The organism is Sphingopyxis panaciterrulae, assembly GCF_014199295.1.
In the GTDB taxonomy this organism is placed as follows: Bacteria; Pseudomonadota; Alphaproteobacteria; order Sphingomonadales; family Sphingomonadaceae; genus Sphingopyxis; species Sphingopyxis panaciterrulae.
In genome coordinates, this window is sequence record NZ_JACIJH010000011.1 from 57,260 (window position 1) to 111,307 (window position 54,048).

Here is a 54,048-nt window from a genome sequence, read left to right on the forward strand (position 1 = left end):
GTCGATCCTGCTCGATGCGCTGGGCCTCGCGCTCGGGATGCGCGCCGATAGCGGATTGGTACGGCAGGGCGCCGACAAGGCGCAGGTCACGGCGAGTTTTGTGGCGCCCGCGCCGGGCGCGCCGCTCGCCGGCCTGCTCGCCGACAATGACATCGCGCTCGAACCCGGTGAGCCGCTGTTGATCCGCCGCACGCTGAAAGCCGACGGCGGCAGCCGCGCCTTCCTGAACGACCAGCCCTGCTCGGCGGCGCTGCTGCGCGAGGTCGGCGGGCATCTGGTCGAGATTCACGGCCAGCACGACGACCGCGGCCTGCTCGCGCCCGCCGGGCACCGCGCGCTGCTCGACATCTATGCGCGCGCCGACGCCGGTGCGGTGGCCGAGGCGCACGCCGCGTGGCGCGCCGCCGAGGCAAAGCTTGCGGCGGCGAAGACGGCGGTGAGCGAGGCGGAACGCGACCGCGAATGGCTCGAGCATTGCGTCGCCGAACTGCAGGTGCTCGCCCCGCAGCCGGGCGAGGAAGCCGAACTCGCCGAGGCGCGCGCCGCGATGCAGAAGGGGGAGAAGATCGCTGGCGATCTCGCGACGATCCTCGATGCGTTCGACGGCAGCGCGGGCGGCCCGGCGCTGCTGCGCGGCGCGGCGCGGCGGCTCGACCGGCTCGCGGGCGATCATGTGCTGCTTGCCGAGGCGCTCGCCAGCCTCGATCGCGCGATCATCGACGCCGACGAGGCCGAGTCGAAGCTGCAAGACGCGGCGCGCGCGATGGAATATGACCCCGAACGGCTCGAGGCGGCCGAAACGCGGCTGTTCGAACTGCGCGCGATGGCGCGCAAGCATGGGGTGCAGCCCGACGAGCTGCCGCCGCTCGCGGGCGACCTCGCGGTGCGGCTCGACGCGATCGAGGGTGGCAGTGCGGGGCTTGCGAAGCTCGAGGCGGCGGTCGCCGAAACCGCGGCCACCTATACCCACGCCGCAACCGCGCTCTCCGATCAGCGCGCCAGGGCAGCGGCGCGGCTCGACGCGGCGGTCGCCGGGGAACTCGCCCCGCTGAGACTCGACGCCGCGCGCTTCCAGACGCTCGTCGAGCGCCTTCCCGCCGAGCGCTGGGGTCCCGAAGGGATCGACCGCGTCGAATTTCTCATCTCGACCAACCCCGGCGCGCCCTTCGCGCCGCTGGCGAAGATCGCAAGCGGCGGCGAACTCTCGCGCTTCATCCTCGCGCTCAAGGTCGCGCTCGCCGAGGAGGGCGGCGCCGACACGATCATCTTCGATGAAATCGACCGCGGCGTCGGCGGTGCGGTCGCGAGCGCGATCGGCGAACGGCTCGCGCGGCTGGCGGGCGCGGGCAAGCAATTGCTCGCGGTGACCCACAGCCCGCAGGTCGCCGCCAAGGGCGCGGCGCATTTCGTCATCGCCAAATCGAGCGAGGGAACGGTGACACGAACGGGCGTCCGCGCCCTCGACCCCGCCGGCCGCCGCGAGGAAATCGCCCGCATGCTCTCCGGTGCCGAAGTGACGGCGGAAGCGCGCGCGCAGGCGGAGCGATTGCTGGAGGTGGTGTGATGGCCGAACCGACGATCACCCTTTGGCGCCCGGTAGGGCTCGCAGAACTGGCGTTGATCCGCGAAAGCGGCATGCGCGCATTTCCGCCGCGTCTGCCTGAGCAACCGATCTTCTATCCGGTGACAACCGAGGATTATGCGATCAAGATCGCGCGCGACTGGAATGTGCGTGCGAGCGGCAGCGGCTATGTGACGCGTTTCGAGGTGCTGAAATCCTATCTCGACGGCTATCGGATCGAGACGGCGGGCGGCCGCGCGCATCAGGAATATTGGATTCCCGCCGAGGACCTCGACAATTTCAACGCCGCGATCGTCGGCGAAATCGCCGTGACGCGCGAATATCATCTCGAAGGCGAGGAATGACCGCGCTCCACCCCCTCGACCGCCCAGTCTGGAGCATGCTTACCGGGCGGCAGGCGTATCTGGCCGAGGGGGACCGCCGGGCGGCGGTGCGGATCGATCGGGGCTATGGACCGTTCGGGGCCGCCGCGGATCGGAGCGCCGAGGCGCAGACGGCGCTGGCTGCGCTCGTGCCCGACGATGGCGAGCTATGGATTGTCGAGGGCGATCCGTGGCCGGTGCCGCCCCGCACGCGCGAGGTGAAGCGCGCCGTGCTCGCGCAGATGGTCGCCGAGGATGCGCCGCCGGCGGCGCGGGATAGCGAGCCGCCGATGCTATCGCTGTCCGATGCCGATGCGGTCTGGATGGCGGCGCTTGCGGAGCATGCGCAGCCGGGACCATGGGCCCCGACGACGCATCGCTACGGTCCCTTCTTCGGGATTCGCGAGAATGGGCGGCTGCTCGCGATGGCGGGGCAACGCATGTTGATGCCCGGCATGGCCGAGGTCAGCGGGGTTGCCACATGGGATGACTGTCGCGGTCGCGGCTATGCCCGCGCGCTGATCGGCCATGTCATGCGCGCGATGGTCGCGCGCGGCGAACAGCCGTTCCTGCACAGCTATGCCGACAATGCGGGCGCGATCGCGCTCTACGAATCGCTGGGCTTCCGCATCCGGCGGCAGGTGCATGTGCTGGTGATCGCGCGGTGATCGACCGGCGCACCCATCTGGCCGCGCTGGTGGCCTTCGCGGCGGCGGTGCTGCCCGCGCGCGCGCTGCGGGCTTTGGAGACGATCATGGAAGAAGACCATCCGCAATATGGCCTGATCGGCCAGATGATCGCGCAGCCGGGGCAGCGCGGCGCGCTCGCCGCGATCCTGACCGAAGGCACCGATGCGATGCCGGGCAATTTCGCCTATATCGTCGGCGAGGACGCCGAAAACCCCGACGCGCTGTGGATCGTCGAGCTGTGGGCCGACAAGGCGGCGCATGCCGCATCGCTGCAATTGCCCGCGGTCCAGGCGGCGATCGCGAAGGGGCGGTCGCTGATTGCGGGATTTGGGTCTCGCGCCGAGTTCAAGCCGGTGGCAAAAGCCGGCGCATGAAAGATGTCGAATCGCTGACCGAAGCCGAGGCCGCCAACGAGTTGATGCGGCTCGCCAAGCAGATCGCGCACCACAACAAGCTCTATCATGCCGAGGATTCGCCGGAGATCAGCGACGCCGATTACGACGCGCTCGTCCGGCGCAACAATGTACTGGAAGAGGCCTTTCCGCACCTGATCCGCGCCGACAGCCCGAACCGGCTCGTCGGCGCCGCGGTCGAGGCGTCGCCGCTGGCCAAGGTCGCGCACGCGGTGCGGATGATGAGCCTCGACAATGCCTTCGCGGCCGAGGATGTCGCGGAGTTCGCGGCGCGCGTGCGGCGTTTCCTGAGGCTCGGCGAGGAGGATGTGCTGGCGCTGACCGCCGAGGACAAGATCGACGGCCTGTCCTGCTCGCTGCGCTACGAGAAGGGCGAACTCGTCCAGGCCGCGACGCGCGGCGACGGGACGGTGGGCGAGGATGTCACGCCGAACGTACGCACGATCGTCGACATTCCGCAGAGGCTGAACGGCGACGCCCCCGACGTCTTCGAGATTCGCGGCGAGGTCTATATGGCCAAGGCCGATTTCGCCGCGCTCAACGAACGGCTGCTCGCCGAGGCCGAAGACCCCGAAAAGGCGCGCCAGTTCGCCAATCCGCGCAACGCCGCCGCGGGCTCGCTGCGCCAGAAGGATGCGAGCATCACCGCGTCGCGCCCGCTGCGCTTCCTTGCGCACGGCTGGGGCGAGGTCAGCGCCGTGCCCGAGGCGACGCAGTTTGCGATGATGAAGCGCATCGAAAGCTGGGGCGTGTCCGTGTCGCCGCTGCTGGGGCGCTTCGAGAGCGTCGAGGCGGTGCTCGACCATTATCGCACGATCGAGGCCGAGCGTGCGGACATGCCTTATGACATCGACGGCGTCGTCTATAAGGTCGACCGGCTCGACTGGCAGGCGCGGCTCGGCTTCGTCGCCAAGGCGCCGCGCTGGGCCATCGCGCATAAATTCCCCGCCGAACGCGCGCAGACGACGCTGGAGGCCATCGACATCCAGGTCGGCCGCACCGGCAAGCTGACCCCGGTGGGACGGCTCACCCCCGTCACCGTCGGCGGGGTGGTGGTGTCGAACGTCACGCTGCACAACCGCGACGAGATCGGCCGCCTCGGCGTGCGGCCGGGCGACCGCGTCGTCGTCCAGCGCGCCGGCGACGTCATCCCGCAGGTGGTCGAGAATCTGACCCGCGACGAGCCGCGCGTCGCCTATGCCTTTCCCGACCATTGCCCGGTTTGCGGCAGCGAGGCGGTCGCCGAGGAAGGCGAGGTCGACGTGCGCTGCACCGGCGGCCTCATCTGCAATGCCCAGAAGTTCGAGCGGCTCCGGCATTTCGTCAGCCGCGGCGCGCTCGACATCGAGGGGCTGGGCGAGAAGAGCATCGCCGAGTTTCTGGAATTGGGCTGGCTGGACAAGGGGCCGGCCGACATCTTCCGGCTGAAGCATCATCGCGACGACCTGCTCGGCCGCGAGGGGTGGAAGGACAAGTCGGTGGACAATCTGTTCGCCGCGATCGAGGCGAAGCGCCAGCCCGACGCGGCGCGGCTGCTGTTCGGGCTCGGCATCCGCCATGTCGGCGCGGTCACCGCGCGCGACCTGATGAAGGGGCTGGGTGACCTCGCGCTGCTCCCCGAAAAGGCCGCCGAGATTCATGCCTATCTCGACGCCAACCCGCAGGCCGAGGGCGAATCCGACGGCAAATATCTCGCGCGCAAGGTCGAGGCGATCAAGTCGATCCTCGAAGTCCGCGCCGACGGCATCGGCGTCGCGGTGGGCGAGGCGCTCGGCGATTTCTTCCACGAACCGCTCAATCGCGCGCTGTGGGACGACCTCCTCTCCGAAGTCGTGCCGCCGCCCTATGTGGTCGAGACGCGCGACAGCGAGGTGTCGGGCCAGACCGTCGTCTTCACCGGCAAGCTCGAGACGATGAGCCGCGATGAGGCGAAGGCGCAGGCCGAAAAGCTCGGCGCCAAGGCCGCGGGCAGCGTGAGTGCGAAGACCGACCTCGTCGTCGCGGGGCCGGGCGCGGGGTCGAAGCTCAAGCAGGCGGCGGCGCTGGGAATCAAGGTGATCGACGAGACGGAGTGGGCGAAGATCGTGGAGGCGGCGGGTTAGAAACCGGCTATTTTCTTCGTCACTCCGGACCTGATCCGGGGCCCATGAAATCCGGGCCGGCAATGGATGCCGGATCAAGTCCGGCATGACGAGAGCGAGAAGCGGCGAGCATGACAAAGCGCGATTATCTCCAGACCCTTATGCGCGATCTCGAATCGCATACCGAAGTCCGGCGCTTCGGCAGCGGCTGGCTGTCGGGCTTCTTCGGGCTGCTCTTCGCGATCACCGGCTTCTTTCTGGTCGTCGCGCTGCGCTTTCCCGACTGGTTCGCGACCCCCGAGCTCGAAATCGTCAAGAACTGGACCGGCTTTCGCGGCTTCGTCCACCTGACCCTGCTCGTCAGCTATGGCCTTGCGCTGCTCAGCCTGTTGCTGCGGCCCCGAAAAGTGCTCGGGCTGACCGCGCTGATGATCGGGCTCGCCGCGGCGCTGCTCGGCGGCGCCAATGTCCAGCCCGCCGAAACGCGCGACTGGGGCATTTTCTTCGGGCTCGATTTCTTCATCGCCAACCTGCTCGTCACCGGCTTCATGTTCGCACCGCTCGAGCGCGCCTTCCCGCACCGCCGCACTCAAAGATTGTTCCGCACCGAATGGCGCGAGGATCTCTTCTATTATCTGGTCAGCACGATGTTCGTGCAGGTGCTGAGCTTCCTCGCGCTCGCGCCGCAGGCGTTCGTCAACGACCATACGAACAATTGGGATGCCTTCCGCGCCGCGGTCGCGTCGCTGCCGTGGCTCGTCCAGTTCGCCATCGTCCTCGTCGCGTCCGATTTCGTGCAATATTGGTTCCACCGCAGCTTTCACCGCTTCCCCTTCCTCTGGGGCTTTCACGCGATCCACCACAGCGCGAAATCAATGGACTGGCTCGCGGGGTCGCGGATGCACTTCGTCGAGATCATCCTGCTGCGCTCGATCACCTCGCTGCCGCTCTTCACGCTCGGTTTCGCACCCTCGGTGATGCAGGCCTATATCGGCTTCGTCTATGTCTGGTCGTCGCTGCTCCACGCCAATGTCGGGGGCAGTTTCAACCGGCTCGGCCACTGGCTCGCGACCCCACGCTTCCACCACTGGCACCACGGGCTCGAACGCGAGGCTTTCGACGTCAATTTCGCGATCCACTTCCCCTTCCTCGACAAGGTCTTCGGCACCTTCCACCTGCCGAAGGACCGCTGGCCCGAACATTACGGCATCCCCGAGGATGTGCCCAAGGCCTATTGGGGCCAGTTCCTCTATCCGTGGACACGCACGGGGAAAAAGACCGACGAGGCGCCGGCGGAATAGGCCTTCGTCATTGCGAGGAGCCGAAGGCGACACGGCAATCCAGAGTGTGCGTAAACCGCTCTGGATTGCTTCGCTGCGCTCGCAATGACGAATCCCATAGGACATTCTGTCCGCTTGCCCCGCCGCGCGCCGCCGCATAAGGCCTCGGACCGTGGGCATCCTTGCCGCCTTTCGCCGTCCCGGCATCCTGCTGTTGCTGCCCGTGCTGCTGGCGCTGGCGGCGCGCGTCTTCGTCGCGCCGGGCTGGATGATCGAGACCGACGGCGGCGGTTCGATCACGGTTCGCGTCTGTTCGGACCCGGCGAACCCCGGCGCCACGCTGACCATCCCGGTCGAGAGCGCTGGCGACCATGACGCGGCGCAGGACCAGCATTGCCCGTGGGGCGCGCTCGCGGTCGCGCCGATCGTTCCCGACACTCCCGCGCTGCCCGAAACGCTGGCGCGGGCCGAGCCGGTCCCCGCCGCGGCCCCCTTGCTCGGCTATGCGCCGGGCATCGCCTCGCCGCTCCCGCCGAGCACCGGACCACCTGCCTTCGCCTGAATCAGCCTGACCGGCCGGCCGCGCGTCTGCGCGCCGGTTCACGCCTGTATTCAAGCGAAGGATTATCGATGCAAAGCCCCGTTACCCGCGCGGCGCCCCTGCTGGCGCTCGCCATCACTCTCGCCCCAACTCTTGCCCCAACTCTTGCCCATGCCGAAACGGCCGAGGGCGACCGGACCATCATCGTCACCGCCCCCGCCGACACCGATGCTGCCGAGACCCGCGCGGCGAAGACGCCGGGCGGCGCCGACATCGTCCCGCACGAGGATTATGCCGACAAGTCGATCGTCAGCCTGCGCGACACGCTCGCCTTCTCCCCCGGCGTCTATCTCCAGCCGCGCTTCGGGCAGGAAGTGCGGATATCGATCCGCGGCTCGGGCCTGTCGCGCGGCTATCACATGCGCGGGCTGACGCTGCTCCAGGACGGGGTGCCGATCAACCTCGCCGACGACAATGGCGATTTCCAGGAACTGGAGCCGATCTTCTTCGATCATCTCGAGGTTTACCGCGGCGCCAATGCGCTGCGCTTCGGCTCGGGAACGCTCGGCGGCGCGATCAACGGGGTGACGCCGACCGGGCGCACCGCGCGCGGCGTCTATCTGCGCGCCGACGGCGGCAGCTTCGAAAGCCTGCGGGGGCTGGTGTCGGCGGGCGTCGCGAGCGACCGCGCCGATGCGTGGGGCGCGGTCAGCGCCGACACGTCGGACGGCGACCGCGACCATGCGCGGCGGCGCAGCCTGCGCTTCCACGGCAATGTGGGGCTGAGGCTCACCGACCGGATCGCGACGCGCCTTTACGCAAGCTACAACAGCATCGATCAGGACCTGCCCGGCGCGCTGACCCACGCAGAGGCGCTGACCGCGCCGCACCGGGCCAATGCCGCCAGCATCGCGGGCGACCAGGCGCGCGACATCGACTCGCTGCGGCTCCAGAACCGCACCCGCTTCGATCTCGGCGCCGCGCAGCTCGACGTCGGCGTCTTCGTCAACGCCAAGACGCTGCATCATCCCATCTATCAGCTCATCGACCAGAAGAGCGTGGATCGCGGCGGCTATTTCCGTTTCGACTATGCGGCCGGGCCGGTCGAGGCGACGCTGGGCGGCGAATTGCGCGTCGGTGACGTCCATTCGCGGCGTTTCGTCAACGATGCCGGACGGCGCGGGGCGAAGACCTTCGACGCGCAGCAGGATGCGCGCACCGCGACCCTCTATGGCGAGGTGCGGCTGAAACTGGTCGAAAGCCTGTCGCTGATCGCGGGCGGCATCTACGCCGACGGCATGCGGCGGCAGCGCGAGGCCTTCAACAACGGGCCGGTCGACACATATGGCCGCGCCGATTTCGACGCCTTCTCGCCCAAGCTCGGCCTGCTGTTCGAGCCGGCGCCCGGCGTGCAATTCTATGGCAACTACAGCCGCTCGGTCGAATTCCCCGGCTTCATCGAGCTGGCGCAGCTCTCGGCGTTCGTCCCGCTCGACCCGCAGCGCGCATGGACCGCGGAAATCGGCACGCGCGGGCGGGCGGGGGTGCTGCGCTGGGACCTCTCGCTCTACCGCGCCGATATCGAGGGCGAATTGCTGCAATATACGGTGAGTGCGGACATTCCCGCGTCGACCTTCAACGCCGGCCGGACGCGGCATCAGGGGATCGAGGCGGCGCTGGAAATCGCGCCGACCGACTGGCTGCGGCTGCGGCAGGTCTACACCTACAGCGACTTCCGCTTCCGCGGCGACGTCGAGTTCGGCGACAACCGCCTGCCGGTCGTCCCGCGCCACGTCTACCGCGCGGAACTGCGTCTCGGCACCGATGCGCTGCATGTCGCGCCCAGCGTCGAGTGGGTGCCGCAGGGGCCGTTCGCCGATTATCGGAACCGCGTCCGCACCCCCGGCTATGCGCTGCTCGGCTTCACCGCCGGCGCGCGCGTGGCAGAGGGCATCGACGCCTTCCTCGACGTCCGCAATATCACGGACAAGAGGGCGATCGGCGATATCAGCGCCGCGATCGACGTCACCGACGCTTCGGCGATCTATTATCCGGTCGAGCGCCGCGCGGTCTCCGCCGGCCTGCGCGCGCGCTTCTAGGGAGGAAAGGGGATGGCGAAGACCGACCAGCTCCCGCTCTATCGCACCATCTGGCGCTGGCATTTCTATGCCGGGCTGTTCGTCATCCCCTTCATCCTGCTGTTGTCGGTGACCGGCGCCCTCTATCTGTTCAAGCCGCAGACCGACCGCTGGGAAGAGCGCGCGTGGCGCGACCTGCCCGCCGCCCGGGCCGTCGATGCCGATGCGCAGGTGGCGGCGGCACTCGCGGCGTTTCCGGGCGCGCGCTTCCAACATTATCGCATTCCCGGGGCACCGGGCGATGCGGCGGTCGTCCACCTCGGGCTCGCCGACGGGACGATGCGCGACGTCGGCGTGTCGCCGCGGGGTCGGGTGCTTGGCGCGATCGACCCCGATCGGCGGCTGTCGGCGGTGGTGCAACGCATCCACGGCAGCCTGCTGATGGGTGTCGGCGGCGGCATCCTCGTCGAACTCGCCGCGAGCTGGGCGATGGTGCTGATCCTCACCGGCCTCTACCTTTGGTGGCCGCGCGGGCGCGGACTGGCGGGCGTCGTTTGGCCGCGCCTGTCGCTCGGCGGGCGGGCGGCATTGCGCGATCTGCATGCGGTGACCGGCTTCTGGGTCTCGGGCTTGGCGCTGATCCTGCTGACCACCGCGCTGCCGTGGACCGACGTCTGGGCGACGGGGTTCAACGCGCTGCGCGCCGAAATGGGGTGGACCTCCGGGCCGCAGGACTGGAAGGGCGGGTTCGGTGATCATGCCGCGCACGATCATGGCGCGATGGGCAGGACGATGCGGCCGGTCGCACCGCCCCGCATCCCGCTCGACCGCATCCTGCTGCGCGCGGCGGGCGAGACGATGCCCGCGCCCGCGATTGTCCAGCCGCCGGGCGCGCCCAACATGTTCGGCCCGCCCAACGGCAACGTCTGGACGCTGACCACGCTGACGCAGAATCGGCCGCTTGTCCGGTCGGTCAGCTATGATCCCGAAACGGGGATCGAGGTGGCGCGCAGCGGTTTCGCTGACAAGCATGTCGTCGATCGCGTCGTCGGCTATGGCATCGCCTGGCACGAGGGCGCGCTGTTCGGCCTCGCCAGCCAGCTCATCGGGGTCCTCACCGCGCTTGCCATGGTCACCCTCGCCGTCTCCGCTTTCCTGATGTGGCGGCGGCGCAGACCGGAGGGCGCACTCGGCGCCCCGGCGCTGCCGCGCGATCCGGCGAAAACGAGGGGCGTCGCCGCGATCGTCCTGCTCCTCGCCGCGCTGCTGCCTTTGCTCGGGGCCTCGCTGATCCTGCTCTGGTTCGCCGACCGGCTGATCCTCCCGCGCCTGCCGCGCGCGGCGCGTTGGCTCGGGCTTGCACAGACGGTGCGTTAGGCGCGCTTGCTCTGTCGCTCGCCCTGCCGCAAGAAGCGAGGCGAAATGCAAAGCAGCCATCATTTCGCGCTGGCCAAATGCACGCGGCTGTCGCCCGCCGAGCGGGCGCGGCTCGCGGCGATGGCGCCGGTACGGCGCTTCGCCGACGGCCAGTTCGTCCAGCAGCAGGGCGACCCCGGCACTGCTTTCTGGGCGGTGATCGAGGGACGGGTGACGGTCGGCCGTTACGCCGCCGACGGCGGCTTCACCGTTTTCGGTACCCTTGGCCCCGGCGACATGTTCGGCGAACTCGCCTTCTTCACCGGCGTCCCGCGACAGGCCGACGCGCAGGCGCAGGGCGCCGCGGCGCTGGTCGCGATCGACCGGCCGCTGCTGCGTCGGCTGATGCAGGGCGATGTCGGCTGGGCCGAGCTGCTGCTGCGCAGCCTCGGCCGCCAGCTCGCCGCCGCGCTCGACATCATCGACGCCGAGCGGCGCCTGCCGACCGTCGAGCGGCTCGCGCGCCAGCTCGCGATCCTCGCCGCCGATGCGGACGACGGCGCCAGCGTCCGCGCGACGCAGCAGCAGCTCGCCGACCGCCTCGGCGTGTCGCGGGTCACGCTGGGCGCCGCGCTGCGCGAACTGGTGCGGCACGGGCTGGTCGAAAGCGGCTATGGGCGCATCCGCCTCCTTGCGCCGCTTTCGCCGACGGGCTGACGCGGTTATAGCCGGCCGCGATGACCTGGCTCCGCCGTCTCTTCCTGCTCCTCGCCCTGTCGCTGCTGGCCCCGCTCGCGAGCGCCGTCGAGCGGGGCCCGCTGGTGCTCGCGGCGGCAAGCCTCCAGGAATCGCTGACCGCCGCCGCCGACGCCTGGGCGGCGCAGGGACATGCGCGCCCGGTCCTGTCCTTTGCCGGCTCCTCGGCGCTCGCGCGGCAGATCATGGCGGGGGCGCCCGCCGACCTCTTCCTCTCCGCCGACGAGCCGTGGATGGACGCGGTGGAAAAGGCGGGGCGGGTCCGCAAGGGTACGCGCACGACGCTGCTCGGCAACCGGCTGGTGCTGATCGCCCCGGCGGGAAGCAGGCTGCGGCTGACCCCGGCGCGCGGCTTTCCGCTCGCGCGCGCGCTCGGCGGCGGGCGGCTCGCGGTGGCGGACACCGACGCGGTGCCGGCGGGCAAATATGCGAAGGCGGCGCTGACGTCGCTCGGCGTGTGGCGCGGCGTTTCCGGATATCTCGCCCCGGCCGAGAATGTCCGCGCCGCGATGGCGCTGGTCGAGCGCGGCGCGGCGCCGCTCGGCATCGTCTACGCGACCGACGCGCGCGCCTCGACGCGGGTGCGCGTCGTCGGCACCTTTCCCGCGGCAAGCCATCCACCGATCCGTTACCCGATCGCGGTGCTGAAGGCTTCGCGGCACAAGGATGCCGCGGCCTTCCGCGCCTTCCTGCAGTCGCGGCAGGCGCGCGCGATCTTCGCGCGGCACGGCTTCTCGGCGCCTTGAAGCGCGCGATCTCTCTCCGCCCTCTCCCCTTCAGGGGAGAGGATATGAAGGCTTGGCGCGAAGCGCCTAGCCGAAGTTGGAGAGGGGGATATTGCGCCGCGCGATTTCCCCCTCTCCAAGCTCCGCTAGCTCCTTTCGGAGCAAGCTGCGCTATCCTCTCCCCTGAAGGGGAGAGGGCAGGGATGGGCTGATGCTTTCCCCCCAGGAATGGAGCATCGTCGCGCTGTCGCTCAAGGTCGGCGCCGCCGCGGTGCTCGCGACGCTGCCGCTCGCCTTCGCGCTCGCCTGGGCGCTGGCGCGCTATCGCTTTCCCGGCCGGGTGCTGCTCGACGGACTCGTCCACCTGCCGCTGGTGTTGCCGCCGGTGGTCACCGGCTGGCTGCTGCTGCTCGCCTTCGGGCCGCTTGGACCGATCGGGCGCTGGCTCGAAAGCTGGTTCGGGGTGAGCGTGATGTTCCGCTGGACCGGCGCCGCGCTCGCCGCCGCGATCATGGCGCTGCCGCTGATGGTGCGCGCGATACGGCTGTCGATCGAGGGCATCGACCGGCGGCTGGAGGGTGCCGCGCGCACGCTGGGCGCCGGGCGCTGGCACGCCTTCCGCACCGTCAGCCTGCCGCTCGCGCTGCCCGGCGTGCTCGCTGCGCTCGTCCTCGGCTTCGCGCGCTCGATCGGCGAGTTCGGCGCGACGATCACCTTCGTCTCGAATATCCCTGGCGAGACGCGCACCCTGCCGCTCGCCATCTATTCGGCGTTGCAGGTGCCGGGGGCGGAGGCGATGGCGACGCGGCTCGCCCTGCTGTCGGTCGCGCTGTCGCTCGCGGCGCTGATCCTGTCGGAGGCGCTGGTGCGCCGCACCCATGGCGAACGGGCGCGCCATGGCGATTGAGATCGACGTCGAAAAGCGACGCGGCGACCGCCTTGTCGCCGCGCGCTTCGCGGCCGGCCCCGGCCTCACCGCGCTGTTCGGCCCGTCGGGGGCGGGCAAGACGAGTATCCTGAACATGGTCGCTGGGCTGCTGCGTCCCGACCGCGGCCATATCCGTATCGGCGATCGCACCCTGTTCGGCGAGGGCGTCGACCTGCCGCCCGAGGCGCGGCGCATCGGCTATGTCTTTCAGGATGGGCGGCTGTTCCCGCACCGGCGGGTTCGCGCGAACCTGATCTACGGCCATGCGCTCGCCGACCCCGCCGACCGCTGGATGAGCCTCGACGAGGCGACCGCCTTCCTCGGCATCGGCCCGCTGCTCGACCGCTGGCCGCGCAGCCTGTCGGGCGGCGAGGCGCAGCGGGTCGCGATCGGCCGCGCGCTGCTCGCGGCCCCCGAAATCCTGCTGATGGACGAACCGCTCTCGTCGCTCGACGCGGCGCGGCGCGGCGACATCATGACGGTGATCGAACGCATCCGCGACGAGCTGAAGCTCCCGATCCTCTACGTCAGCCACGACCGCGCCGAGGTCGACCGGCTGGCGACCGCGGTGGTGCCGATCGGCGAATAAGGTTTCACTGGAAACCAGTTCCATGCTAGAAAGCTGCGCATGGAGAGCCAGTTTACCCATGTCCACGAAAGCCCGCCGCCGGGCGCCGCGCCCGACTGGACTTGTCCGCAGGACTGGGACGCCTTCACCGCCGACGAACATGCGATGTGGGACCGGCTCTTCGTGCGCCAGTCGGCGATGCTGCCCGGCCGCGCGTCGGAGGCCTTCCTGCGCGGCATCGACGTGCTGCGGCTCGAAAAGCCGGGCATTCCCGACTATCGCGACCTCAACGCGCGGCTGATGGCGGCGACCGGGTGGCGGGTCGTCGCGGTGCCGGGGCTGGTACCCGACGCCACCTTCTTCGACCATCTCGCCAACCGGCGCTTTCCCGCGGGCAATTTCATCCGCACCCCGCAGCAGCTCGACTATCTGCAGGAACCCGACGTCTTCCACGACGTCTTCGGCCATGTCCCGATGCTCGCCGACCCGGTGTTCGCCGACTATATGCAGGCCTATGGCGAGGGCGGCCTGCGCAGCCTGAAGTTCGACGCGCTGAAACAGCTCGCGCGTCTCTATTGGTATACCGTCGAATTCGGGCTGATCCGCGAAGGCGGGGGCCTGCGCATCTATGGTGCCGGCATCGTTTCCTCCTATGCCGAAAGCGTCTTCGCGCTCGAATCGGACAGCCCGAACCGCATCGGCTTCGATCTCGCCCGCGTGATGCGGACCGACTATCGGATCGACGATTTCCAGCAGAATTATTTCGTCATCGACGGCCTCGACCAGTTACTCGACGTGACCGTGAACACCGATTTCGCGCCGCTCTACGCCGCCAACGCCGCGCTGCCTCCGATCCCGGTCGCCGATATCCTGCCCGGCGACGAGGTGATCACGCGCGGCACGCAGGATTATGCGCTAGGTAAAGTCTAGGCGCTTCCTTCCTTTCCGTTCGTCCTGAGCTTGTCGAAGGACCGTCCTTTTCTTCGACGCCAAAAGAAAGAACAGCCCTTCGACAAGCTCAGGGCGAACGGAGAATAGCTAGGCTGCTCACCAGCTCCCGAACGTCGCGTCCGATGCGCTCGCCCGGTGCAGCGCGCGTTCCCTCCTCCGCCACCCGTGCCGCCGCCGCTTGACCAGCAGCAGGCACGGCCATTCGGCGCTCCCGCCGCGCGCCGCCAGCCGGAATCCCCGCGCGCGATAGGCGGCGAGCACCGGCTCCATCTGGCGCGCGATCAGGCCCGCCAGGATGGCGCGGCCGCCCGGCGCGGTCGCGGCGGCGATGTCGGGCGCGAGGGTGATCAGCGGTCCCGCCAGGATATTGGCGACGACCAGATCATAGGGCGCGCGGCGCCGGATCGCCGGATGATCGGTCCCCGGCGCCACCGCGAGCGCAAGCTGCCCGGCCGCTTGCCCCAGCGCGACGCCGTTGATCGCCGCATTGGTCCGCGTTACCTCGATGCTCGCGGGGTCGATGTCCGACGCGATCGCCCGCGCGCGCGGCCACAATGCCAGCGCCGCGAAGGCGAGCAGCCCGGTGCCGGTGCCGATATCGGCGATGGCGCGCGGACTCGCCCCGCGGGCCGCCAGCCGGTCGAGCATCGCCAGACACCCCGCGGTCGTGTCGTGTCCGCCGGTGCCGAACGCCTGGCCTGCATCGATCAGAAAGGGCGTCGCGCCCGCCGGAACGGCGTCGGCGTGGTAGCTGGTATGGACGAAGAAGCGCCCCGCCCGCACCGGCTCCAGCCCCTGCTGGCTCAGCGTCAGCCAGTCTTTGTCGGGCAATTGCTCGACGCTCGGCTTCACCCCTTTCGCGCTCGGTACCAGCGCCTGCAGCAAGGTTAGCAGGTCCGCGCCCGGCCGCGTCTCGACATAGGCGTCGAGCTGCCATCGCCCCGCCGCCTCGTCGATTTCGCGCGTCACCACGACGGGCGCATCGGCCAGCGCGTCGAGCGCGGGCACTTCGCCCGACAGCGCCTCCGCCTCGTCCCGCGTGCAGGGAAGGGAGATCAGCCAGCTCATCGTTCAGCGCACATAGGACGCGCCATTGGCGTCGAGCACCGCGCCGGTCATCGAGGGCGGCGCGTCGAGCGCGCACCAGCGCGCCATCTCGCCGATCTCCCCGGGGTCGGCGACGCGGCCGAGCGGAATGTCGGCGAGCAACTGCTCGCCGCCGCGGCTCGCCAGATACGCCTCGGCCATGCCGGTCATGGTGAAGCCGGGACAGATGGCGAAGGCGAGGATGCCCTCGCGGCCGCAGCCGCGCGCGATCGTCTTGGTCATCGCGACCATCCCGGCCTTCGACGCTGCATAATGCCAGTGTTCCGGGCTGTCGCCGCGATAGGCGGCGCGGCTCGCGATATTGACGATGCGGCCGCCGCGCCCGCCCTCCCGCCAATGCAGCACCGCGCGCCGGCACAGCAGCGCCGCAGCGGTCAGGTTGATGTCGAGCGTGCGCTCCCAGCCCGAAAGCCAGTCGGCGTCGGCCGTCTCGATCGGGTTTGCCTCGAACACCCCGGCATTGTTGATCAGCACGTCGATGCGCCCATCCAGCCGGTCGAGGCTTTCGGCCCACAGCCGGTCGGGAACCGCGGGGTCGCCAAGATCGCCGTCGGCGCTGGACAGCGCGACGGTGCGGCAGTCGGGTCGGGCGAGGGCATCGGCGATCGCGGCGCCGATGCCGCGGCTCGCGCCGGTGATCAGGATATGCGTGGTCATGCCGCGGCTTTAGCGGCAGCACTGGTCAAGAGCAAAGGCTCGTGAAAACAATCCGTTTGCCCGAGCTTGTCGAAGGGCCGTTCTTTCTGCATCGTGTGAGAAGAAAAGGACGGTGCTTCGACAAGCTCAGCACGAACGGCGTTTGGAGGACGTAAGGCTGGTCAGGCCACCCGCCGGCTGAACTCGCTCGCGGCTTTCTCGAGCGACTGGAGCCGTTCGCCCATCTTGGCGAATTTCTCGCTCAGCACGCTGATCTCGCCCGCGACCATGCCCGAATCGTTGCGGATGCTGGCGATGGTCGACGACATCGAATCGGCGGCGAGCGCGGTTTCGTCGACCGCGGCGGTGATCGAGGTCACCGTCTGCGCCTGCGCGTCCATCGCATCGCGGATGCGCTGCGCCGATTCCTGCACGTCGACGATCGTCGCCTGGATCGACTGGTTGGCGTTCACCGCCCCCCTCGTCGCCTGCTGGATCGCGGTGATCTTGCCCGCGATGTCGTCGGTCGCGCGCGCGGTCTCGTTGGCCAGGCTCTTCACCTCCTGCGCGACGACCGCGAAGCCGCGGCCCGATTCGCCGGCGCGCGCCGCCTCAATGGTGGCGTTGAGCGCGAGCAAATTGGTCTGCCCCGCGATCTCGCGGATCAGGCCCAGGATCGATTCGATCGATTCGGCGTGGCGCGACAGCGCTTCCGACATGGCGACCGCTTCGCCCGCCTGTTCCGACGCGCGGGTCGCGACGCTGGCGGAGGCTTCGACCTCGCTGCGGGCATCCTCGATCGCGCGGATCAGGCCGGCGGCGGTCGAGGCCGCCTCGCGCATCGCCATCGCCGATTGCTCGGATGCCGCGGCGACCTCGCTCGTCTTGGCGATCATGCCCTTGGCGGCGACGTCGGCCGCCTCGGCCTGGCTAGCAAGCTGCTGGCGAACCCCGTCGGTGTCCTGCACCAGCGTCGCGATCGAGCGGTCGAAGTCGCCCGCCAGCGCCTGCCGCTCGCTGGAGATCGCGGCGCGCTCCAGCTTTTCGGCATAGGTCTGCATGATGTCCATCTCAAGCAGCGCGAGGCGGTTGATCGCGCTGGTCAGCCGGACGATCCGCTCGGCGTCGCCGGCACAGGCGCGCACGACATGCTCGATGGTCAGCCGCTGGCTTTCGCCGAGGCACGACAGCACAGAGGCGAGCGGCACGCCGACGCGGAGCGCCATATGCGTGTTCTGGCAGGCGATGGTCGCCGATTCCTGGCCCGCGGGGTCCGAATATTTGACCAGCATGTGCCGGGTGCTGCCGCGGACATAGGCTTCGAGCAGCTCGCCCTCGGCCTTGCGGACATGGGGCAGGGCGTTGAACGCGGTCCAATAGGCGCGCCCGATCGGTTCTTCGTGCCCGGCCGCGAGTTCGGCGATCTCGTGCGCGTCGGCGACCAGCCGGCCATCGAGGTCGTAATAGGGAAAGCGATCGGCCATCAGCACCGGATCGATCTGCTGCTTATGAATGGGATTGTCCTTCACCATGATCCTGTCCCTCGCGGCGCTTGTCCGGAACGCGGCGCGCGCGTCCGGCGAAACGGATGAACGGGATATGCTGCGGAACTGGTAAATTCGTCGTTAACCCGGGTCGGCGGAATTTCGTCGGCGGGGCGGCGATCGACCCTATACTCCGGGGGGCGGTCGCGGCTATCGGTTGCGGGCGAAACGGGTTGGGAGAGCGAAGCATGATCGTCGGCACTCCGAAGGAAATCAAGAATCACGAATATCGCGTCGGCCTGACGCCCGAGAGCGCGCGCGAGCTCGTCGCGCACGGCCACCGCGTGCTGGTCGAGACCGGCGCGGGCGAGGGCATCGGCGCCCACGACCGCTTCTACGAGGAGGCGGGGGCCGAAATCGTCGCGACCGCGACAGAGATTTTCGCGGCCGCCGAAATGATCGTGAAGGTCAAGGAACCGCAGCCCGCCGAACGCGCGATGCTGCGCGAAGGGCAGATCCTCTACACCTATCTCCACCTCGCCCCCGACCCTGAGCAGACCCGCGACCTGATGGCGTCGGGCGCAGTGTGCATCGCCTATGAAACCGTGACCAGCCCGCACGGCGGCCTGCCGCTGCTGAAGCCGATGAGCCAGGTCGCGGGGCGCATGGCGATCCAGGCCGGCGCCACCGCGCTCGAAAAGGCGCATGGCGGCCGCGGCGTGCTGCTGGGCGGCGTCCCCGGCGTCGCGCCCGGCAAGGTGTGCATCATCGGCGGCGGCGTCGTCGGTTTCAACGCGGCGCAGATGGCGACGGGGCTCGGCGCCGATGTCACCATCCTCGACCGCGACCCCGAGGTGCTCGAACGCGTCGGCACCTTCTTCGAATCGCGGGCGAAAACCCGCTTCTCGAACCGCGCCAACCTTGCCGAATGCGTTGCCGAGGCCGATCTGGTCATCGGCGCGGTGCTGATCCCGGGCGCCGAGGCGCCCAAGCTTGTGACCCGCGACATGCTGAAGACGATGCGCCCCGGCGCGGTGCTCGTCGACGTCGCGATCGACCAGGGCGGATGCTTCGAGACGAGCCACGCGACGACGCACGCCGATCCGACCTACATCGTCGAGGGCATCGTTCATTATGCGGTCGCCAACATGCCGGGCGCGGTCGCGCGCACCAGCACCTATGCGCTCAACAACGTCACCCTGCCGCACGCGCTGCGCATTGCCGAACTGGGCTGGAAGGAGGCGCTGCGCCGCGACGTGCATCTTGCGCAGGGTTTGAACGTTTGGAATGGCAAGGTGACGTTCGAGGCGGTAGCCGAAGCGATCGGAACCGACTATGTGCCCGTCGATCAGGCACTAAGTTGAGCAAGAAAGTAGAGAAGACGATGACGGACCAAGGCGAGCCGACTCCTCCCCCGAACGAAGACGAAGAAAATGAGGTGCTGCGCGCCGCGCGCGAGCGGCACGAACAGCAGGAAGCCGTTGAGGCGGCAGAGGCCGAGGCAAAGGGCGGCAAGCGCGGCCGCGGCTGGAAAGCTGCCGCCGGCCTCGGCATCGGATCGGCGGCGGTGATCGCGGCGCTGCTCTATGCGAACCGCGACAAGATCAAGTGATGCGGCGGCGCGGCTGAACCGGGTCAGGCGATCCGTATCTCCGCGCCGGTCTTCACCCGATTGAGCGCGATCAGGCTGCGAAAGCTCGCCACCGCGTCATTGTCGGCGAACAGGCGCCGGCTGATCGCTTCATATTCGATCATGTCCCCGGCCACGATCACCAGCACGAAGCTGATTCCGCCCGTCACATAATAGCATTGCTGCACTTCCGGGGCCGCCAGGAACAGCGCCTTCGCGCCGTCGACGGTGGGCGGGCGTTCGTCGGTCAGATGCACCTCGACGATCGCGGTGATCGTCATGCCCAGGGCTCTCGTATCGACGATCGCGATGTTGCGCTCGATGATCCCCGCTGCCTCCATCGCGGCGATGCGCCGTTGTACCGCGGCCGCCGACAGGTTCACCGCTCCGGCGATTTCGCGCTGCGGCGTCTTGTTGTCGCGCTGGAGGATGCGCAGGATCGCGCGATCGAAGCTGTCGAGCCTGCGCTCGCCGGATGCTCTGGGTCGGCTCATAAGCGAGTATTTGTTGCATTTTGGGCCCGAAGCAAGCGTCCTTTGCTCGCTTTCCCGGTGCTATTCCCCGCCCATCGAAAGCGAGGATGAACCATGAGCATCGCCGTCGCCGGCCCGGCCGGCCCATATCGAATCACAGCCGGCCTTGCTTGCGGCATGGGGGCGGGCGCCTTGTGGGGACTGGTTTTCCTCGCCCCCGAACTGGTGCGCGGCTTCACTCCGCTTCAGCTCGCGATCGGGCGCTATCTTGCCTTCGGCGCCATCGCGGCGATGCTGATCGCCCCGCGCTGGCGCGGGCTCGTCCGCAAGCTCGCCGCGCGCGACTGGGTGGCGCTGGGCTGGCTCGCGCTCGCCGGCAACACGTTTTATTACGTCCTGCTCTCGGCCGCGGTGCAGACGGGCGGGATCGCGATGACCTCGCTCGTCATCGGCTTCCTGCCCGTCGCCGTCACCCTGATCGGAAGCCGCGACCGCGGCGCCGTCCCGCTGGCGCGGCTCGTGCCGTCGCTGCTCTTCTGCGCGGCGGGGGCGGTCTGCATCGGTTGGCAGGCCATCGGCGCGCCGGCATCGGGCGACGGCAGCGCGGGGATGATCGGTCTGCTGTGCGCGGTGGGGGCGCTCTTGTCGTGGACCGGCTTTGCGGTTGGCAACAGCCGGTGTCTCGCTCGCCTCGATCATATTTCCGCGCACGACTGGAACCTGCTGATCGGCGTCGTGACCGGGGCGCAGGCGCTGGCGCTGATCCCGGTCAGCCTGCTCACCGAACCGATCCACCACGATGCCGATGCCTGGCTCCGGTTTGCGGGCGTATCGCTTGGGGTGGCGGTTCTGGTGTCGATCGCCGGCAATGCGCTGTGGAACCGGATGAGCCGCCTGCTTCCCCTGACGATGGTCGGACAGATGATCCTGTTCGAAACGCTCTTCGCGCTGCTCTATGGCTTCCTTTGGGAGCGGCGTTTCCCGGCGCCGCTCGAGCTGGCGGCCTTCGCGCTGGTCGCCGCCGGCGTCCTGTCCTGCATCGCCGCGCACTGTCGGCACCCGTCCGCCGCGCTCGCGACCTGAGCGACGGCTCCGCGGGCAAATTCTTTCCCATTCGCTCCCTAAGCAATTGCATATCGCGGCAGGAAGGCTTAACCGGCCCGCATCGACCGGATAGAGTCAGAAGATACGGGGCTGATATGGCTGGCAAGCAACCGGGCGGGCGACCGCTCTCGCCGCACCTCGGGGTGTATAAGTGGGCGCCGTCGATGGCGGTCTCCATCTTCCATCGGATCACCGGAGACGGGCTGGCGATCGTCGGCGCGCTGATGTTCCTCTGGTGGCTCGGCGCGCTCGCGGCCGGTCCCGACGCCTATGCCGCCTTCCTTGCCTGTGTCTGGCACGATCCTGATGCCGGCTCCGTTCATCAGGTCACCAACATCCTCGGCAAGGTCGTGCTGGTCGGCCTGACCTGGGCCTTCTTCCAACATCTCTTCTCGGGCCTGCGCCACCTCGTGCTCGACACCGGCGCGGGGTATGAACTCAGGATCAACCGGCTCTGGTCGATCCTCGTCTTCGTCGGCGCGATCCTCGCGACCGCCGCGGTCTGGCTCTATATCGCGCAGGAGGCGCTCCATGGGTAACGGAACCTCCCTCGGCCGCGTGCGCGGGCTCGGCGCGTCGCATCACGGCACTGGCCACTGGCTCCAGCAGCGCCTGACCGCGCTCGGCAACCTGCTGCTCGTCGGCTGGTTCGTCGTCTCGCTCCTCCGCCTGCCGCTCGGCGACCATGGCGCGGTATTGCGCTGGGCGTCGAACCCGATGGTCGCGCTCGGCCTGATCCTGATGGTCGTCAGCGTCTTCTGGCACCTGCGCCTCGGGCTTCAGGTGATGATCGAGGATTATGTGCATGGAGAGGCGGCGCGACTGCTCGCGATCGTCCTTCTCAACTTCTACGCGATCGGCGGCGCCGCCTACGGCATCTTCGCCATCGCCCGTATCGCCTTTTCCGGGGGTGCCGCGGCATGACCGACGCCTACAAGATCATCGACCACACATATGATACCGTCGTCGTCGGCGCCGGCGGCTCGGGCCTGCGCGCCACCATGGGCAGCGCCGAGGCCGGCCTCAGGACCGCCTGCATCACCAAGGTGTTCCCGACCCGCAGCCACACCGTTGCGGCGCAGGGCGGCATCGCCGCCAGCCTGTGCAACAATACGCCCGACCATTGGCAATGGCATATGTACGACACCGTCAAGGGGTCGGACTGGCTCGGTGACCAGGACGCGATCGAATATATGGTGCGCGAAGCGCCGCAGGCGGTCTATGAGCTCGAACATGCCGGCGTGCCGTTCAGCCGCAATGCCGACGGCACCATCTACCAGCGTCCGTTCGGCGGCCATATGCAGAATATGGGCGAAGGCCCGCCGGTGCAGCGCACCTGCGCCGCGGCCGACCGCACCGGCCACGCGATGCTCCACGCGCTCTATCAGCAGTCGCTGAAATATGACGCGGACTTCTTCATCGAATATTTCGCGCTCGACCTGATCATGGAGGACGGCGCCAATGGCCCCGAATGCCGGGGCGTCGTCGCGCTGTGCCTCGAGGATGGCAGTATCCACCGCTTCCGTTCGCAGGCCGTGGTGCTGGCGACCGGCGGCTACGGCCGCACCTATTTCACCGCCACCTCGGCGCACACCTGCACCGGCGACGGCGGCGGCATGGCGCTGCGCGCCGGCATCGCGCTCCAGGACATGGAATTCGTGCAGTTCCACCCGACCGGCATCTACGGCGCTGGCGTGCTCATTACAGAGGGCGCGCGGGGCGAGGGCGGCTATCTGACCAACAGCGAGGGCGAGCGCTTCATGGAACGCTATGCCCCGTCGGCCAAGGATCTCGCGTCGCGCGATGTCGTGTCGCGTTCGATGGCGCTCGAAATCCGCGAAGGCCGCGGCGTCGGCCCGCACAAGGACCATATCTGGCTGCACCTCGATCATATCGACCCGAAGGTGCTGCACGAACGCCTGCCCGGCATCACCGAAAGCGGCAAGATCTTCGCCGGCGTCGACCTAACCCGCGGCCCGCTGCCGGTCGTGCCGACGGTCCACTATAATATGGGCGGCATCCCGACCAACTATCATGGCGAGGTGGTGACGCTGAAGGACGGCGATCCCGAACATGTCGTGCCCGGCCTGTTCGCGGTGGGCGAGGCGGCGTGCGTGTCGGTCCACGGCGCGAACCGCCTCGGCTCGAACAGCCTGATCGACCTCGTCGTCTTCGGCCGCGCGACCGGCCATCGGCTGAAGGAACTGGTCAAGCCCGGCGCGGCGCAGGCCCCACTGCCGAAGGACGGCGCCGACCTCGCGCTCGGCCGCCTCGACCATTTCCGCAATGCCAACGGCGGCTCGCCGACCGCGGAGATCCGCACCGAGATGCAGCGCACCATGTCGCAGCACGCGGCGGTCTTCCGCACCGACGAACTGATGGCGGAGGGCAAGGAAAAGCTCACCAAGACCTATGCGCGGATGCAGGACGTCCACGTTACCGACCGCAGCCTGATCTGGAACACCGACCTCGTCGAGACGCTCGAGCTCGACAATCTGATCGCGCAGGCGACGGTGACGATGCACTCGGCCTTCAACCGCAAGGAAAGCCGCGGCGCCCACGCGCACGAGGATTTCCCGAACCGCGACGACGCGAACTGGATGAAGCACACGGTGAGCTGGTTCGACGGCTGGGGCGGCAAGGGCGGCGCGGTCCGCCTCGACTACCGCCCGGTCCACGAATATACGCTGTCGGACGACGTGGAATATATCAAGCCGAAGGCGCGGGTTTATTGATCTGGGTCTTCACATCCATCCGCTCATGCAGGATTCGGATGACCCAGATCACATCGTCGGCTTCCTTGGCAAACAGGCACAGATGATGGCCCGAACGGATTTTCCATAATTCGTCGATCGGCTGAGCGATGCGCAGCCCCGCCGCCGCTTTGCGAAGATTGTCTTCGATCTGTCCGACATAATCATCGGCTTGGTCGACGCCCCAGCGATCGGCTGTGTAGAGCCAGATGTCGGTGATGTCGCGACGCGCGGCCGGCGACAAGGCGTAACGCGTCACGCGGCGCCCTTGTAATTCGCGCGCATCTCCTCGCGGAACTCGTCGAAATCGAAGGGTTCGGGCGGGCCGCTCTCCAAGCCTTCGCGAATGGCGTCGCGCAGAGCCTGAAGCTGGATATCCTCAGCGACGTAGCGCCGCATCGCTTCACGCACGACTTCGCTCGTCGTCGCGAACTCGCCCGATTCGACCTTGCGGCGGGCAAATTCGATGAAGGGTTCGCCCAGCGCGACCGAGGTGTTCTTCGCTGCCATGAGCCGTATGTTACCAAATTTTGGTAACGGCGTCCACGCCGCACTATCCGCCGCTATTCCCCGAACAGGCTCCGCATCGGGTCGAGGTCGGAAAAGGGCTTGTCGACGAGCTGGCCCATCAGCCACAGCTTGTAGCAGGCGATGGTGAAGAACATGATCGCGATCGTCCAGACGATGATCGTCTTGATGATCACCCAGCGTCTTTCCTCATAGGCGCGACGGGCGCGTTCCTTGTGGTCGATGCCCAGCTCGCCCTCGAACTCGGCGACGAGCTGCGCGCGGCGGGTACGCGAAATATTCGCGAGGCTCGCGGCTTGTCCTTCACTGGTCGGGCGGCGAGTCGCCATCGCGTGCGGTCCCTATAATCCGGCCTTGCACCATAGGGCGCGTGCCCTGATAAAGGGTTAACCGGGGGGGAAGCGGGTTTGATTTTCACCTGTACAGGGTTGGCGCACCTCTCTGTTCGCGTCACCCTGAACTTGTTTGGCAATTATACCCTTGGCATCCGTAAGCCTCCTTACTTCGTCATTGCGAGCGGAGCGAAGCAATCCAGAGCGGTTTGCGCGCACTCTGGATTGCTTCGCTCCGCTCGCAATGACGGGATGACGGATGCGAAAGCGATAAGCGCCAACTTGTTTCAGCATCATGGCCCGCGCTTTCGACGAATGCCGCGCCGGACGAGAGAGCAGGCCATGGATGCCGAAACAAGTTCGGCATGATGAAGGAAGAACGAGATCGGCTCTTTATCCGGGCGGAAATTCAAACCGACCCGCTACTGACCGGGCGCGACCGCGACCAGCTTGATGCGCGCGGTGCCGCCGCGCAGCAGGCTCAGGTCGCGGCGCGGGCGGCCTAGCGCGGCGGCGAGGAGCCGCAGCACCGCCTCGTTCGCGGCGCCGTCGGCCGGCGGGGCGGTGACGCGGACCTGCACCACCTCATCCGCGATCGCCACCGCATCGCGGCTCGCGCCCGGCGTGACGCGCAGTTCGAGTCGTCCCGTCGGCGCCGCGAGCGCGCGCAGCGCTTCGGTCAGCGCCGGGTCGGGCCGGTATTTCAGAGCGTGACGACCAGCTTGCCGACCGCGCTGCGGTCGCCCAGCTTGGCGATCGCCTTGCCGCCGTCCGCGAGCGCGAAGGTTTCGGTGACCCGCGGCTTGATCTTGCCCTGCTCCCAAAGCTGGAACAGCCGCGCGATATTGGCGCGGTTGCGGTCCGGTTCGCGCGCGACGAACGCGCCCCAGAAGACGCCCGCCACGTCGCAGCTCTTGAGCAGGGTCAGGTTGAGCGGCAGGCGCGGGATACCCGCGGGGAAGCCGACGACGAGGTAGCGGCCCTCCCACGCGATCGAGCGCAGTGCCGGCTCGGCATAATCGCCGCCGACCGCGTCATAGATGACGTTGGCGCCGTCCGGCCCCACCGCATCCTTGAACCTGTTGGCAAGCGCCTTCGACGCATCCTTGTCGAACGGCTGATAGCCATAGACGACGACCTCGTCGGCCCCCGCCGCGCGCGCGATCTCCGCCTTGGCCTCGCTCGACACGCCCGCGACGACGCGCGCGCCGAACGCCTTGCCCAGCTCGACCGCGGCGATTCCGACGCCGCCCGACGCGCCGAGGACCAGCAGGGTGTCGCCCTCCGCGATATGCCCCCGGTCGACGAGCGCGTGGATGCTGGTGCCATAGGTCATCAGCAGCGACGCGCCCGCTGCGAAATCATGCCCCTCGGGCAGGTGATAGACATTGTGGACGCCGACCGTGACCGCTTCGGACATGCCGCCGTTGCCGCAGCCCGCGATCACGCGGTCGCCGACCTTGAACCCGGTCACCCCCTCGCCGATCTCGGCGACCAGCCCGGCGACCTCGCCGCCCGGCGCGAAGGGGCGTTCGGGGCGGAACTGATATTTATCCTCGATGATCAGCACGTCGGGAAAATTGACCGCGCACGCCTTCACGTCGATCACGATCTGCCCCTTGCCCGCGGTGGGGCGCGGCAGCTCGCCGAGCGTCAGCGTTTCGGGGCCGCCGGTTGCGGTCGACAAGAGAGCCTTCATCATCTTCTCCTTTTACGTTGTGGCGGCACCGGCCCACTCCCCCACCCGGCCTCCCATAGGCTACTATCGTCGGGGAGGCCGCGTGGGGGAGCGGGCCGGTGCCGCCTTATAAGCCTGCCGCGGCCGGGCGCATCCACGGCCGCTCGGCATCGAGCTTTTGCTCATAGGCACCAATCGCCGCGTCGCTCTTCTCGGTCAGCGAAATCTCGTCGAGCCCTTCGAGCAGGCACATCTTGCGAAACGGGTCGATCTCGAAGGCGAAGCGATCCTGGAACGGCGTCGTCACCGTCTGCGTGTCGAGGTCGACATGCACCGGATCGGTTTCGGCAACCTCCATCAGCCGGTCGATCGCCGCCTGCGGCAGCACCACGGGCAATATGCCGTTCTTGACCGCATTGCCCGAGAAAATGTCCGAATAGCTGGGCGCGATGACGACCCGGATGCCAAGGTCGCCGAGCGCCCAGGCGGCATGCTCGCGGCTCGACCCGCAGCCGAAATTGTCGCCCGCGATCAGGATCGGCGCGTCCTTATACTGGGGGCGGTCGAACAGATTGTCCGGGTCGGCGCGCAGGCTTTCGAACGCCCCGCGTCCCATGCCTTCGCGCGTCGTGGTCTTCAGCCAGTGCGCGGGAATGATGACGTCGGTATCGACATTCTTCAGCCCCAGCGGAATCGCGCGGCCCTCGACTTTTTCCAGCGGGGTCATGCATGGCCTCCAATAATGGCGTCCTTTTGGTTCACGCGGAGACGCGGGGGCGACGATCGACACTCTCCGCGCCTCCGCGTCTCCGCGTGAATCCTCCAAAGGCCGCCCTCTCATCCCATCAGCTCCCGCACGTCGGTCAGGTGGCCGGTTACCGCCGCCGCCGCCGCCATCGCGGGGCTGACGAGGTGGGTGCGCGCGCCCGGCCCCTGGCGGCCGACGAAGTTGCGGTTGCTGGTCGATGCGCAGCGTTCGCCCGCGGGCACCTTGTCGGGGTTCATCGCGAGACACGCCGAACAGCCCGGCTCGCGCCACTCGAGTCCCGCGTCGATGAAGATGCGGTCGAGTCCCTCGGCCTCGGCCTGGCGCTTGACCAGCCCCGATCCGGGGACGACGATGGCCCATTTGACGCCCGGCGCCTTTTTGCGGCCCTTGATGACCGCGGCTGCGGCGCGCATGTCCTCGATGCGGCTGTTGGTGCAACTGCCGATGAAGATATTCTCGATCGGCACATCCTGCATCCGCGTGCCGGGTTCGAGCCCCATATAGGCGAGGCTCTTGGCCGCGGCCGCCTGCTTCGACGGGTCGGCGAAGCTGGCGGGGTCGGGGACGCTGCCGGTGATCGGCACGACATCCTCGGGGCTGGTGCCCCAGGTCACGCTCGGCGCGATGTCGGCGGCGTCGATGACCACGACCTTGTCGTAAGTCGCGCCCGGATCGGTCGCCAAGCTCTTCCAATATTCGACCGCGGCGTCCCAATCGGCGCCCTTCGGCGCATAGGGACGGCCCTTCAGATATTCGAACGTCACCTCGTCGGGCGCAATCAGCCCGGCGCGTGCGCCGCCCTCGATCGCCATGTTGCTGACGGTCAGCCGGCCCTCGATCGACAGCGCGCGGATCGCGCTGCCCGTATATTCGATGACATGGCCGGTGCCGCCCGCGGCGCCGATGGTGCCGGTGATGTGGAGGATGATATCCTTCGCGCTGACGCCGGGGCCGACCTCGCCCTCGACGCGCACTTCCATGGTCTTCGCGGGTTGGAGCAGCAGCGTCTGTGTCGCCAGCACATGCTCGACCTCGCTGGTGCCGATCCCGAAGGCCAGCGCGCCGATACCGCCGTGGCAGGCGGTGTGGCTGTCGCCGCAGACGATCGTCGTGCCGGGCAGCGAAAAGCCCTGCTCGGGCCCGACGACATGGACGATGCCCTGCTCGGGCGCGACCGCGTCGATATAGCGGATACCGAAATCGGGCGCGTTCTTCTCGAGCGCCGCGAGCTGCGCCGCGCTTTCAGGGTCGGCGATCGGCAATTTATTCCCTGCCGCGTCGAGCCGCGCCGTCGTCGGCACATTATGGTCGGGCACCGCGAGCGTCAGGTCGGGACGCCGCACCGTGCGGCCGCTCGCGCGAAGCCCGGCGAACGCCTGCGGGCTGGTGACTTCATGGACGAGGTGGCGGTCGATGAAGATCAGGCAGGTTCCGTCGGGGCGCCGTTCGACGACGTGCGCGTCCCAGATTTTCTCATAGAGGGTGCGGGGCCGAGTCATGCGGTCCACTTAAGCCGCCTGCATAACAATGCAAGCGAGTGGCGATCAAAAACGCAATTTTCGGTCGCGATACACCGTCGCCCCCGCGAGGGCGGGGGCCGCCGTCGGCCTTGGCCGGCATGTCGGCGTAAAACGATAGCGGCCCCCGCCTTCGCGGGGGCGACGAGTTGGTCTATAACGGCATCATGTCCACCTTCGCCATCCTCGCCCTCGTCCTCGCCACGGTGGCGGCGATGGAGGGCGTCGCCTGGGCAAGCCACAAATATATCATGCACGGCTTCGGCTGGGCGTGGCACCGCGACCATCACGAACCGCACGGGCATCGGCTGGAAAAGAACGACCGCTTCGCGCTGGTCGGCGCGGCGATGAGCACCTCGATGTTCGCGTTCGGCAGCCCGATGATCCTGGGCGCGAAGGCATGGGAGCCCGGAACGTGGATCGGGCTCGGCATCCTCTTCTACGGCATCCTCTACACGCTGGCGCACGACGGCCTCGTCCACCAGCGCTGGTTCCGCTGGGTGCCGCGGCGCGGCTATGCCAGGCGGCTGGTGCAGGCGCATCGGCTCCACCACGCGACGACCGGCAAGAAGGGTGGGGTCAGCTTCGGCTTCCTGCTCGCCCGCGACCCGGCGAAGCTGAAGGCCGAACTCAAGGCGCAGCGCGAGGCGGGGATCGCGGTGGTCAGAGAGGCGCTGGCCGACTGACCCGCTCAGGCCGTCCGGTAATCCGCCGTCACCACCCCCGCCGCCGCCAGTTCGCCCTCGCCTTGCCTTTAGCCGACGTGAGAGGTGTCCGCCGATTTTCCGGCGATTTCGCCTTTGACCGGGGGCAGCGTGCGAAGGTCGAGCCAGCGCGCGTCTTCGCGCTTGTGATAGCTGTCGAACACGGCGAACGGGATGCGATAGGGCCATCCCCAATCGCTGTTCCACAGCGCGACGATGCCGGTCCGCGTCGCCGGTTCGAACATCAGCGTGGAACGATAGCCCGAAACCGCGCCCGAATGGCCTTCGAGCCTGAGGCCGTCATAGGTAAAGCTCCGCCAGCCGAGGCCATAGCCCGCATCGCTGGTGGCCTGACGCAGGGCGCCGCCATAGGGACGCGCCGTGCTCACGCGGGAATGGTGGGCGATCTGCAAGACCGCCTTCGGCAGCACCTCCGGGCGCTCTCCCATCATGGCCTGCATCCATCGCGCGAAATCGACGACATCGCTTTCGACGCCCGCGGCCGCGGGAATGCGCCAATAGGATTCGACGAGCGGAAGGAGCGCGCGACCCCGGTACGGCCTGGCCCAATCCCTTGCACCCGTCAGCCGGTCCATCCCATAGCCCGCGCTGACCATGCCGAGCGGAAGGAAAAGGCGATCGCGCACCGCATCGGCAAAGGATTTGCGTGCGGCCTGTCCCAAGATCTCGCTCGCGGCATCGAAGGCGATATTCTGATAGGTGTGGCAGGTGCCGGGTTCGCATTGCAGGGGCGCGTCGGCAAGGCTCGCGCGCAACAGCGCCGGGCTCTGTCCGGCCTCCAGCCGGTCGTCATAGGCGTTTTTGGTCAGGCCCGTGCGCTGGGACAGCAGATCACCGAGCGTGACGCGCGCCTCGGCGCCGCCGGGCAGATGCAGCGACGTTCGCCAGGCGGCGACCGGGCGATCGAGGTCGATCGTGCCGTCCTTCGCCATCGCGGCGGCCAGGACACCCGTTGCGGTCTTGGACACCGAGGCCCAGCGGAACAGGGTGTGCGGCGTGACCGGCGCCCCGGTCGAGCGGTCGGCGACGCCATAGGCGCGGACGAAGCGCAATTCGCCGTCCTCCACCACCGCGACCGCCAGCCCCGCCATTTCGGGACGCCGCGACAGGTCGGACAATTGCCGGTCGAGCGCGCGATAGTCGATCCGGCCGCGCCATTCGGCGGGCGTGTCGGGCAGGTTTTCGGGCGCGTTGATCGGGATCGGAACGCTTGCGAGGGGTTCGCCGCCGCCGGAGGCGTGAAGGCCGAACCAGCCCAGCCCCAGCGCGGCAACCGCGAAGAGCGCGAGAAGAGACCGCAGCGCGGACTTGTTGGGGGATGGCGACCTCATATTATGCCGCCCTCTTAGCCGCGACTTTCCCGGTCGTCACCCCCAACGAGCCGGTAGGAAGCATGGACGGGGCGAGCGGGCGGTCAGCGGTTTTCGGGCAGCGTCGCGATCCATTCGGCGAGCGCGCCGGTGTCGCGCAGATCGCCCGGATAGGGATGCACGGGGTGCAGCGGCTCGTTCGATCCGCGCTCCCGGCCGCGATAGACCTTCATCGGCACCGCGATGCGGGCAAGGCCGCTCGGCAGTTTGTCCTGCCGCACATCCATGTAAAGGGTGTCGGCACTGGTTTCCTGCCCGACCTGGATCGCGCCGAGCCCCTTCCACAGATCGGCGGCGTCGAGGCAGGCCGAGGCGCAGCCGCTGTCGGTGATGAAATAGACCGGGCCGGCGGGCGGCGCGGGCGGTTTGCCGGGCGTCTTCGCTGGCTCCGGGTCGGTGAAGCGCCACAGCGGTTCGCCACGATCATGGGCCGCCGTGACGCCGTTCACCGTGGCGTCGATCCAGCGCTTCATCGCGTCCGACGTGCCCGGCGCATCGCGGACATGGTCGCGAAAATCGCTGAGCGTCTTCACATTGCCCGCCGACGCGCGCCAGTCGACGCCGGTCGCACCCGGCAGCGCCTCGATGCGCTGTTGTCCCCACAGGATGGCGGCGATCTGCGCCGACCAGTCGGACGATCCGCCATTGTTGCCGCGCAGGTCGAGGACGATGCGCGGCGCGGCGGCGAGCGCGGCGCGGTCGGCGCGCATCGCGTCGATCAGCGGGCCGAGCGCCTTGGCGTCGGCCGAATCGGGGTCGCCATCGAACCCCGACAGCGTGAACCAGCGCGTCCCGTCGGCCAGCGTCCGCGCTCCGATCGGCTCGCGCGCCATCTGGTCGGTGTCGTGCAGCCGCGCGGCCAGCGCCTCGGGCGCGATCGGGCGCCAGGCCAGCGCGACCTCGCGCGGCGTTCCGTTCACCAGAAAGCGGCAGCGCGCGGGCCGCGCGACGAAGGGATTGCCCCTGTCGACGAACAATTGCCCGCCGAGCCGGAAGCGGCGCGAGGCGAGGAACCAGCGCCCCTCGAACGCCCCGACATTTTCCGCCGCAAGCCGGTCGGCGGGCTTGCCGTCGCAGCCTTCGAGCACCGCGCCCATCGGCACCGGCGCGTCGTCGGCGCGCGTCTTCACCACCTGTTTCTCGCCGTCGAAGCCGGTCAGGAAGCCGGGCCAGCGCGCCTGCAGCGCCGGGGCATCGTCGCCGGCGCGAATGTTCAGATGCCCGTCATCGAACGCGGCGGCATAGGCCTTGAGCGCGTAATAATAGCCGGCGAAACCCTTCACCTTGTCCGCGCGCGTCAGGGCCAGTGCCAGCCCCGCGTCGTTGCGCTTCGAAAAATCGGGATCGAGCGCGTTGACCGGGCCCGGGTGATTTGCCGCGATATCGTCGTGCATCGCCTGCGCGTCGGTCCGCAGCGCCGCGGCCCAGTCGCGGGGCGGGGCGGGATCGACGGGCACGGCGTCTGGCGCCAGGACGAGCAGCGGCAGCAGGAGAAGCGACATGCGTCTCTTCTATCGATGCTGTATTATATTTGCAATACAGCCGGGTCTGATCGCCACCCTGAACTTGTTTGCTTTGCCATATTCTGACTGGGAAGTGCGTGATCCCCGGCGAAAGCCGGAGTCCAGATGGCGCACGCCTGCATCGCATGGACCCCGGCTTTCGCCGGGGGTCACGCACCTGACGAGCCGGTATGGCGGTCGATCCGGACCGAGCCTGCTCAGTCCGCCTTCAGCGCCACCTCATATTTCGCCGTCGTCTTCGCCGCAACCTCGTCCGCCGTCACGCCCGGCGCCAGCTCGATCAGCCTGAACGGGCTCGCATGGTCCTCGCGCTTGAACACCGCGAGGTCGGTGACGATCATGTCGACGACATTCTTGCCGGTCAGCGGCAGCGTGCAGGCGGGGATGAACTTCGGCGATCCGTCCTTCGCCACATGCTCCATCACGACGATGATCTTCTTGACCCCGGCGACCAGGTCCATCGCGCCGCCCATGCCCTTGATCATCTTGCCGGGCACCATCCAGTTGGCGAGATCGCCGGTCTCGGCGACCTCCATGCCGCCCAGCACGGCGAGGTCGATATGGCCGCCGCGGATCATCGCGAAGCTCTGCTCCGACCCGAAATAGGCGGTCTGCGGCAGCTCGCTGATCGTTTGCTTGCCGGCGTTGATCAGGTCGGGGTCCTCGTCGCCCTCAAGGGGGAAGGGGCCGATGCCCAGCATGCCGTTCTCGCTCTGCAGCGTCACCGTCATGCCTGCGGGCACATGGTTGGCGACCAAAGTCGGGATACCGATGCCCAGGTTGACATAATAGCCGTCCTCCAGCTCGCTCGCGGCGCGCGCCGCCATGTCGTCGCGGGTCCAGCCCTTTGTTTCGTCGGCCATTATTTCGGCTCCCATTGAATGTCGGAGGGGAAGATGTCGGCAAAGCCGCCGCGGATCGACGGGCCATAGACGGGGTTGGAGAGCAGGAACCAGCCGTGCCCCCACAGCGCCGCGATCGGTCCGCCGGTCGCCAGCGCCTTGCGGTCCGCGACCGACAGCTCGCGCGCGTTGAACGCCTGCGCGAAATCGCCGAGCTGGTCGCCGCCCATCGCGATCACGCACCAGCGCGCGGCGATCCGCGCGCGGCGGCCGTCCTTGCTCGCGCCGTCGGGCGCGTCGCCCATCAGGAACAAGGTCTCGCCATGCCTGAACTCGCCGAGTCCCGCGGCGCGCAGCGTGTCCTCGGTGCCCTTGGCATTGGCGGCGGTGCGGTTGGTGTTGACGATGACCGTCACCCCCGCGGCGCGCATCGCGGCGATCGCATCGACGACGCCGGGCATCGCGACCGCCTGACCCGCGCCGGTCTTTTCCCACCGGTCCCAGACGGCGGGGTCGAAATCCATGTGCCGCTCGGCCATATAGCGCATCGCGCCGAGGTTCCAGATCAGCGTTTCGTCGGCGTCGAACACCGCCGCGAGCGGCTTGTCGCCGCAATCGTCGAAGCGCGGCGCGGCGGGCGTCGATCCCTCGGCGAGCACGACCTGCTTGTGCGGCGCGGCCGAGATGGCGACGGCGCGCACATAGGATGCGAGCGCGCGATAGGCCTGCGCCGATGCGACCGCGCCTTCGGCCGATCCGTACAGCCATTGCTGGCCGGTGGGCGGCGAGGCCGGGGTCGGCTTTTCCCCCACCTGCGAGGCGAGGACGTCGGCGCTCAGCGGCTCCTGCGCCGTTTTGGGCGCGGTCTGCGTCGCGGCGCAGCCGGCGAGCAGCAGGCCGGCCGACAGGGTGAGCGCGCGCCTCACGCAGCTTCCCGCGGGCGTACCGTCCGGAACTCGATTTTCTTGTCATAGGGCGCGCCGAGGACGAGGCGCTTCACATAGATGCCCGGCAGGTGGATGCCATCGGGGTCGAGGCTGCCGACGGGCACGATCTCCTCGACCTCGGCGACGCAGATCTTCGCGGCGGTCGCCATCGGCTGGTTGAAATTGCGTGCGGTCTTGCGGAAAATCAAATTACCGCTCTCGTCGGCCTTCCATCCCTTGATGATCGCCAGGTCGGCAAAGATGCCGCGCTCCAGGATATAATCCTGTCCATCGAAATTCTTGACTTCCTTGCCTTCGGCGATCGCGGTGCCGACCCCGGTCTTGGTATAGAATCCGGGAATGCCCGCGCCCCCTGCGCGGCAGCGCTCGGCGAGCGTGCCCTGCGGACAGAATTCGACCTCCAGTTCGCCGGCCAGATATTGCCGCTCGAACTCCTTGTTCTCGCCGACATAGGAGGAGATCATCTTCCCGATCTGCCGGGTGCGGAGCAGCTTGCCCAGCCCCTCGCCGTCGATGCCGGCGTTGTTGCTCGCGATGGTGAGGTTTTTGACCCCCGAATCGCGGATCGCGTCGATCAGCCGCTCGGGAATGCCGCACAGGCCGAAACCGCCCGCGCAGATCTGCATCCCGTCGAAGAGGAGGCCGTCGAGGGCTGCGGCTGCGTCGGGGTATCGCTTGTTCGCCATGAATCGGCCTCCTGCTGCTGGCGGCGCGACATTGGCGCATCCGACATATCAATTCTAATCATAGTGTTTTTAGATTATCCATAAGCAATGTCGATCAATCGAATCGCGCTCTATCATCTCGAAACCCTGCTGTGGATCGACCGGCTCGGCACCTTCTCGGCCGCTGCCGAGCGGCTCAACACGACCCAGCCCGCGGTGTCGGCGCGGATGCGCGAGCTTGAGCAGCGGCTGGGTTCGGCGCTCTTCCGCCGCGACGGGCGCGCCATGTCGCTGACCCCCGCCGGCCGCAAGCTGGTGCGCGACTGCGCCCCGCTGCTTCGCGACATGGAGCGCGCGCTGCTCGGCAGCGGCGGCTTTGCCGAGGCGAGCGGGGTGGTGCGGATCGGCGCGGGCGAGATCGCGGCGGCAAGCTGCCTGCCGCCTTTCGTCGCGGCGCTGAAGGACGAGATGCCGGGGGTGGGGCTGGAGATAGAGATCGACCTGACCGCGAACCTGATCCAGCAATTGCTCACCGGCCGCACCGACATGGCCTTCGCGGCGGGGCCGGTCGCGCATCCGGCGCTGACCTCGCGCCCGATCGGCCGGGTCGCGCTGGTCTGGCTCGCGAGCCCCGCGGTCGCCGCGGCCTTCGATGCGGGCGGGGAGGCGGCGCCGGCGTCGGTCTGGTCGCTCGCCAGCCATTCGCCGATCCACGGCCGGATGCGCGACGCGATCGACGCCTCGCGCATCGCGCCGCGCTCCTTGAACCTGTGCAACAATGCCCGGATGATGATCGACATCGCGCTCGCGGGCGGCGGGGTCGGCATCTTCCCCGAACCGATGGTGCGCGGCGAGGTCGCGCGCGGCGCGCTTGTCGAACTGGCCGGCATGCCGCCGCCGGCGCCGGTCGAATTCCACGTCGCGATGCGCGTCGCCGATACCGAACCGGTGCTGGTCCGCATCTTCGAGCAGGCCGCCAGCCTGCGCATCGCCCCGGTTCTTGACGCCGGTCAATGAACCGCGGCGGCTTGCGGCGCATTATCGTCGTATCGGACGGCTAAAAGGAGGCTCCCATGCGCTCGATACTCGTTCATGCCGACAATGATTCCGCTTTCGAAGGCCGGCTGCAGGTCGCGCTCGACCTCGCGCGCCGCTTCGAAGGCCATGCGACGCTGCTGATCGCGACGCCGCTGCAGCAGTTCGTCAGCTTCGACCCCTTCGGCGGCACCTATTTCGCCGCCGAGGCGCTCGCCGCGGCGCAGGCCGACGACCTCGCGCTCGAAAGCCGGCTGGCCGAGCGGCTCGCGGGCGAGGATGTGCCGTGGGACATCGCGATGGCCGACGGCGACATCGCCGGCGCGCTCGCCGGCGCGGCGACCTTCGCCGATCTCGCGGTGGTCAGCCTGCCGGCCGCGAAGGACGAAAGGCACGGCGGCCCGCCGGCGATGCTCGCGGGCGATCTCGCCGTCAGCGCGGCGGCGCCGGTGCTCGCGCTGCCGCGCGGCGCAAGCGCGCTCGCCGGCGAGGCGCCCGCGATGGTCGCGTGGAACGGCAGCGCCCAGGCGGCGCACGCGCTGCGGGCGGCGATCCCGCTGCTCGGCGGGCGGCCGGTCGTCCTCGTCACCGTCGGCGACGACGATGGCGATTTCCCCGCGACCGACGCGCTGCGCTATCTGTCGCGCCACGACATTCATGCCGAGCTGCGGACGGTCGATCGCGGCGACAAGACGGTTGAGGAACGGCTGGAGCAGGAGGCGCTCGCGATGGGCGCGGGGCTGATCGTGATGGGCGCCTTCGGCCGCAGCCGGTTGCGCGAGACGATCTTCGGCGGCGTCACCCACTATCTGCTGACCAGCAGCCGGATACCGCTGTTCCTGGCCCATTAGGGTGGCGTGCGTTAAATCTGCGCCACCCTATCCCGTTCGCCCTGAGCTTGTCGAAGGGCTGTTCTTTCTTTCAAGCGTAGCAAGAAAAAGGACGGTGCTTCGACAAGCTCAGCACGAACGGAAAAAAGTGATGCAGATTTATGGATCGCCCATTAGGGCAGCGGCATCTCCAGCGCCGCCGACAGGTCGGCGAGCGCCTGCTCGCCGCTCGTCACCTTGATCGCGTGCATGCCCAGCATCGCCGCCGGCTTGCAGTTGATGCCCAGGTCGTCGAGATAGACGCAGTCGGACGCCGCGACGTCCAGCGCCGCGCACATCATGCGGTAGATCGCGGGGTCTGGCTTGCGCACTCCGACCTTGCTCGATTCGACGACATGGTCGAATCGCGCCATGATCGCCGCGATCTCGGCCGCCGCGCTGTCGCTGCGCGCCATGCCGGCGCCTTTGCCGCTCGGCACATTGTTGGTGATGCAGCCGATCGTGAAGCCCTTCGCCTTCAGCGTGTCGAGCGCCGCGACCATCGCCGGACGCACCGCGCCGGCGAGCACCGCGAGCACCGCCTCGCCCTCCAGCTCGTGTCCCAGGGCGCGCGCCTCGTCGGCGAAGGCGCGGTCGAAGGTTGCCGCGTCGATCTCGGCGCGTTCGAACTTCGCCCACGCATTGCCGTCGGGGTCCCGCGCGTTGACGCGGCGCACGAAGTCGCGCGGCAGCCCGCGCTCCTCTTCCAGCCGGTTGAACGCCTCGAACGGCGAGGCGGTGATGACGCCGCCGAAGTCGAAGATGACGGTGGTAAAGCTCATGGGTGTCGCCTGTCCTTTCCTGTCCCGGCCGGTCGCCGGGCTTGCGCGCCCGCGCGGAATCGCCGATACCCATAGAGATGCCCGGCGCCCATGCAATCGCGGTCAAGCGCATATACGACCCCGTCGACGCGGGCGACGGCGCGCGTTTCCTCGTCGACCGCCTCTGGCCGCGCGGCGTGTCGAAGGAGAAGGCGGACCTCGCCGCCTGGCTGAAACCGCTTTCGCCCAGCGACGCGATGCGCGAGCAGTTCCACCACGCGACCGCGGGCAGCGATGCGGCGTGGCGCGCCTTCCGCAATGAATATTTCGCCGCGCTCGATGCCGGCGGCGAGGATGTCGCGGCCGCGCTGGCCGAACTGGACGCGGCGATGGAGGCCGGCCCGGTGACCCTCCTCTATGCCGCGAAGGACGAGGAACGGAACAACGCCGTCGCGCTGCGCGAATGGCTGGAACGGCGCGAGGCTTGATCGTCATCCCGGCTTTCGCCGGGATAACAACATATGGGCGTCAGCCCGCGGCCCCGAACAATGACCCGATCGCGATCGTCGCCGCCATCGCGAACGCTCCCCAGAAGCTGACGCGCAGCACCGCGCGCGCGATCGGCGCGTTGCCGGCCCAGGCGCCGAGCGCACCGAGCAGCGCGAGGAAGACCAGCGACGCCGCCGACACCGTCCAGGGCAGCGAGGTGCCGGTGTCGAGCAGCACGACGAGCAGCGGCAGCGCCGCGCCGACCGAGAAGCTCGCCGCGGATGCGGCGGCCGCCTGCACCGGCCGCGCGCGCATCGCGCGGTTCAGCCCCAGTTCGTCGCGCAAATGGCTGTCGAGCGCATTGTGCGCGGTGAGCGCCCGCGCGACCTCTGCGGCGAGGCCGCGCTCCAGCCCGCGCCCTTCATAGATCTGCGTCAGCTCCTCCAGCTCATGGTCGGGCTGGGTTTTCAGCTCGTGCCGTTCGCGCGCGATGTCGGCCTTTTCGGCATCGCCCTGCGAGCTCACCGATACATATTCGCCCGCCGCCATCGACATCGCGCCCGCAACCAGCCCCGCGACCCCGGTGACGAGGATCGACTCCTGCGCCGCGCCCGCCGCCGCGACCCCGGCGATCAGGCTCGCGGTCGACACGATGCCGTCGTTGGCGCCAAGGATCGCGGCGCGCAGCCAGCCGATGCGCTCGACGGCGTGGGTTTCGCGGTGCATGCCCGTGGTTCCTTCTCAATATTGCAGCGTCAGCCCCGGTCGCGCCCAGCGCGTCTTCACCAGCCGTCCGCTGCCCGACAGGGTCAGATAGGCATCGCGCATGTCGGCGCCACCGAAGGCGATGTTGGTGGTGAAGATATCGTCGGTCGCGACGAACTCGACCAGCTCGCCGTCGGGCGAGATGACGCTGATTCCGCATTCGCCGATCGTCGCGACGCAGATATTGCCGTTCGCCTCCATCGCCAGGCTGTCGAAGAATTTATAGCCCGCGGGGCGATAGAGCGGAATGCCGGGTCCGCCGGGTCCCGCGGCATCGTCGACCTTGCCGGGGGCGACGATGTTGAACTGGGTCAGCCGGCAGGTATAGGTTTCGGCCGCGTAGAGCTTCGTCCCGTCGGGTGACAGGCCGACGCCATTGGGGTTGTAGCTCGGAAAGATCACTTCCTCGATGAAGCTGCCGTCGGCCTTGGCATAGAAAATGCCGACGACGTCGTGGCAGCGCTTTTCATAATCGACCTTGCCATGGTCGGTGAACCAGAAGCCGCCGTGCGCGTCGAACATGATGTCGTTGGGGCCGCGCAGGACCACGCCGTTGTCGCCCGACTTGTAGAGGATTTCGACCGCGCCCGTCGCGATGTCGATCCGCTCGATCCGCCCGCCCGAATAGTCGCTCGCGATCCCATGCGGCGCCAGATAGCCGTTCGCCTCGACATAATGGAACCCGCCGTTGTTGCAGCAATAGAGCTTGCCGTCGGGGCCGATCGCGAGGCCATTGGGGCCGCCGCCGGGGGTCGCGACGACCTCCTTGCGGCCGCCGGGCCAGCAGCGGGTGATGCGTCCCTGCTCGATCTCGACGACGATAATGCTGCCGTCGTCCATCACGACCGGCGCCTCGGGAAAGCGCAATCCGTCGGCGATCAGTTCGAACTCCATCCTCGTCTCCCTTGCTCTTGTTCGTGCGCTGTGCTTTCCCGCCCATCATGCCCGTTCGCACGCTCTTCGCCACCCATTTTTACGAAGCCGACATCGGCGACCCCGACCTGCTCGACGACCTCGAGCAAAGCTGCCACCTGCTCGCGGAAGAGGACGGGGCGGGCCGCGGCTGGAGCCGTGCGCACGGCTATCGCGGCTACACCAGCTATGCGAGCCTCGACGACCTGCCGCGGCGCGACCCGGCCTTCGCGGACCTGAAGCGCCTGCTCGACCGACAGGTGAAGGCGTTCGCCAAAGCCTGCCATTTCGACCTCGCCAAACCGCTCAAACTCGACAACCTGTGGGTCAACCTGCTCAAGCCCGGCGGCACGCACAGCGGGCATATCCATCCGCACAGCGTCGTTTCGGGAACCTTCTACGTCACCGTCCCGCCCGGCTCGGGCGCGCTCAAGCTCGAGGACCCGCGGCTGCCGATGCTGATGGCGGCGCCGGGCCGCACCGACGACGCGCCCGAACATCTGCACCCCTTCATCTACGCTGACCCCGCGCCGGGCCGCGTTTTCCTCTGGGAAAGCTGGCTGCGGCACGAGGTCATGGTCCATGCCGGCAAGGGCGAACGGATCAGCATCAGCTTTAACTACGCCTGAGCCGATCCTATATCGCACCCGTCATTGCGAGCGAAGCGAAGCAATCCAGAGCCTGCGTAAACCACTCTGGATTGCTTCGCTCCGCTCGCAATGACGAGATTGAAAGGAAACCCAATGACCGCGACCGCCGACTACACCGCCGACCTGCAACTCTTCATCGCGGGTGCCTGGCGGAGCGGCGAGGGGCGCGATGTCGCGCCGGTCTATAATCCCGCGACCGGCGCGCCGATCGCCGAGCTGCCCGTCGCGACCGCCGCCGACCTCGACGAGGCGCTCGCCGCGGCGGACAAGGCGTGGCCGCTGTGGCGGGCCAGGACCCCCGACGAACGCGCGGCGCTGATGCACAAGGCGGCGGACATCATCCGTGCACGGATCGAGCCGATCGCGACGCTGCTGACGCTCGAACAGGGCAAGCCGATCGCGCAGGCGCGCGGCGAGGTTGCCTCGGCGGCGGGGCTGCTCGCCTATTTCGCCGAGGAAGGAAAGCGTGTCACCGGCCGCGTGCTCCCGCGTCCCACGGGGCAGCGCGCGATGGTCCTGAAGCAGCCGGTCGGCCCCGTCGCGGGCTTCAGCCCGTGGAACTTCCCCGTCAATCTGATGGTCAAGAAAATCGCCCCCGCGCTCGCCGCAGGCTGTGTCGCGATCGCCAAGGCGCCCGAGGAAACGCCCGGCTGCACCAGTGCGATCATGCGCTGCCTCGACGATGCGGGCATCCCCGCGGGCGTCGCGCAGCTCGTCTATGGCGTCCCCGACATGATCAGCCGCCACCTGCTCGCCAGTCCCATCATCCGCAAGGTCAGCTTCACCGGCTCGACCGCGGTCGGCAAGCATCTGATGCGTCTCGCCGCCGACGGGGTGAAGCGGATCACGATGGAACTGGGCGGCCATGCGCCGGTGCTGGTCTTCGACGACTGCGACCTTCAGGCGACGCTCGACCGCGTCGTCGCGCAGAAATTCCGCAACGCGGGCCAGGTCTGCGTCTCGCCGACGCGCTTCTATGTCCAGCAGGGCATCTACGACGCCTTCGTGAAAGGTTTCGCCGAACGCACGGCGAAGGTGAAGATCGGCAGCGGGCTCGATCCCGACACGCAGATGGGGCCGCTCGCCAACGCTCGCCGCGCGCCTGCACTCGAAGCGATGATCGCCGATGCAAAGGCAAAGGGCGCGCGCGTCGTCGCGGGCGGCGAGGCGACCGGGCAGGGCAATTTCTTCCTGCCCACCGCGCTCGCCGACGTGCCGCTCGACGCCGATGCGATGAACCACGAACCCTTCGGCCCGATGGCGCTGATTCGGCCGTTCGCGACCGAGGAAGAGGCGCTCGAACAGGCGAACCGGCTTCCCTACGGTCTCGCCGCCTTCGCCTTCACCGAGAACGGCCGCCGCATCAACCGCATCGCCGACGGCATCGAAAGCGGCATGGTCGGGATCAACAGCTTTGTCATCTCGGCGAACGACGCGCCCTTCGGCGGTATCAAGGAATCGGGCTTCGGCAGCGAAAGCGGACCCGAAGGGCTCGACTCCTATCTGGTGACCAAGGCGGTTCATATTTACTGAGCGCCGGTCGCGGGCGGCCCGGCGTGGTCTCGGGTGGGAAGCGCCATTCCCCCCTTTGTCATTCCCGCGAAAGCGGGAATCCAGAGCGTGCGTCGGCTGACCTCCCACTGGATTCCCGCTTTCGCGGGAATGACAAAATAGGGGGATGCCCAGCGTCGCTCACCGCTCGCTTCCTGCCACCGCTCGCGGCAGTCAATCCCGCTCCAGGTGCACGAAATCGCGCTCCATCGGCGCCAGATGCGCGCCGCCGTCGACGAAGATTGTCTGCCCCGTCACCGCCTCGGCGCGCGCGAGATACAGCACCGCCTCGGCGACCTGGTCGGGGGTCGGCAGCGCGCCCAGCGGCATGCGCGCCGCGAGCCGCTCGATCTGGCCCCCGCTGTAATCCTCGGTCGCCAGCGTCAGCCCCGGCGCCACCGCATTGACCCGCGCGCGGTTTCCAAACGCGACCGCCAGCGTCGCCGTCGCCTGCCACAGCGCCGCCTTCGACAGGCTGTACGCGACCTGGTCGGGGACCGGATGCGCGACGCGCTGGTCGACGATGTTGACGATCGCGGGGCGCTGTCCGGATTCTGCATTGGAAACCAATGACTTGGATAGCATGACCGGGGCGTGGTGGTTGACCTGCATCATCGCGGCCAGCGCCTCCGGCTCCAGCGCGGTCCAGTCGCCCTCGGCGAACAGCGCGGCATTGTTGACGAGCAGGTCGGGGGCGCGGCCGAAGCGGGCGGCAACTTCCGGCACCAGTGCGGCAACTTCGGCGGGGTTCGCCAGGTCGGCGGTGAAGTGTCGGCATTCCGCGCCCGTCTCGGCAAGCGCGTCGGCCAGCAAGGCGTCGGGATCGGCGGCGCTCCGCTTGTGCAGCGCCAGCGCATAGCCCGCGCGCGCCAGCCGCGCCGCCACCGCCGCCCCCACCCGGTGGAGCCCGCCCGTCACCAGCGCCAGGGGCACGCTGCGCGGCACTTTCGTCAACTTCGGGCCCGCCGCATCGTGATGCCGATCTGCTCGCCCTCCTCGGCGATCGCCAGCTTGACGATCTTGACCTCGACCGCCTCGATCCGGTCGTCCTGCAGAAAGAGGGTGTCGATGATATGCTCGGCGACGCTTTCGATCAGCACGAAATGCACATCCTTGGGAATCCCCTCGGTCGCCGCGAATTTCAGGTGCATATAATCCTTCGATCCGCTCAGCGGCGTCGCCGGATCATAATGGTCCGCCATCGCCAGCCGCGCGCGCACAGAGATGCGTAGCGGCTGCGGCAGATGCGTCTCCGCCGAATAGATGCCGGTCAGAACCTCGACGGTCAGCCCGTCCACTTCGAGCCACAGTTGATCGGTCACAAGAAAATCCTGTCGAACGGGCACGATATTCGGCTTTTCAACGCCGACCCCGGACCCTAAAGCGCCGCCGCATTAGCGAAAGGGTGCGCGTTGGTCGAGTTCCTTCCATTGTCCGATATCGAACCATCGGCGGTCGAGCCTCTGCTCGACGCCGCCTTCGGGCCCGACCGCTTCGCACGAACCGCCTATCGCATCCGCGAGGGGACGGCGGCGATTCCGGCGCTCAGCTTCGCGCTGGTCGAGGATGCAGCGCTCGTCGGCACGATCCAGTGCTGGCCGGTCGCGCACCGCACGGCGGACGGCACGGTCAGCCCGCTCGTCATGGTCGGCCCGGTCGCGGTGCGCCCCGATGTCCAGCGCGGCGGCCACGGCCGCGCGCTGATGGCGCATATGCTCGCCGCGGCCGAGGCGCGGGCCGACGCCGCGCTGATGATGATCGGCGACCCCGAATATTATGGCCGCTTCTTCGGCTTCACCGCCGACGCGACCGGCGCGTGGGACCTCCCCGGCCCCTTCGAGAAACGCCGCCTCCTCGCCCGCGCGGCGAACGGCCACGCTCTGCCCATGGGCGCGGGCATGATCGGACCGCGCTAAAGGATATTCACGCAGGCAGAGGGCGCGGAGATTTTGTTCGCGCGGAGGCGCGGAGACGCGGAGAGGTTGCATCTGCCGCGAAGCGGTCTTCCATTTGCAGCCTCGCGAAATAACGCATTGCCCCGAAAATGAGGAGCCTGTCGGCTCGACCCTCTCTCCGCGTCTCCGCGTGAATCTCTTCTTCTTCTCTGCGCCCTCCGCGCGAATCCATTTCGCAAAGCCGCCTTGCGCCCTTCGCCAGCACCCCTATGTCGGACCCATGGTCACCCCCGCGCCGTCGCTTCCCAAACCCTTTTCGCAGCTTTCGCTGACCGAGGCGGCCGAGCTGCTCGCGGCGCGCGAGCTCCCGCCGGTCGAGACATGGAACCCCGCCCGTACCGGCGACAGCGCGATGGAGATCCGCGCCGACGGCAGTTGGTATCATGAGGGCGGTCGCATCAATCGCCCGGCGATGATCCGGCTCTTCTCGACCATCCTGCGCCGCGAGACCGACGGCAGCCACGTCCTCGTCACCCCGGCCGAAAAGCTTGCCATCGCGGTCGAGGACATGCCCTTCCGTGCCGTCGAGATGAAGAGCGAGGGGAAGGGGCGGGCGCGCAAGCTGGTCTTCCGCCTCGACACCGACGATCTTGTCATGGCGGGTCCGGACCATCCGCTCTCCTTCGGCCGCGACCCCGACCGCCCCGACCCGCGCCTCCACGTCCGCGGCGTGATCGGCAACGGACTCGACGCGCGTATCGACCGCGCGCTTTATTACGAGATCGTCGAAATGGCTCTGGCGGATGGGGGCGATCCGCCCGCCATCTGGTCCGACGGCGCCCGCTTTCCGCTGGTGGATTGCTGATGCTGTCGGACAAGCTGCGCGTCGCGCTCGACAATCTGCTCCCCGATCCGGGCGAGGATGAATCCTATCTGCTGGACCGCGCCGACCGGTTGCGCGCGGCGGCGGTGCTGATCGCCTTCACCGACCGGCCCGACCCCGGCGTGATCCTGACCCAGCGCCCGCAATGGCTGCGCGCCCATGCCGGGCAGGTCGCCTTTCCCGGCGGCAAGGTCGACCCCGGCGACCGCGACGTCGTCGACGCCGCGCTGCGCGAGGCGGAGGAGGAGATCGGGCTGCACCGCCGCGACGTGACCATCGCCGGCACCACCGATCCCTATCGCTCGGGCAGCGGCTATCACATCACCCCGGTGCTCGGCGTCATCCCGCCCGACCTGCCGCTCGATCCCAATCCCGACGAGGTCGAGGAATGGTTCGAGGTGCCGCTCGACCATCTCTTCAACCCCGACAATTACACGCCGCAACAGGCGCATTGGCAGGGCCGGCTGCGCCGCTATTATGACATGCACTGGCAGGGACGGCGGATCTGGGGCGTGACGGCGGATATCATCATCAACCTTGCGCGCCGTATGCCGGCGGACTGGCACCGATGACCCGGCTGCCCGATGCCGAGTGGCGGACGCGGCCGGGGCTGCGGCGGATCGTCGCGGCGCTCGGCGCCGACGCGGCGAAGATCGTCGGCGGCGCGGTGCGCGACACCCTGCTCGGAACCCCCGTCACCGACGTCGATCTCGCGACCCCGCTGCGCCCCGACGAGGTGACCCGGCGGCTCGAAGCGGCCGACGTCAAGGTCGTGCCGACCGGCATCGCCCACGGCACCGTCACTGCCATCGCGAGCGGCGACCGGCACGAGATCACGACGCTGCGCCGCGACGTCGCGACCGACGGGCGCCGCGCGACGATCGCCTTCGCCGACGACTGGCGCGACGATGCCGCGCGGCGCGACTTCACGATCAACGCGCTCTACGCCGATCCCGCGACGGGAGCGGTCGACGACTGGTTCGGCGGCCTCGCCGATCTGGAGGCGGGATGCGTGCGCTTCATCGGCGACGCGGCGACGCGGATCGCGGAGGACCATCTGCGCATCCTGCGCTTCTACCGCTTCGCGGCGCGCTTCGGGCACGGCAGCCTCGACCCCGTCAGCCACGCCGCGGCGGTCGCGGCGCGCCATTCGCTCAAGAGCCTGTCGCGCGAGCGCATCGCCGACGAACTGCTCAAGATCTTGGCGCTGCCCGACCCGCGCGCGATCGTCGGCCAGATGGCGGCCGACGGCATCTTCGCGGAGATCGTGCCCGAACTCGACCCCGCTTTCGCCGCGGCGCTCGACCGGCTGCGCGATGCCGAGGCAGTGACGGACGCCGCGCCCGCGCCGCTGCGCCGGCTGGCGGCCCTGCTGCCCGCCGACGCCGCGATTGCCGACCAGGTGGCGAGCCGGCTGCGCCTGTCGAAGCGGCAGCGCGGGCATCTCGCCGCGCTCGCCGCGCACCGCGGCGACACCGCGCGGCCGGCGCGCCAGCTTGCCCATGCCGTGGGGGTCGACGCGGCGCGCGATATCCATCTGCTCGCCGGCGTCGATCCGGCCGCGGCGCTGCGCAGCCTCGTCGGCTGGACGGTGCCCGCCCTGCCGCTCAAGGGCGGCGATGTCGTCGCGCGCGGCATTGCGGCGGGGCCGGAAGTCGCGCGGCTGTTGCGCGCGGTCGAGGCGGCGTGGGTGGCGGAGGATTTTCCCGATGCGGCGCGCGTGCGCGACCTGCTCGATCAGAAGATCGGCTCGTCGAGCGACCGGCGCCAGTAATCGAAGGCCGCGGGGCCCTCCATCGGCCGCGCCAACAGGAATCCCTGCCCGAAATCGCAGCCGAGCGCCGACAGCAGCCGCGCTTGGTCGGCGGTCTCGACGCCCTCGGCCGTGGTCCGCATCCCCAGCACCTCGGCCAGGCTCTGGATCGTGCGGACGATCGCCGCCTTGTCGCGATCCTCGACCATATGGTCGACGAAGCTGCGGTCGATCTTGAGCACGTCGATCGGCAGCCGCTGCAGATAGGCGAGGTTCGAATAGCCGGTGCCGAAATCGTCCATCGCGATGCGTGCATCGAGCGCCTTCAGTTCGCTCAGCACCGACAGCGCGAGGTCGGGGTCGCCGATGATCGCGCTTTCGGTCAGCTCGATCATCAGCCGCTCGCCGCCGATGCGGTTCGCGGCCAGCGCGTCGCGTACCACCGCCGCGACATCGTCGCGCACCAACTGGATCGCCGAGACATTGACCGAGAAATAGCAGTCGACCGGCGCGCCGCCGTTGAGCGCGTCCCATTCGGCGAGCACCTGCGCCGCCTTGCCGATCGCCCATTGGCCGAGCGGGACGATCAGCCCCGAATCCTCGGCGACGGGGATGAACTCGGTCGGCGGCACCGGCTGGCCTTCGCCATTGTCCCAGCGCGCCAGCGCCTCGAAGCCCGCGACCTTGCCGGTCGCCAGCTCGACCAGCGGCTGAAAGGCGAGGCGCAGCCGATCCTCCTCGATCGCGCTCCGCAGCGCGGTCTCCAGCCCGAAGCGGTTGTCGGACACGATCGCTGCCTCGGGCTCGTAGATTTCGATGCGGTCGGTCTGCTTCGCGCGCTTGAGCGCGATCTGCGCGTGGCGAATCTGGTCGGCGATATCGCTCTCGCCCGGTCCCTGGATCGCGCAGCCCAGCGCGCAGTCGACGCTGACCTTCAGGTCGCCGATGCGAAAGGGGTGGTCGAAACAGCCGCGGATGCGCCGCGCCATTTCGCGGACGTCGGCCTTGCCGCCGGCGATGCGCGAATAGATGGCGAACTCGTCGCCGCCGCTGCGCGCCAATATGTCGCCGCCGCGCAGGCTCGATTTCAGCCGCCGCGCGACGGTGATGATCAGCTCGTCGCCGGCCAGCGGCCCGATATGCTCGTTGATCCGGCTGAACCGCGCGAGGTCGAGCAGCAATATCGCATGTTCGGCGGGCTCCTCGCCCTCGACGCTCATCTCGACCAGCTCCTCGAACCCGGCGCGGTTGGGCAGGCCGGTCAGGCTGTCCGACACCAGTTCGCGGCGCAGGTTGCGCTCGATCATCATCTCCTGCGTGCGATCGATCAGGGTCAGCAGGAATAGCGAGGTGTCGCCATTCTCGTCCGTCAGGGGGCCGATCGAACCGCGCAGGTCGCGGGCCGCCGGTCCTTCGCCCAGCCGGCATGAAAATTCCTGCGCCTCGCCCTGCCGCTGTGCCGCCCGCTCGATCGCGCGCCGCATCTCGATCGGCGACCGCGCGCCGCCCGGTGTCAATTCCAGCCGGTCGAAGGCGCCGTTGCTGGCATGGAGGCTGAAATTGCCGCGCGCCAGCGGCCGGATCAGCGCCGCCGGCACCGGAAGAGCGTCGATCCAGCCGACGAACAGCGAGGGCCGGTCTTCGCCGGTTCGATCGATAGGCATAACTAAGGGTTTTGTGCGACCTTTCCCCATTGATCCATGGCTAGGGGATCGGGGGTAAAAAAGCTATTTACGGCTACAAGAAAAATAGGATCAGCCGAACCGGTTGCTGCGGGGGAAACCGGTGGGCGGCATCCGGCCCGCGGCGCCGCGCGCGACCCGCCACGGCGCCAGATCGGTTTCGGTCCGCGTGCGGCCGCTATCGCCGCCCATCGTCCAGCTCAGCCCCTCGGCGAGGACGAAGCTGATCGCGTCGGACAGGCCGCCGTCGCGATAGCGCTGCAGCATCACCCCCTGTCCGCGCGCCATCACCGGCACCTCGGCAAGCGGAAAGACGACCAGCTTGCGATTCTCGCCGACCGCCGCGACGCTGTCGTCGCCCGGCGCGATCGGCCGCACCACGGCGAGCCCGGCCTTGGGCTTCAGATTGACGACGCCCCGGCCCTTGCGCGTCTCGGCGACCACCTCGCCCATCTGCGCGACGAAGCCATGCCCGCTGGTCGAGGCGAGCAACAGCCGTCCCTCGGCCTGCGCCGGGATCAACGCGACGATCCGCGCCTCGGGGTCGATGTCGACCATCAGCCGCAGCGGCTCGCCGAAACCGCGCCCGCCCGGCAGCTTGTCGGCGCCGACGGTGAAGAAACGTCCGTCGCTTGCCGCGACCAGCAGCTTGTCGGTGGTCTGCGCGTGCGCCGCGAAGGCCAGCTCGTCGCCTTCCTTGAACTTGAACTCGCCCCATTGGTCCGCCGCGACATGGCCGCGCTGGGCGCGGATCCAGCCGCGCTTCGACAGGATGACCGTCACCGGCTCCTTCTCGATCATCGCGTCCAGGGGAATGTCGCGCGCCGGGGCGGCTTCGGCCAGCGTCGTCCGCCGCGCGCCAAGCGCGGTGTCGGGGCCATAGACGGCGCGCAGCGCGGTCAGGTCGCGCTTCAGCCGGGTGCGCTGGCGCGCCGGGCTCTCGACCAGCTTCGCCAGCTCGGCGCGCTCGGCGATGAGGTCGGCCTGCTCGCGCTTCAGCTCCATCTCCTCCAGCTTGCGCAAGCTCCTGAGGCGCATGTTCAGGATCGCCTCGGCCTGCCGGTCGGTCAGCGCGAACTCGGCGATCATCACCGCCTTGGGCTCGTCTTCGGTGCGGATGATCTCGATGATCCGGTCCAGGTTCAGGAAGGCGATCAGATAGCCGCCGACCAGCTCCAGCCGGTCGTCGATCTTGCCGATCCGGTGCTCGGCGCGGCGGACGAGCACGACGATCTGGTGTTGCAGCCATTCGGTGAGGAGCTGGTGCAGCCCCATCACTTTCGGCGTCCGCGTCGCGTCGAGGACGTTCAGGTTGAGCGCGAAGCGGCTTTCCAGCTCGGTCAGCCGGAACAGGCTTTCCTTCAAGATGTCGGGGTCGACGTTGCGGCTCTTGGGAACCAGCACGATGCGGATGTCCTCGGCGCTCTCGTCGCGCACATCCTCCAGGATCGGCAATTTCTTGTCGGCGATCAACTGCGCGATCGCCTCGATCAGCTTGCCCTTGGCGACCCCATAGGGGATTTCGCTGATGACAAGCCGCCAGGTGCCGCCGGCCAGTTTTTCGATCCCGCTGTCTTCCCAGCCGCCGTCCCTATCCTTGCCGGTCGAAAAGCGCGCGCGGACGCGAAAGCCGCCGCGTCCGGTCTCATAAGCGTGGGCGATCGTCTCCGCGCTGTCGACGATGATCCCGCCGGTCGGGAAATCGGGACCCTTCACATGCTCGAGCAGTTGCGCGAGTTCGGCCCTGGGGTTGTCGATCAGCAGCAGCGCGGCATCGATCACCTCGGCGGCATTGTGCGGCGGGATGTTGGTCGCCATGCCGACCGCGATCCCGCTCGCGCCATTGGCGAGCAGGTTGGGGAACAGCCCCGGCATGATCTCCGGCTCTTCATCCTCGCCATTATAGGTGGGACGAAAATCGACCGTGCCCTCGTCCAGCCCCTGCATCAGGTCGACCGCGACCCGCGTCAGCCGCGCCTCGGTATAGCGATAGGCAGCGGCGTTATCGCCGTCGATGTTGCCGAAATTGCCCTGACCGTCGACGAGGGGGTAACGCAGCGAGAAATCCTGCGCGAGGCGGACCATCGCGTCGTATACGGCGGTATCGCCGTGCGGGTGGAACTTGCCGATCACGTCGCCGACGACGCGTGCCGATTTCTTGTAGCCCTGATTGGGATCGAGCCGCATCGCGCGCATGGCCCATAGGAGGCGGCGGTGGACCGGCTTCAACCCGTCGCGCAGATCGGGCAGCGAGCGCGCGGTGATCGTCGATAGCGCATAGACGAGATAGCGTTCGGACAGCGCGCTGTCGAACGGGGTATCTGTGCTGTCGGCCGGGGCGGATGAGGAAAGATCGTCGGGGGTGTTCGCCATTACCCGCCGCCGATAGCAAGGCGCGCGCCGCATGGCAAAGGGGGCGTTGCACCTGTCGCCGCCGCCTCCGTCTCCCCTCCCGCTTGCAGGAGGGGTAGCGAGGCTTGGCAGCTTGCTGGCTAGCCGCAGCGGGGTGGGCCATGGCGACGTCGCTGCCCACCCCCGATCCCTCCCGCAAGCGGGAGGGGAGGGCAAAGACATCGACTGCCCTCCGCTCCGACAAACCGCTGTTCTACAATATCTCGGCGCGATATGCGGGCCCGATGGTGTCCGCTCCTTTCCCTGCTGACATGCGATTTGCGTGTGCAGTTGCGCGGGGTTTCGCCCATTTTTACCGCGATCCTCTCCGCGCGTGCTTTGCGCGGTCGGCCGGCCGCGCGCCGGCGCGCTGCGGCGGCGGCTTGTCGCGCCAGCATGGCGTTTCGTCCGATTTGCGAATATAGTTGCGCGGAATTCCGGCCTTTTTCGCGGGCGCTCTCGTCGCCCGGTTGCGCGCCTTGGGGCTTTCCCGCACAGGAAGCCTCGACAGGGAAGGAGCGACGCCATGACGGGCATCGGGCAGGTGCTCATCGTCAATTTCATCGGGCTGATCGTCGCGATCCTCGGCCTGTGGGCCGGTGCGCGCGCGATCCGCGACGTGTCCTTCGTCGACGCCTTCTGGCCCCTCGGCATGGTGCTGCTCGCGTGGGGCAGCGCGCTGCAGGCGGGATTCGGCGGACAACGGACCCAGCTCATTCTCGCGCTCGTCACCCTCTGGGGGTTGCGGCTTGCCGCCCACCTTTTCCTGCGCTGGCGCGCGCAGGGGGAGGACCCGCGCTATCGCCGGATATTGGAGGCGACCATCGAGGGTCGCGGCTGGAGTTGGGGGAAGGCGGCGCTGCTGTCGGTCTTCCTGACCCAGACGCCCTTGCTCTTCCTGACCTGTCTGCCGGCGCAGATCGGCGTCTTTGCGAGTGCGACGAGCCTGTCGGCCGAAATGGGCTGGCTGGCCCGCGCCGGCGTGCTCATCGCGGTCGCCGGCATCGTCATCGAAAGCGTCGCTGACGCCCAGCTTCACGCCTTCCGTCGCCATCCCGCCAGCCGGGGGCGGGTGCTCGACACCGGCTTGTGGCGCTATACGCGCCATCCCAATTATTTCGGCGACGCGCTCGTCTGGTGGGGTCTCTGGCTGCTTGCCGCCGATGCCGGCCTGTGGGTTGCCGCCGCCAGCCTGATCGGCCCCGTCTTCCTGACCTTCACCCTGACGCGCTGGTCGGGCGTGCCGGCGCTCGAACAGGGGCTGCGTCGGACGCGGCCCGGCTATGCCGACTATGCCGCGCGCACCTCCGGATTCCTGCCATGGCCGCCAAAGGCGCGTTAGATCGGGGGCTGGGCGGCGAGGCGACCGCCGCCGATGCCAGCGCGCTCGGCGACGCGCCGCGTATCCGCGCGATCCTGACCGACGCGGCGCGCGAGGGACGCAGCGTCAGCTATTCGGAACTGCTCGGCGACCTCGGCTTCCGCTTCACCCGGCCCAAGATGCGCGCGGTGTGCCGGACGCTGGCCGAGGTCGACCGCCTGTGCGCGCTCGACGGCGAACCCGACCTCGCGGTGCTGGTCGTGCGCGAAAGCGACCGCCTGCCGGGACAAGGCTGGTGGGTCGGCGGCACCGCGCTGCTGCTCGGTTACGACGGCCCATGGGAGGGCGCGGCGGCGGCGCGCTTCATCCGCGAGCAGCAGCAGGCGGTATTCGATTATTGGGAGGGACGATGGGATGCCGGAGGCGACCAAGAGCCGCCATCGCCTTCCTCGTCACCCCGGACTTGATCCGGGGTCCCGCTTTCTGCCCACTACGCCTTCAACCCGATCTCGCGCAGCCGCTCCTGCAGATATTCGTCGGCGGTGATCGGCTCGGGATAAAGGTCCGGATGCGCGGCATCGATGCAGCTTTCCAGCGTCCGAATCACATAATCCGACCGGAAATGCAGGAAAAAGGGCATCGAATAGCGCGCGACGCCCGCGCGGCCCGCATCGGGGTTGCGGACGCGGTGGGTGGTGGAGGGCAGGCGGCCGTTGGTCAGCCGCTGCAGCATGTCGCCGACATTGACCGCCATCGCGCCCGGCGGCGGCGACACCGGCAGCCAGCTTCCGTCCTTGTCGAGGATCTCCAGCCCCGCCTCCTCGGCGCCGAGCAGCAGGGTGATGGTGTTGATGTCCTCATGCGCCTCGGCACGGATGCCCTTGGCGGGCGCCGCGACCGGCGGATAGTGGAGCAGGCGCATCACGCTGTTGCCGTCCGCGACCGTGTCGTCGAAGAAATCGGAGGCCAGGCCCAGATAGCGGGCGATGCCCGACAGCAGCCGGCCGCCGACGCGGTCGAACGCGGCGAACAAGGTCTCGAAGGTGGCGCGAAAGCTCTCGACCTCGTCGGGCCAGACATTGTTCGGCTGCTGCGCGGCGAGCCTGTGGCCTGCGGGCAGGTTGCGGCCGACGTGCCAGAATTCCTTGAGATCGACCTCCTTCGCGCCCTTGGCGATCTCGGTCCCGAACGGCGTATAGCCGCGCGCGCCGCCGCCGCCAGGGATGTGATAGGCGCGCTTCGCCGCCTCGGGCAGCGCAAAGAATTGCTTCGCCTTGTCCCAGGCGCGCTCGATCAGCGCCGGGTCGATGCCATGATCCGTGATCATCGCGAAGCCGAAGCGCTCGAAGGAGGCGCCGAAATCCTGCGCGAACCGGTCGGCTGGCAGGGACATGGAAATGACGGGAACGGCGGCGGTCATGCGATCAGAATCCATTCTGAAAAGGGGCGGCGCCCGCACGGGGCGCATCATGACTCGCGATCTAGGCGCTGCGGCGCGCCGGTAAAAGGGGAAAAAGGCGGTTTCCCCTTCGCTGCGGCTCGGCTAGGTGCGGGCCATGGCAAAGCAATATTGGCTGATGAAATCCGAACCCGACGTTTATGGCTGGGACAATCTGGTCCAGGACGGCAGCGGCATCTGGGACGGCGTGCGCAATCACAGCGCAAAGCTCAACATGCAGGCGATGCAGGTCGGCGACGAGGCGCTTTTCTATCACAGCAATATCGGCAAGGAATGCGTCGGGATCATGAAGATCACCGAAGCCGCCTTCCCCGATCCGACCGCGGAAGAGGGTTCGCCCTGGGTCGTGGTGCGGGTCGAGCCGGGGCGCGCGCTCGCGCATCCGGTCACGCTCAAGGCGATCAAGGCCGACCCCAAGCTTGCCGACATGGACCTCGTCCGGCTGTCGCGCCTGTCGGTCGGGCGCGTCACCCCCGACGAGTGGAAGCATATCCTGAAGAGGTCGGAACAGCCCGAGGGCTGATTATCGGCCCAGCGTCGCCTGCAAGTGGCTCGCGACCGAAGGATGCAGCGGCTCGACGAATTCGCAGCCGTAATTGTCGCCCTCGGCGCGCCGCACGATCGCCTCGCGGGGCTGCAGGCCGGGCAGGCTGACCCAGATGCGCTTGCCGACCGCTTGCCGCGAAAAGGTGAACATTCGAAAGCCGCTCGACGACAGGTCGAACAACTCGGCGTCGAACGGATTCTGCCCCGCCTCGCGAAAGCGCGCGCGGCCATCGACCGACGCGCGCTGCGCCCGGCGGGCGTTGGCGCCCGCGGAGGGGATGGTGAAGGCGTTGCTACCCGGCACGACTCGTCATTCCTCGATCTGAACCCGCTGTCCTGCCGACCGGTCTACCCGCCGATGGTTACCGCAATGTCAAAGCCGATGGTGAAAGGAGGGGGTTAAGGCGGCGTTGGCCCCAATTCCATCAGATGGCCGGGATAGGCGGCCACCAGCCGGGCGGCGTCGCGCCACTCGGCAGTCAGCCAGCGATCCTGGTCCTCGGGATGCAGGATGACCGGCATCGTCGCGGCCCCATGGCGTTCGAGCAGCCCGTTCGGCTCGGTCGTGAGCAGCGCGAAGCTCGGCCACTCCTCACCCTGACGGTGAATTCCGACGAAGGCGAAGATCGGCTGGCCGGGCAGCGATGCCCAATATTGCCGCCTTGCCCCCGCCGCCCCCGACCAGAGCGCGAA

59 protein-coding genes (2 of these 59 only partly in view) are annotated in these 54,048 nt (G+C 68.4%); 33 read left to right on the forward strand and 26 right to left on the reverse strand.

What is annotated here, in order from left to right:
* The 14 genes from recN to phhA all read left to right on the forward strand — a co-directional run.
* A protein-coding gene (recN, locus tag FHR21_RS15170; protein ID WP_184099824.1) for a DNA repair protein RecN crosses the window boundary here: on the forward strand, window positions 1–1,564 show its 3' portion. It extends 104 nt beyond the left edge of the window; the window shows 1,564 of its 1,668 coding nt (coding positions 105–1,668); the start codon falls outside the window, past its left edge; the stop codon is at window positions 1,562–1,564.
* The gene (locus FHR21_RS15175) at window positions 1,564–1,926 is read left to right on the forward strand and encodes an ADP-ribosylation/crystallin J1 (protein ID WP_184099826.1); all 363 of its coding nucleotides are present in this window, start codon (window positions 1,564–1,566) and stop codon (window positions 1,924–1,926) included. Before recN ends, FHR21_RS15175 begins: the two co-directional genes overlap by 1 nt.
* On the forward strand, window positions 1,923–2,612 hold the full coding sequence (locus FHR21_RS15180; protein ID WP_184099828.1) for a GNAT family N-acetyltransferase: 690 nt from the start codon (window positions 1,923–1,925) through the stop codon (window positions 2,610–2,612). The genes FHR21_RS15175 and FHR21_RS15180 overlap by 4 nt, the downstream gene beginning before the upstream one ends.
* Window positions 2,609–3,007 carry a putative quinol monooxygenase gene (locus FHR21_RS15185; RefSeq protein WP_420825294.1) on the forward strand — a complete coding sequence of 133 codons (399 nt, stop codon included), beginning with the start codon at window positions 2,609–2,611 and terminating at the stop codon, window positions 3,005–3,007. Before FHR21_RS15180 ends, FHR21_RS15185 begins: the two co-directional genes overlap by 4 nt.
* Window positions 3,004–5,148, forward strand: a complete 2,145-nt coding sequence (gene ligA, locus FHR21_RS15190; RefSeq protein WP_184099830.1) for an NAD-dependent DNA ligase LigA — start codon at window positions 3,004–3,006, stop codon at window positions 5,146–5,148. Before FHR21_RS15185 ends, ligA begins: the two co-directional genes overlap by 4 nt.
* A gap of 110 nt (window positions 5,149–5,258) precedes the next feature.
* Window positions 5,259–6,428, forward strand: coding sequence for a sterol desaturase family protein (locus FHR21_RS15195; protein WP_184099832.1), 1,170 nt, complete (start codon window positions 5,259–5,261; stop codon window positions 6,426–6,428).
* Window positions 6,429–6,579: 151 nt separating this feature from the next.
* Window positions 6,580–6,969 (forward strand): DUF2946 family protein, encoded by a 390-nt coding sequence (locus tag FHR21_RS15200; RefSeq protein ID WP_184099835.1) that lies wholly within the window; start codon window positions 6,580–6,582, stop codon window positions 6,967–6,969.
* Between the two features lie 68 nt (window positions 6,970–7,037).
* Complete coding sequence (locus FHR21_RS15205; RefSeq protein WP_184099836.1) at window positions 7,038–9,047, forward strand: TonB-dependent receptor family protein; 2,010 nt, start codon at window positions 7,038–7,040, stop codon at window positions 9,045–9,047.
* Between the two features lie 12 nt (window positions 9,048–9,059).
* A complete protein-coding gene (locus FHR21_RS15210; RefSeq protein WP_184099838.1) occupies window positions 9,060–10,403 on the forward strand; it encodes a PepSY-associated TM helix domain-containing protein in 1,344 nt (447 codons plus the stop codon).
* Between the two features lie 45 nt (window positions 10,404–10,448).
* Entirely contained in the window at window positions 10,449–11,099 is a 651-nt protein-coding gene (locus FHR21_RS15215) for a Crp/Fnr family transcriptional regulator (protein ID WP_184099840.1), read from the forward strand.
* A gap of 20 nt (window positions 11,100–11,119) precedes the next feature.
* Window positions 11,120–11,884 (forward strand): molybdate ABC transporter substrate-binding protein, encoded by a 765-nt coding sequence (gene modA / locus FHR21_RS15220; RefSeq protein ID WP_184099842.1) that lies wholly within the window; start codon window positions 11,120–11,122, stop codon window positions 11,882–11,884.
* 190 nt (window positions 11,885–12,074) lie between these two features.
* A complete protein-coding gene (modB, locus tag FHR21_RS15225; RefSeq protein ID WP_184099844.1) occupies window positions 12,075–12,770 on the forward strand; it encodes a molybdate ABC transporter permease subunit in 696 nt (231 codons plus the stop codon).
* A complete protein-coding gene (locus tag FHR21_RS15230; RefSeq protein ID WP_184099847.1) occupies window positions 12,760–13,380 on the forward strand; it encodes a molybdenum ABC transporter ATP-binding protein in 621 nt (206 codons plus the stop codon). Before modB ends, FHR21_RS15230 begins: the two co-directional genes overlap by 11 nt.
* Before the next feature lie 39 nt (window positions 13,381–13,419).
* The gene (phhA, locus tag FHR21_RS15235) at window positions 13,420–14,289 is read left to right on the forward strand and encodes a phenylalanine 4-monooxygenase (protein WP_184099849.1); all 870 of its coding nucleotides are present in this window, start codon (window positions 13,420–13,422) and stop codon (window positions 14,287–14,289) included.
* Between the two features lie 117 nt (window positions 14,290–14,406).
* Here phhA and FHR21_RS15240 read toward each other — a convergent pair whose 3' ends face one another.
* From FHR21_RS15240 to FHR21_RS15250, 3 genes are all read right to left on the reverse strand, one after another.
* A complete protein-coding gene (locus tag FHR21_RS15240; protein ID WP_184099851.1) occupies window positions 14,407–15,378 on the reverse strand; it encodes a 50S ribosomal protein L11 methyltransferase in 972 nt (323 codons plus the stop codon).
* A 3-nt stretch (window positions 15,379–15,381) separates the two neighbouring features.
* Window positions 15,382–16,074, reverse strand: coding sequence for an SDR family NAD(P)-dependent oxidoreductase (locus FHR21_RS15245; RefSeq protein ID WP_184099854.1), 693 nt, complete (start codon window positions 16,072–16,074; stop codon window positions 15,382–15,384).
* A 161-nt stretch (window positions 16,075–16,235) separates the two neighbouring features.
* A complete protein-coding gene (locus FHR21_RS15250; protein ID WP_184099856.1) occupies window positions 16,236–17,585 on the reverse strand; it encodes a methyl-accepting chemotaxis protein in 1,350 nt (449 codons plus the stop codon).
* Window positions 17,586–17,785: 200 nt separating this feature from the next.
* On the opposite strand from FHR21_RS15250, the gene ald reads away from it, so the two are divergent.
* Both ald and FHR21_RS15260 read left to right on the forward strand, forming a co-directional pair.
* Window positions 17,786–18,901, forward strand: coding sequence for an alanine dehydrogenase (ald, locus tag FHR21_RS15255; RefSeq protein WP_184099858.1), 1,116 nt, complete (start codon window positions 17,786–17,788; stop codon window positions 18,899–18,901).
* Window positions 18,902–18,921: 20 nt separating this feature from the next.
* Window positions 18,922–19,149, forward strand: coding sequence for a hypothetical protein (locus FHR21_RS15260; protein ID WP_184099860.1), 228 nt, complete (start codon window positions 18,922–18,924; stop codon window positions 19,147–19,149).
* 23 nt (window positions 19,150–19,172) lie between these two features.
* Here the strand turns inward: FHR21_RS15260 and FHR21_RS15265 are convergent, their stop codons facing one another.
* Window positions 19,173–19,661 (reverse strand): Lrp/AsnC family transcriptional regulator, encoded by a 489-nt coding sequence (locus FHR21_RS15265; protein WP_184099862.1) that lies wholly within the window; start codon window positions 19,659–19,661, stop codon window positions 19,173–19,175.
* A gap of 93 nt (window positions 19,662–19,754) precedes the next feature.
* Between FHR21_RS15265 and FHR21_RS15270 the strand changes: the two genes are divergently transcribed.
* The 4 genes from FHR21_RS15270 to sdhA all read left to right on the forward strand — a co-directional run bounded on the left by FHR21_RS15270 (window position 19,755) and on the right by sdhA (window position 23,479).
* Complete coding sequence (locus tag FHR21_RS15270; RefSeq protein WP_184099864.1) at window positions 19,755–20,723, forward strand: DMT family transporter; 969 nt, start codon at window positions 19,755–19,757, stop codon at window positions 20,721–20,723.
* Between the two features lie 116 nt (window positions 20,724–20,839).
* The gene (gene sdhC, locus FHR21_RS15275; protein ID WP_184099866.1) at window positions 20,840–21,283 is read left to right on the forward strand and encodes a succinate dehydrogenase, cytochrome b556 subunit; all 444 of its coding nucleotides are present in this window, start codon (window positions 20,840–20,842) and stop codon (window positions 21,281–21,283) included.
* The gene (gene sdhD / locus FHR21_RS15280; RefSeq protein ID WP_184099868.1) at window positions 21,276–21,668 is read left to right on the forward strand and encodes a succinate dehydrogenase, hydrophobic membrane anchor protein; all 393 of its coding nucleotides are present in this window, start codon (window positions 21,276–21,278) and stop codon (window positions 21,666–21,668) included. Before sdhC ends, sdhD begins: the two co-directional genes overlap by 8 nt.
* Complete coding sequence (gene sdhA, locus FHR21_RS15285; protein ID WP_184099870.1) at window positions 21,665–23,479, forward strand: succinate dehydrogenase flavoprotein subunit; 1,815 nt, start codon at window positions 21,665–21,667, stop codon at window positions 23,477–23,479. Before sdhD ends, sdhA begins: the two co-directional genes overlap by 4 nt.
* On the opposite strand, the gene FHR21_RS15290 is transcribed toward sdhA, so the two are convergent.
* The 7 genes from FHR21_RS15290 to leuC form a co-directional block, all read right to left on the reverse strand.
* Window positions 23,454–23,741 carry a type II toxin-antitoxin system RelE/ParE family toxin gene (locus FHR21_RS15290; RefSeq protein ID WP_184099872.1) on the reverse strand — a complete coding sequence of 96 codons (288 nt, stop codon included), beginning with the start codon at window positions 23,739–23,741 and terminating at the stop codon, window positions 23,454–23,456. The two genes, sdhA and FHR21_RS15290, sit on opposite strands and share 26 nt — an antisense overlap.
* Before the next feature lie 11 nt (window positions 23,742–23,752).
* Window positions 23,753–24,007, reverse strand: coding sequence for a type II toxin-antitoxin system ParD family antitoxin (locus FHR21_RS15295; protein WP_184099874.1), 255 nt, complete (start codon window positions 24,005–24,007; stop codon window positions 23,753–23,755).
* Between the two features lie 53 nt (window positions 24,008–24,060).
* Window positions 24,061–24,354 carry a hypothetical protein gene (locus tag FHR21_RS15300; protein ID WP_184099876.1) on the reverse strand — a complete coding sequence of 98 codons (294 nt, stop codon included), beginning with the start codon at window positions 24,352–24,354 and terminating at the stop codon, window positions 24,061–24,063.
* A 425-nt stretch (window positions 24,355–24,779) separates the two neighbouring features.
* On the reverse strand, window positions 24,780–25,064 hold the full coding sequence (locus tag FHR21_RS15305) for a DUF167 domain-containing protein (RefSeq protein ID WP_184099991.1): 285 nt from the start codon (window positions 25,062–25,064) through the stop codon (window positions 24,780–24,782).
* A complete protein-coding gene (locus tag FHR21_RS15310; RefSeq protein WP_184099878.1) occupies window positions 25,061–26,056 on the reverse strand; it encodes an NADPH:quinone oxidoreductase family protein in 996 nt (331 codons plus the stop codon). The genes FHR21_RS15305 and FHR21_RS15310 overlap by 4 nt, the downstream gene beginning before the upstream one ends.
* 106 nt (window positions 26,057–26,162) lie before the next feature.
* Window positions 26,163–26,762, reverse strand: a complete 600-nt coding sequence (gene leuD / locus FHR21_RS15315; RefSeq protein WP_184099880.1) for a 3-isopropylmalate dehydratase small subunit — start codon at window positions 26,760–26,762, stop codon at window positions 26,163–26,165.
* A 110-nt stretch (window positions 26,763–26,872) separates the two neighbouring features.
* Window positions 26,873–28,303, reverse strand: a complete 1,431-nt coding sequence (leuC, locus tag FHR21_RS15320) for a 3-isopropylmalate dehydratase large subunit (protein ID WP_184099882.1) — start codon at window positions 28,301–28,303, stop codon at window positions 26,873–26,875.
* A gap of 185 nt (window positions 28,304–28,488) precedes the next feature.
* Here leuC and FHR21_RS15325 point away from each other — a divergent pair, with 185 nt between their 5' ends.
* Complete coding sequence (locus FHR21_RS15325; protein WP_184099884.1) at window positions 28,489–29,007, forward strand: sterol desaturase family protein; 519 nt, start codon at window positions 28,489–28,491, stop codon at window positions 29,005–29,007.
* Between the two features lie 68 nt (window positions 29,008–29,075).
* On the opposite strand, the gene FHR21_RS15330 is transcribed toward FHR21_RS15325, so the two are convergent.
* The 5 genes from FHR21_RS15330 to FHR21_RS15350 all read right to left on the reverse strand — a co-directional run bounded on the left by FHR21_RS15330 (window position 29,076) and on the right by FHR21_RS15350 (window position 34,414).
* Complete coding sequence (locus FHR21_RS15330; protein ID WP_184099886.1) at window positions 29,076–30,377, reverse strand: serine hydrolase domain-containing protein; 1,302 nt, start codon at window positions 30,375–30,377, stop codon at window positions 29,076–29,078.
* An 83-nt stretch (window positions 30,378–30,460) separates the two neighbouring features.
* Window positions 30,461–31,918: a S41 family peptidase gene (locus tag FHR21_RS15335; RefSeq protein WP_246427263.1), complete on the reverse strand. Its 1,458-nt coding sequence runs from the start codon at window positions 31,916–31,918 to the stop codon at window positions 30,461–30,463.
* Window positions 31,919–32,136: 218 nt separating this feature from the next.
* A complete protein-coding gene (locus FHR21_RS15340; protein WP_184099888.1) occupies window positions 32,137–32,802 on the reverse strand; it encodes a 3-oxoacid CoA-transferase subunit B in 666 nt (221 codons plus the stop codon).
* Window positions 32,802–33,707: an HAD family acid phosphatase gene (locus FHR21_RS15345; protein ID WP_184099890.1), complete on the reverse strand. Its 906-nt coding sequence runs from the start codon at window positions 33,705–33,707 to the stop codon at window positions 32,802–32,804. Before FHR21_RS15345 ends, FHR21_RS15340 begins: the two co-directional genes overlap by 1 nt.
* Window positions 33,704–34,414: a CoA transferase subunit A gene (locus tag FHR21_RS15350; RefSeq protein ID WP_184099892.1), complete on the reverse strand. Its 711-nt coding sequence runs from the start codon at window positions 34,412–34,414 to the stop codon at window positions 33,704–33,706. Before FHR21_RS15350 ends, FHR21_RS15345 begins: the two co-directional genes overlap by 4 nt.
* 87 nt (window positions 34,415–34,501) lie before the next feature.
* On the opposite strand from FHR21_RS15350, the gene FHR21_RS15355 reads away from it, so the two are divergent.
* Both FHR21_RS15355 and FHR21_RS15360 read left to right on the forward strand, forming a co-directional pair.
* Window positions 34,502–35,410 carry a LysR family transcriptional regulator gene (locus FHR21_RS15355; protein WP_184099894.1) on the forward strand — a complete coding sequence of 303 codons (909 nt, stop codon included), beginning with the start codon at window positions 34,502–34,504 and terminating at the stop codon, window positions 35,408–35,410.
* A 56-nt stretch (window positions 35,411–35,466) separates the two neighbouring features.
* The gene (locus FHR21_RS15360; RefSeq protein WP_184099896.1) at window positions 35,467–36,279 is read left to right on the forward strand and encodes a universal stress protein; all 813 of its coding nucleotides are present in this window, start codon (window positions 35,467–35,469) and stop codon (window positions 36,277–36,279) included.
* Between the two features lie 152 nt (window positions 36,280–36,431).
* On the opposite strand, the gene FHR21_RS15365 is transcribed toward FHR21_RS15360, so the two are convergent.
* Window positions 36,432–37,079 (reverse strand): HAD-IA family hydrolase, encoded by a 648-nt coding sequence (locus FHR21_RS15365; RefSeq protein ID WP_184099898.1) that lies wholly within the window; start codon window positions 37,077–37,079, stop codon window positions 36,432–36,434.
* Window positions 37,080–37,156: 77 nt separating this feature from the next.
* Here FHR21_RS15365 and FHR21_RS15370 point away from each other — a divergent pair, with 77 nt between their 5' ends.
* Window positions 37,157–37,546, forward strand: coding sequence for a DUF488 domain-containing protein (locus FHR21_RS15370; RefSeq protein ID WP_184099900.1), 390 nt, complete (start codon window positions 37,157–37,159; stop codon window positions 37,544–37,546).
* A 40-nt stretch (window positions 37,547–37,586) separates the two neighbouring features.
* Here FHR21_RS15370 and FHR21_RS15375 read toward each other — a convergent pair whose 3' ends face one another.
* Both FHR21_RS15375 and FHR21_RS15380 read right to left on the reverse strand, forming a co-directional pair.
* A complete protein-coding gene (locus FHR21_RS15375) occupies window positions 37,587–38,273 on the reverse strand; it encodes a VIT1/CCC1 transporter family protein (protein WP_184099902.1) in 687 nt (228 codons plus the stop codon).
* 15 nt (window positions 38,274–38,288) lie between these two features.
* A complete protein-coding gene (locus FHR21_RS15380) occupies window positions 38,289–39,206 on the reverse strand; it encodes an SMP-30/gluconolactonase/LRE family protein (RefSeq protein ID WP_184099904.1) in 918 nt (305 codons plus the stop codon).
* Window positions 39,207–39,253: 47 nt separating this feature from the next.
* On the opposite strand from FHR21_RS15380, the gene FHR21_RS15385 reads away from it, so the two are divergent.
* Together FHR21_RS15385 and FHR21_RS15390 are read left to right on the forward strand one after the other, a co-directional pair.
* Window positions 39,254–39,853: a TIGR02466 family protein gene (locus tag FHR21_RS15385; RefSeq protein WP_184099907.1), complete on the forward strand. Its 600-nt coding sequence runs from the start codon at window positions 39,254–39,256 to the stop codon at window positions 39,851–39,853.
* A gap of 114 nt (window positions 39,854–39,967) precedes the next feature.
* On the forward strand, window positions 39,968–41,407 hold the full coding sequence (locus tag FHR21_RS15390) for an NAD-dependent succinate-semialdehyde dehydrogenase (RefSeq protein ID WP_184099909.1): 1,440 nt from the start codon (window positions 39,968–39,970) through the stop codon (window positions 41,405–41,407).
* Window positions 41,408–41,599: 192 nt separating this feature from the next.
* Here the strand turns inward: FHR21_RS15390 and FHR21_RS15395 are convergent, their stop codons facing one another.
* Window positions 41,600–42,370 carry an SDR family oxidoreductase gene (locus FHR21_RS15395; RefSeq protein WP_184099995.1) on the reverse strand — a complete coding sequence of 257 codons (771 nt, stop codon included), beginning with the start codon at window positions 42,368–42,370 and terminating at the stop codon, window positions 41,600–41,602.
* 5 nt (window positions 42,371–42,375) lie between these two features.
* Entirely contained in the window at window positions 42,376–42,747 is a 372-nt protein-coding gene (locus FHR21_RS15400) for a dihydroneopterin aldolase (protein ID WP_184099911.1), read from the reverse strand.
* A 90-nt stretch (window positions 42,748–42,837) separates the two neighbouring features.
* Here FHR21_RS15400 and FHR21_RS15405 point away from each other — a divergent pair, with 90 nt between their 5' ends.
* The 4 genes from FHR21_RS15405 to FHR21_RS15420 all read left to right on the forward strand — a co-directional run bounded on the left by FHR21_RS15405 (window position 42,838) and on the right by FHR21_RS15420 (window position 45,977).
* Window positions 42,838–43,341 carry a GNAT family N-acetyltransferase gene (locus FHR21_RS15405; protein WP_184099913.1) on the forward strand — a complete coding sequence of 168 codons (504 nt, stop codon included), beginning with the start codon at window positions 42,838–42,840 and terminating at the stop codon, window positions 43,339–43,341.
* A gap of 259 nt (window positions 43,342–43,600) precedes the next feature.
* A complete protein-coding gene (locus FHR21_RS15410) occupies window positions 43,601–44,185 on the forward strand; it encodes a DUF1285 domain-containing protein (RefSeq protein ID WP_184099915.1) in 585 nt (194 codons plus the stop codon).
* Window positions 44,185–44,775, forward strand: a complete 591-nt coding sequence (locus tag FHR21_RS15415; protein WP_184099917.1) for a CoA pyrophosphatase — start codon at window positions 44,185–44,187, stop codon at window positions 44,773–44,775. Before FHR21_RS15410 ends, FHR21_RS15415 begins: the two co-directional genes overlap by 1 nt.
* Window positions 44,772–45,977: a CCA tRNA nucleotidyltransferase gene (locus FHR21_RS15420; RefSeq protein WP_184099919.1), complete on the forward strand. Its 1,206-nt coding sequence runs from the start codon at window positions 44,772–44,774 to the stop codon at window positions 45,975–45,977. The genes FHR21_RS15415 and FHR21_RS15420 overlap by 4 nt, the downstream gene beginning before the upstream one ends.
* Here the strand turns inward: FHR21_RS15420 and FHR21_RS15425 are convergent.
* The gene (locus tag FHR21_RS15425) at window positions 45,941–47,620 is read right to left on the reverse strand and encodes a putative bifunctional diguanylate cyclase/phosphodiesterase (RefSeq protein ID WP_246427265.1); all 1,680 of its coding nucleotides are present in this window, start codon (window positions 47,618–47,620) and stop codon (window positions 45,941–45,943) included. The genes FHR21_RS15420 and FHR21_RS15425 overlap by 37 nt on opposite strands.
* Before the next feature lie 90 nt (window positions 47,621–47,710).
* The gene (gene parC / locus FHR21_RS15430) at window positions 47,711–50,011 is read right to left on the reverse strand and encodes a DNA topoisomerase IV subunit A (protein WP_184099923.1); all 2,301 of its coding nucleotides are present in this window, start codon (window positions 50,009–50,011) and stop codon (window positions 47,711–47,713) included.
* Window positions 50,012–50,555: 544 nt separating this feature from the next.
* On the opposite strand from parC, the gene FHR21_RS15435 reads away from it, so the two are divergent.
* Both FHR21_RS15435 and FHR21_RS15440 read left to right on the forward strand, forming a co-directional pair.
* Window positions 50,556–51,371 (forward strand): DUF1295 domain-containing protein, encoded by an 816-nt coding sequence (locus tag FHR21_RS15435; protein ID WP_184099925.1) that lies wholly within the window; start codon window positions 50,556–50,558, stop codon window positions 51,369–51,371.
* On the forward strand, window positions 51,350–51,817 hold the full coding sequence (locus FHR21_RS15440) for a ribose-phosphate pyrophosphokinase (protein ID WP_184099927.1): 468 nt from the start codon (window positions 51,350–51,352) through the stop codon (window positions 51,815–51,817). Before FHR21_RS15435 ends, FHR21_RS15440 begins: the two co-directional genes overlap by 22 nt.
* 23 nt (window positions 51,818–51,840) lie before the next feature.
* On the opposite strand, the gene FHR21_RS15445 is transcribed toward FHR21_RS15440, so the two are convergent.
* Window positions 51,841–52,770 carry an isopenicillin N synthase family dioxygenase gene (locus FHR21_RS15445; RefSeq protein WP_184099928.1) on the reverse strand — a complete coding sequence of 310 codons (930 nt, stop codon included), beginning with the start codon at window positions 52,768–52,770 and terminating at the stop codon, window positions 51,841–51,843.
* Window positions 52,771–52,906: 136 nt separating this feature from the next.
* Between FHR21_RS15445 and FHR21_RS15450 the strand changes: the two genes are divergently transcribed.
* A complete protein-coding gene (locus FHR21_RS15450; protein WP_184099930.1) occupies window positions 52,907–53,332 on the forward strand; it encodes an EVE domain-containing protein in 426 nt (141 codons plus the stop codon).
* On the opposite strand, the gene FHR21_RS15455 is transcribed toward FHR21_RS15450, so the two are convergent.
* Together FHR21_RS15455 and FHR21_RS15460 are read right to left on the reverse strand one after the other, a co-directional pair.
* Entirely contained in the window at window positions 53,333–53,659 is a 327-nt protein-coding gene (locus FHR21_RS15455) for a PilZ domain-containing protein (protein ID WP_184099932.1), read from the reverse strand. It lies immediately after the preceding gene.
* 95 nt (window positions 53,660–53,754) lie between these two features.
* Window positions 53,755–54,048: the 3' portion of an SOS response-associated peptidase family protein gene (locus FHR21_RS15460; RefSeq protein WP_184099935.1), read on the reverse strand. The gene runs 291 nt beyond the window's last position; the window shows 294 of its 585 coding nt (coding positions 292–585); its start codon lies off the right edge, out of view — the gene reads right to left on this strand; the stop codon is at window positions 53,755–53,757.

What these genes read in the sequence shown, in the direction of transcription:
- FHR21_RS15175 (WP_184099826.1), top strand. Translation starts at nt 1,564, where the DNA reads ATGGCCGAACCGACGATCACCCTTTGGCGCCCGGTAGGGCTCGCAGAA.
- FHR21_RS15180 (WP_184099828.1), top strand. Translation starts at nt 1,923, where the DNA reads ATGACCGCGCTCCACCCCCTCGACCGCCCAGTCTGGAGCATGCTTACC.
- ligA (WP_184099830.1), top strand. Translation starts at nt 3,004, where the DNA reads ATGAAAGATGTCGAATCGCTGACCGAAGCCGAGGCCGCCAACGAGTTG.
- FHR21_RS15195 (WP_184099832.1), top strand. Translation starts at nt 5,259, where the DNA reads ATGACAAAGCGCGATTATCTCCAGACCCTTATGCGCGATCTCGAATCG.
- FHR21_RS15205 (WP_184099836.1), top strand. Translation starts at nt 7,038, where the DNA reads ATGCAAAGCCCCGTTACCCGCGCGGCGCCCCTGCTGGCGCTCGCCATC.
- FHR21_RS15210 (WP_184099838.1), top strand. Translation starts at nt 9,060, where the DNA reads ATGGCGAAGACCGACCAGCTCCCGCTCTATCGCACCATCTGGCGCTGG.
- FHR21_RS15215 (WP_184099840.1), top strand. Translation starts at nt 10,449, where the DNA reads ATGCAAAGCAGCCATCATTTCGCGCTGGCCAAATGCACGCGGCTGTCG.
- modA (WP_184099842.1), top strand. Translation starts at nt 11,120, where the DNA reads ATGACCTGGCTCCGCCGTCTCTTCCTGCTCCTCGCCCTGTCGCTGCTG.
- modB (WP_184099844.1), top strand. Translation starts at nt 12,075, where the DNA reads ATGCTTTCCCCCCAGGAATGGAGCATCGTCGCGCTGTCGCTCAAGGTC.
- FHR21_RS15230 (WP_184099847.1), top strand. Translation starts at nt 12,760, where the DNA reads ATGGCGATTGAGATCGACGTCGAAAAGCGACGCGGCGACCGCCTTGTC.
- phhA (WP_184099849.1), top strand. Translation starts at nt 13,420, where the DNA reads ATGGAGAGCCAGTTTACCCATGTCCACGAAAGCCCGCCGCCGGGCGCC.
- FHR21_RS15240 (WP_184099851.1), bottom strand. Translation starts at nt 15,378, where the DNA reads ATGAGCTGGCTGATCTCCCTTCCCTGCACGCGGGACGAGGCGGAGGCG.
- FHR21_RS15245 (WP_184099854.1), bottom strand. Translation starts at nt 16,074, where the DNA reads ATGACCACGCATATCCTGATCACCGGCGCGAGCCGCGGCATCGGCGCC.
- FHR21_RS15250 (WP_184099856.1), bottom strand. Translation starts at nt 17,585, where the DNA reads ATGGTGAAGGACAATCCCATTCATAAGCAGCAGATCGATCCGGTGCTG.
- ald (WP_184099858.1), top strand. Translation starts at nt 17,786, where the DNA reads ATGATCGTCGGCACTCCGAAGGAAATCAAGAATCACGAATATCGCGTC.
- FHR21_RS15260 (WP_184099860.1), top strand. Translation starts at nt 18,922, where the DNA reads ATGACGGACCAAGGCGAGCCGACTCCTCCCCCGAACGAAGACGAAGAA.
- FHR21_RS15265 (WP_184099862.1), bottom strand. Translation starts at nt 19,661, where the DNA reads ATGAGCCGACCCAGAGCATCCGGCGAGCGCAGGCTCGACAGCTTCGAT.
- FHR21_RS15270 (WP_184099864.1), top strand. Translation starts at nt 19,755, where the DNA reads ATGAGCATCGCCGTCGCCGGCCCGGCCGGCCCATATCGAATCACAGCC.
- sdhC (WP_184099866.1), top strand. Translation starts at nt 20,840, where the DNA reads ATGGCTGGCAAGCAACCGGGCGGGCGACCGCTCTCGCCGCACCTCGGG.
- sdhD (WP_184099868.1), top strand. Translation starts at nt 21,276, where the DNA reads ATGGGTAACGGAACCTCCCTCGGCCGCGTGCGCGGGCTCGGCGCGTCG.
- sdhA (WP_184099870.1), top strand. Translation starts at nt 21,665, where the DNA reads ATGACCGACGCCTACAAGATCATCGACCACACATATGATACCGTCGTC.
- FHR21_RS15295 (WP_184099874.1), bottom strand. Translation starts at nt 24,007, where the DNA reads ATGGCAGCGAAGAACACCTCGGTCGCGCTGGGCGAACCCTTCATCGAA.
- FHR21_RS15300 (WP_184099876.1), bottom strand. Translation starts at nt 24,354, where the DNA reads ATGGCGACTCGCCGCCCGACCAGTGAAGGACAAGCCGCGAGCCTCGCG.
- FHR21_RS15310 (WP_184099878.1), bottom strand. Translation starts at nt 26,056, where the DNA reads ATGAAGGCTCTCTTGTCGACCGCAACCGGCGGCCCCGAAACGCTGACG.
- leuD (WP_184099880.1), bottom strand. Translation starts at nt 26,762, where the DNA reads ATGACCCCGCTGGAAAAAGTCGAGGGCCGCGCGATTCCGCTGGGGCTG.
- leuC (WP_184099882.1), bottom strand. Translation starts at nt 28,303, where the DNA reads ATGACTCGGCCCCGCACCCTCTATGAGAAAATCTGGGACGCGCACGTC.
- FHR21_RS15325 (WP_184099884.1), top strand. Translation starts at nt 28,489, where the DNA reads ATGTCCACCTTCGCCATCCTCGCCCTCGTCCTCGCCACGGTGGCGGCG.
- FHR21_RS15330 (WP_184099886.1), bottom strand. Translation starts at nt 30,377, where the DNA reads ATGAGGTCGCCATCCCCCAACAAGTCCGCGCTGCGGTCTCTTCTCGCG.
- FHR21_RS15335 (WP_246427263.1), bottom strand. Translation starts at nt 31,918, where the DNA reads ATGTCGCTTCTCCTGCTGCCGCTGCTCGTCCTGGCGCCAGACGCCGTG.
- FHR21_RS15340 (WP_184099888.1), bottom strand. Translation starts at nt 32,802, where the DNA reads ATGGCCGACGAAACAAAGGGCTGGACCCGCGACGACATGGCGGCGCGC.
- FHR21_RS15350 (WP_184099892.1), bottom strand. Translation starts at nt 34,414, where the DNA reads ATGGCGAACAAGCGATACCCCGACGCAGCCGCAGCCCTCGACGGCCTC.
- FHR21_RS15355 (WP_184099894.1), top strand. Translation starts at nt 34,502, where the DNA reads ATGTCGATCAATCGAATCGCGCTCTATCATCTCGAAACCCTGCTGTGG.
- FHR21_RS15360 (WP_184099896.1), top strand. Translation starts at nt 35,467, where the DNA reads ATGCGCTCGATACTCGTTCATGCCGACAATGATTCCGCTTTCGAAGGC.
- FHR21_RS15365 (WP_184099898.1), bottom strand. Translation starts at nt 37,079, where the DNA reads ATGAGCTTTACCACCGTCATCTTCGACTTCGGCGGCGTCATCACCGCC.
- FHR21_RS15370 (WP_184099900.1), top strand. Translation starts at nt 37,157, where the DNA reads ATGCCCGGCGCCCATGCAATCGCGGTCAAGCGCATATACGACCCCGTC.
- FHR21_RS15375 (WP_184099902.1), bottom strand. Translation starts at nt 38,273, where the DNA reads ATGCACCGCGAAACCCACGCCGTCGAGCGCATCGGCTGGCTGCGCGCC.
- FHR21_RS15380 (WP_184099904.1), bottom strand. Translation starts at nt 39,206, where the DNA reads ATGGAGTTCGAACTGATCGCCGACGGATTGCGCTTTCCCGAGGCGCCG.
- FHR21_RS15385 (WP_184099907.1), top strand. Translation starts at nt 39,254, where the DNA reads ATGCCCGTTCGCACGCTCTTCGCCACCCATTTTTACGAAGCCGACATC.
- FHR21_RS15390 (WP_184099909.1), top strand. Translation starts at nt 39,968, where the DNA reads ATGACCGCGACCGCCGACTACACCGCCGACCTGCAACTCTTCATCGCG.
- FHR21_RS15410 (WP_184099915.1), top strand. Translation starts at nt 43,601, where the DNA reads ATGGTCACCCCCGCGCCGTCGCTTCCCAAACCCTTTTCGCAGCTTTCG.
- FHR21_RS15415 (WP_184099917.1), top strand. Translation starts at nt 44,185, where the DNA reads ATGCTGTCGGACAAGCTGCGCGTCGCGCTCGACAATCTGCTCCCCGAT.
- FHR21_RS15420 (WP_184099919.1), top strand. Translation starts at nt 44,772, where the DNA reads ATGACCCGGCTGCCCGATGCCGAGTGGCGGACGCGGCCGGGGCTGCGG.
- FHR21_RS15425 (WP_246427265.1), bottom strand. Translation starts at nt 47,620, where the DNA reads ATGCCTATCGATCGAACCGGCGAAGACCGGCCCTCGCTGTTCGTCGGC.
- parC (WP_184099923.1), bottom strand. Translation starts at nt 50,011, where the DNA reads ATGGCGAACACCCCCGACGATCTTTCCTCATCCGCCCCGGCCGACAGC.
- FHR21_RS15435 (WP_184099925.1), top strand. Translation starts at nt 50,556, where the DNA reads ATGACGGGCATCGGGCAGGTGCTCATCGTCAATTTCATCGGGCTGATC.
- FHR21_RS15440 (WP_184099927.1), top strand. Translation starts at nt 51,350, where the DNA reads ATGGCCGCCAAAGGCGCGTTAGATCGGGGGCTGGGCGGCGAGGCGACC.
- FHR21_RS15445 (WP_184099928.1), bottom strand. Translation starts at nt 52,770, where the DNA reads ATGACCGCCGCCGTTCCCGTCATTTCCATGTCCCTGCCAGCCGACCGG.
- FHR21_RS15450 (WP_184099930.1), top strand. Translation starts at nt 52,907, where the DNA reads ATGGCAAAGCAATATTGGCTGATGAAATCCGAACCCGACGTTTATGGC.